The organism is Variovorax sp. HJSM1_2 (assembly GCF_049316285.1).
Taxonomy (GTDB): domain Bacteria; phylum Pseudomonadota; class Gammaproteobacteria; order Burkholderiales; family Burkholderiaceae_C; genus Rhodoferax_B.
Genome location: NZ_JBMOXA010000029.1, coordinates 1 through 53,791 on the forward strand (window position 1 = coordinate 1; position 53,791 = coordinate 53,791).

57 protein-coding genes and 1 pseudogene (1 of these 58 cut by a window edge) are annotated in these 53,791 nt (G+C 60.6%); 42 read left to right on the top strand and 16 right to left on the bottom strand.

Translation table 11 applies throughout. The annotated features are described in order from the left end of the window. From ACFQ95_RS21945 to rffA, 22 genes and pseudogenes are all read left to right on the top strand, one after another. Positions 1-75: pseudogene (locus ACFQ95_RS21945) on the top strand (elongation factor Tu); the annotation flags it as partial. 18 nt (positions 76-93) lie between these two features. Continuing rightward, the gene (gene rpsJ, locus ACFQ95_RS21950; RefSeq protein WP_019575636.1) at positions 94-408 is read left to right on the top strand and encodes a 30S ribosomal protein S10; all 315 of its coding nucleotides are present in this window, start codon (positions 94-96) and stop codon (positions 406-408) included. Positions 409-621: 213 nt separating this feature from the next. Beyond that, complete coding sequence (gene rplC, locus ACFQ95_RS21955; protein WP_422834462.1) at positions 622-1,296, top strand: 50S ribosomal protein L3; 675 nt, start codon at positions 622-624, stop codon at positions 1,294-1,296. Then, positions 1,296-1,916, top strand: a complete 621-nt coding sequence (rplD, locus tag ACFQ95_RS21960) for a 50S ribosomal protein L4 (protein ID WP_422834464.1) — start codon at positions 1,296-1,298, stop codon at positions 1,914-1,916. The genes rplC and rplD overlap by 1 nt, the downstream gene beginning before the upstream one ends. After that, positions 1,913-2,227 (top strand): 50S ribosomal protein L23, encoded by a 315-nt coding sequence (gene rplW / locus ACFQ95_RS21965; protein ID WP_422834465.1) that lies wholly within the window; start codon positions 1,913-1,915, stop codon positions 2,225-2,227. Before rplD ends, rplW begins: the two co-directional genes overlap by 4 nt. A gap of 2 nt (positions 2,228-2,229) precedes the next feature. Beyond that, the gene (gene rplB, locus ACFQ95_RS21970) at positions 2,230-3,054 is read left to right on the top strand and encodes a 50S ribosomal protein L2 (protein ID WP_422834467.1); all 825 of its coding nucleotides are present in this window, start codon (positions 2,230-2,232) and stop codon (positions 3,052-3,054) included. Positions 3,055-3,064: 10 nt separating this feature from the next. Beyond that, positions 3,065-3,343 (top strand): 30S ribosomal protein S19, encoded by a 279-nt coding sequence (gene rpsS / locus ACFQ95_RS21975; protein ID WP_422834469.1) that lies wholly within the window; start codon positions 3,065-3,067, stop codon positions 3,341-3,343. 9 nt (positions 3,344-3,352) lie between these two features. Then, positions 3,353-3,682, top strand: a complete 330-nt coding sequence (gene rplV, locus ACFQ95_RS21980; RefSeq protein WP_056667645.1) for a 50S ribosomal protein L22 — start codon at positions 3,353-3,355, stop codon at positions 3,680-3,682. Between the two features lie 14 nt (positions 3,683-3,696). After that, positions 3,697-4,602 carry a 30S ribosomal protein S3 gene (gene rpsC, locus ACFQ95_RS21985; protein ID WP_422834472.1) on the top strand — a complete coding sequence of 302 codons (906 nt, stop codon included), beginning with the start codon at positions 3,697-3,699 and terminating at the stop codon, positions 4,600-4,602. A gap of 2 nt (positions 4,603-4,604) precedes the next feature. Next, positions 4,605-5,021 (top strand): 50S ribosomal protein L16, encoded by a 417-nt coding sequence (gene rplP, locus ACFQ95_RS21990; protein WP_422834473.1) that lies wholly within the window; start codon positions 4,605-4,607, stop codon positions 5,019-5,021. 15 nt (positions 5,022-5,036) lie between these two features. Further along, positions 5,037-5,243, top strand: coding sequence for a 50S ribosomal protein L29 (rpmC, locus tag ACFQ95_RS21995; protein ID WP_422834474.1), 207 nt, complete (start codon positions 5,037-5,039; stop codon positions 5,241-5,243). A 10-nt stretch (positions 5,244-5,253) separates the two neighbouring features. Then, complete coding sequence (rpsQ, locus tag ACFQ95_RS22000) at positions 5,254-5,523, top strand: 30S ribosomal protein S17 (RefSeq protein ID WP_422834476.1); 270 nt, start codon at positions 5,254-5,256, stop codon at positions 5,521-5,523. Between the two features lie 140 nt (positions 5,524-5,663). Further along, positions 5,664-6,170, top strand: coding sequence for a peroxiredoxin (locus tag ACFQ95_RS22005; protein ID WP_422834478.1), 507 nt, complete (start codon positions 5,664-5,666; stop codon positions 6,168-6,170). A 216-nt stretch (positions 6,171-6,386) separates the two neighbouring features. Next, complete coding sequence (locus ACFQ95_RS22010; RefSeq protein ID WP_422834480.1) at positions 6,387-7,085, top strand: WbqC family protein; 699 nt, start codon at positions 6,387-6,389, stop codon at positions 7,083-7,085. Continuing rightward, positions 7,082-8,026 carry a glycosyltransferase family 2 protein gene (locus ACFQ95_RS22015; RefSeq protein ID WP_422834482.1) on the top strand — a complete coding sequence of 315 codons (945 nt, stop codon included), beginning with the start codon at positions 7,082-7,084 and terminating at the stop codon, positions 8,024-8,026. Before ACFQ95_RS22010 ends, ACFQ95_RS22015 begins: the two co-directional genes overlap by 4 nt. Beyond that, complete coding sequence (locus tag ACFQ95_RS22020) at positions 8,023-8,847, top strand: phytanoyl-CoA dioxygenase family protein (RefSeq protein WP_422834483.1); 825 nt, start codon at positions 8,023-8,025, stop codon at positions 8,845-8,847. The genes ACFQ95_RS22015 and ACFQ95_RS22020 overlap by 4 nt, the downstream gene beginning before the upstream one ends. A 301-nt stretch (positions 8,848-9,148) precedes the next feature. Next, positions 9,149-9,814 carry an acetyltransferase gene (locus tag ACFQ95_RS22025; RefSeq protein WP_422834485.1) on the top strand — a complete coding sequence of 222 codons (666 nt, stop codon included), beginning with the start codon at positions 9,149-9,151 and terminating at the stop codon, positions 9,812-9,814. Next, complete coding sequence (locus tag ACFQ95_RS22030; RefSeq protein ID WP_422834487.1) at positions 9,811-10,737, top strand: hypothetical protein; 927 nt, start codon at positions 9,811-9,813, stop codon at positions 10,735-10,737. The genes ACFQ95_RS22025 and ACFQ95_RS22030 overlap by 4 nt, the downstream gene beginning before the upstream one ends. Continuing rightward, positions 10,730-11,161 (top strand): GtrA family protein, encoded by a 432-nt coding sequence (locus tag ACFQ95_RS22035; RefSeq protein ID WP_422834489.1) that lies wholly within the window; start codon positions 10,730-10,732, stop codon positions 11,159-11,161. The genes ACFQ95_RS22030 and ACFQ95_RS22035 overlap by 8 nt, the downstream gene beginning before the upstream one ends. Beyond that, positions 11,158-12,051: a class I SAM-dependent methyltransferase gene (locus tag ACFQ95_RS22040; RefSeq protein WP_422834490.1), complete on the top strand. Its 894-nt coding sequence runs from the start codon at positions 11,158-11,160 to the stop codon at positions 12,049-12,051. Before ACFQ95_RS22035 ends, ACFQ95_RS22040 begins: the two co-directional genes overlap by 4 nt. Positions 12,052-12,160: 109 nt before the next feature. Next, positions 12,161-14,233: a hypothetical protein gene (locus ACFQ95_RS22045; RefSeq protein WP_422834492.1), complete on the top strand. Its 2,073-nt coding sequence runs from the start codon at positions 12,161-12,163 to the stop codon at positions 14,231-14,233. 37 nt (positions 14,234-14,270) lie between these two features. Continuing rightward, on the top strand, positions 14,271-15,425 hold the full coding sequence (gene rffA / locus ACFQ95_RS22050; RefSeq protein ID WP_422834493.1) for a dTDP-4-amino-4,6-dideoxygalactose transaminase: 1,155 nt from the start codon (positions 14,271-14,273) through the stop codon (positions 15,423-15,425). A 28-nt stretch (positions 15,426-15,453) separates the two neighbouring features. On the opposite strand, the gene ACFQ95_RS22055 is transcribed toward rffA, so the two are convergent. Together ACFQ95_RS22055 and ACFQ95_RS22060 are read right to left on the bottom strand one after the other, a co-directional pair. Next, complete coding sequence (locus tag ACFQ95_RS22055; RefSeq protein WP_422834495.1) at positions 15,454-16,956, bottom strand: FAD-linked oxidase C-terminal domain-containing protein; 1,503 nt, start codon at positions 16,954-16,956, stop codon at positions 15,454-15,456. 113 nt (positions 16,957-17,069) lie between these two features. Then, on the bottom strand, positions 17,070-17,957 hold the full coding sequence (locus ACFQ95_RS22060; protein ID WP_422834497.1) for a LysR substrate-binding domain-containing protein: 888 nt from the start codon (positions 17,955-17,957) through the stop codon (positions 17,070-17,072). Positions 17,958-18,043: 86 nt separating this feature from the next. Here ACFQ95_RS22060 and asd point away from each other — a divergent pair, with 86 nt between their 5' ends. Then, a complete protein-coding gene (gene asd / locus ACFQ95_RS22065; RefSeq protein ID WP_422834499.1) occupies positions 18,044-18,886 on the top strand; it encodes an archaetidylserine decarboxylase in 843 nt (280 codons plus the stop codon). Positions 18,887-18,953: 67 nt separating this feature from the next. Here the strand turns inward: asd and purU are convergent, their stop codons facing one another. Both purU and ACFQ95_RS22075 read right to left on the bottom strand, forming a co-directional pair. Then, entirely contained in the window at positions 18,954-19,802 is an 849-nt protein-coding gene (gene purU, locus ACFQ95_RS22070; protein ID WP_422834501.1) for a formyltetrahydrofolate deformylase, read from the bottom strand. A gap of 220 nt (positions 19,803-20,022) precedes the next feature. Next, positions 20,023-21,078, bottom strand: a complete 1,056-nt coding sequence (locus ACFQ95_RS22075) for a peptidoglycan-binding protein (RefSeq protein WP_422834502.1) — start codon at positions 21,076-21,078, stop codon at positions 20,023-20,025. Positions 21,079-21,460: 382 nt separating this feature from the next. Between ACFQ95_RS22075 and ACFQ95_RS22080 the strand changes: the two genes are divergently transcribed. Then, the gene (locus ACFQ95_RS22080; RefSeq protein WP_422834504.1) at positions 21,461-22,417 is read left to right on the top strand and encodes a GDSL family lipase; all 957 of its coding nucleotides are present in this window, start codon (positions 21,461-21,463) and stop codon (positions 22,415-22,417) included. A gap of 102 nt (positions 22,418-22,519) precedes the next feature. Here ACFQ95_RS22080 and ACFQ95_RS22085 read toward each other — a convergent pair whose 3' ends face one another. From ACFQ95_RS22085 to dacB, 4 genes are all read right to left on the bottom strand, one after another. After that, a complete protein-coding gene (locus tag ACFQ95_RS22085) occupies positions 22,520-23,203 on the bottom strand; it encodes an OmpW/AlkL family protein (protein WP_422834505.1) in 684 nt (227 codons plus the stop codon). Positions 23,204-23,220: 17 nt separating this feature from the next. Next, positions 23,221-24,318, bottom strand: a complete 1,098-nt coding sequence (locus tag ACFQ95_RS22090; RefSeq protein ID WP_422834507.1) for an SGNH/GDSL hydrolase family protein — start codon at positions 24,316-24,318, stop codon at positions 23,221-23,223. 176 nt (positions 24,319-24,494) lie between these two features. After that, positions 24,495-24,770 (bottom strand): SemiSWEET transporter, encoded by a 276-nt coding sequence (locus tag ACFQ95_RS22095; RefSeq protein WP_422834509.1) that lies wholly within the window; start codon positions 24,768-24,770, stop codon positions 24,495-24,497. Positions 24,771-24,803: 33 nt separating this feature from the next. Continuing rightward, on the bottom strand, positions 24,804-26,282 hold the full coding sequence (gene dacB, locus ACFQ95_RS22100; protein WP_422834511.1) for a D-alanyl-D-alanine carboxypeptidase/D-alanyl-D-alanine endopeptidase: 1,479 nt from the start codon (positions 26,280-26,282) through the stop codon (positions 24,804-24,806). Positions 26,283-26,383: 101 nt separating this feature from the next. Here dacB and ACFQ95_RS22105 point away from each other — a divergent pair, with 101 nt between their 5' ends. The 4 genes from ACFQ95_RS22105 to ACFQ95_RS22120 are packed head-to-tail and all read left to right on the top strand — an operon-like array spanning position 26,384 to position 29,571. Beyond that, positions 26,384-27,421, top strand: a complete 1,038-nt coding sequence (locus ACFQ95_RS22105; RefSeq protein WP_422834513.1) for a DMT family transporter — start codon at positions 26,384-26,386, stop codon at positions 27,419-27,421. After that, the gene (gene tsaB, locus ACFQ95_RS22110) at positions 27,418-28,137 is read left to right on the top strand and encodes a tRNA (adenosine(37)-N6)-threonylcarbamoyltransferase complex dimerization subunit type 1 TsaB (RefSeq protein WP_422834515.1); all 720 of its coding nucleotides are present in this window, start codon (positions 27,418-27,420) and stop codon (positions 28,135-28,137) included. Before ACFQ95_RS22105 ends, tsaB begins: the two co-directional genes overlap by 4 nt. Continuing rightward, positions 28,134-28,610 carry a ribosomal protein S18-alanine N-acetyltransferase gene (rimI, locus tag ACFQ95_RS22115; RefSeq protein WP_422834517.1) on the top strand — a complete coding sequence of 159 codons (477 nt, stop codon included), beginning with the start codon at positions 28,134-28,136 and terminating at the stop codon, positions 28,608-28,610. The genes tsaB and rimI overlap by 4 nt, the downstream gene beginning before the upstream one ends. A gap of 25 nt (positions 28,611-28,635) precedes the next feature. Continuing rightward, a complete protein-coding gene (locus ACFQ95_RS22120) occupies positions 28,636-29,571 on the top strand; it encodes a uracil-DNA glycosylase (RefSeq protein ID WP_422834519.1) in 936 nt (311 codons plus the stop codon). Between the two features lie 34 nt (positions 29,572-29,605). On the opposite strand, the gene ACFQ95_RS22125 is transcribed toward ACFQ95_RS22120, so the two are convergent. The 3 genes from ACFQ95_RS22125 to ACFQ95_RS22135 are packed head-to-tail and all read right to left on the bottom strand — an operon-like array spanning position 29,606 to position 33,067. Then, on the bottom strand, positions 29,606-30,568 hold the full coding sequence (locus ACFQ95_RS22125; RefSeq protein ID WP_422834521.1) for an MBL fold metallo-hydrolase: 963 nt from the start codon (positions 30,566-30,568) through the stop codon (positions 29,606-29,608). Further along, positions 30,565-31,728 carry an FAD-dependent monooxygenase gene (locus ACFQ95_RS22130; protein ID WP_422834523.1) on the bottom strand — a complete coding sequence of 388 codons (1,164 nt, stop codon included), beginning with the start codon at positions 31,726-31,728 and terminating at the stop codon, positions 30,565-30,567. The genes ACFQ95_RS22125 and ACFQ95_RS22130 overlap by 4 nt, the downstream gene beginning before the upstream one ends. Before the next feature lie 43 nt (positions 31,729-31,771). After that, a complete protein-coding gene (locus tag ACFQ95_RS22135; RefSeq protein ID WP_422834525.1) occupies positions 31,772-33,067 on the bottom strand; it encodes a porin in 1,296 nt (431 codons plus the stop codon). Between the two features lie 327 nt (positions 33,068-33,394). On the opposite strand from ACFQ95_RS22135, the gene ACFQ95_RS22140 reads away from it, so the two are divergent. Together ACFQ95_RS22140 and pyrF are read left to right on the top strand one after the other, a co-directional pair. After that, positions 33,395-34,408, top strand: a complete 1,014-nt coding sequence (locus ACFQ95_RS22140) for an AraC family transcriptional regulator (protein ID WP_422834527.1) — start codon at positions 33,395-33,397, stop codon at positions 34,406-34,408. Continuing rightward, positions 34,405-35,235, top strand: coding sequence for an orotidine-5'-phosphate decarboxylase (gene pyrF / locus ACFQ95_RS22145; RefSeq protein ID WP_422834529.1), 831 nt, complete (start codon positions 34,405-34,407; stop codon positions 35,233-35,235). Before ACFQ95_RS22140 ends, pyrF begins: the two co-directional genes overlap by 4 nt. A gap of 82 nt (positions 35,236-35,317) precedes the next feature. On the opposite strand, the gene ACFQ95_RS22150 is transcribed toward pyrF, so the two are convergent. Then, the gene (locus ACFQ95_RS22150; protein ID WP_422834531.1) at positions 35,318-35,509 is read right to left on the bottom strand and encodes a hypothetical protein; all 192 of its coding nucleotides are present in this window, start codon (positions 35,507-35,509) and stop codon (positions 35,318-35,320) included. A 217-nt stretch (positions 35,510-35,726) separates the two neighbouring features. On the opposite strand from ACFQ95_RS22150, the gene ACFQ95_RS22155 reads away from it, so the two are divergent. Then, positions 35,727-37,292: a methyl-accepting chemotaxis protein gene (locus ACFQ95_RS22155; protein ID WP_422834533.1), complete on the top strand. Its 1,566-nt coding sequence runs from the start codon at positions 35,727-35,729 to the stop codon at positions 37,290-37,292. 21 nt (positions 37,293-37,313) lie between these two features. Here ACFQ95_RS22155 and ACFQ95_RS22160 read toward each other — a convergent pair whose 3' ends face one another. Beyond that, on the bottom strand, positions 37,314-37,763 hold the full coding sequence (locus tag ACFQ95_RS22160) for an acyl-CoA thioesterase (protein ID WP_422834535.1): 450 nt from the start codon (positions 37,761-37,763) through the stop codon (positions 37,314-37,316). Positions 37,764-38,063: 300 nt separating this feature from the next. Here ACFQ95_RS22160 and ACFQ95_RS22165 point away from each other — a divergent pair, with 300 nt between their 5' ends. From ACFQ95_RS22165 to ACFQ95_RS22175, 3 genes are all read left to right on the top strand, one after another. After that, the gene (locus ACFQ95_RS22165; protein ID WP_422834536.1) at positions 38,064-38,384 is read left to right on the top strand and encodes a DUF883 family protein; all 321 of its coding nucleotides are present in this window, start codon (positions 38,064-38,066) and stop codon (positions 38,382-38,384) included. A 65-nt stretch (positions 38,385-38,449) separates the two neighbouring features. Continuing rightward, on the top strand, positions 38,450-38,851 hold the full coding sequence (locus tag ACFQ95_RS22170) for a phage holin family protein (RefSeq protein WP_422834537.1): 402 nt from the start codon (positions 38,450-38,452) through the stop codon (positions 38,849-38,851). Next, complete coding sequence (locus ACFQ95_RS22175; protein WP_422834539.1) at positions 38,829-39,161, top strand: YqjK family protein; 333 nt, start codon at positions 38,829-38,831, stop codon at positions 39,159-39,161. Before ACFQ95_RS22170 ends, ACFQ95_RS22175 begins: the two co-directional genes overlap by 23 nt. A 50-nt stretch (positions 39,162-39,211) precedes the next feature. Here ACFQ95_RS22175 and uvrA read toward each other — a convergent pair whose 3' ends face one another. Next, positions 39,212-42,229 (bottom strand): excinuclease ABC subunit UvrA, encoded by a 3,018-nt coding sequence (gene uvrA, locus ACFQ95_RS22180; protein ID WP_422834541.1) that lies wholly within the window; start codon positions 42,227-42,229, stop codon positions 39,212-39,214. A gap of 174 nt (positions 42,230-42,403) precedes the next feature. Between uvrA and ACFQ95_RS22185 the strand changes: the two genes are divergently transcribed. Further along, on the top strand, positions 42,404-43,606 hold the full coding sequence (locus ACFQ95_RS22185; protein WP_422834543.1) for an MFS transporter: 1,203 nt from the start codon (positions 42,404-42,406) through the stop codon (positions 43,604-43,606). On the opposite strand, the gene ACFQ95_RS22190 is transcribed toward ACFQ95_RS22185, so the two are convergent. Then, on the bottom strand, positions 43,521-44,909 hold the full coding sequence (locus tag ACFQ95_RS22190) for a chloride channel protein (RefSeq protein WP_422834545.1): 1,389 nt from the start codon (positions 44,907-44,909) through the stop codon (positions 43,521-43,523). The two genes, ACFQ95_RS22185 and ACFQ95_RS22190, sit on opposite strands and share 86 nt — an antisense overlap. A 118-nt stretch (positions 44,910-45,027) precedes the next feature. On the opposite strand from ACFQ95_RS22190, the gene ssb reads away from it, so the two are divergent. The 7 genes from ssb to ACFQ95_RS22225 all read left to right on the top strand — a co-directional run bounded on the left by ssb (position 45,028) and on the right by ACFQ95_RS22225 (position 53,197). Beyond that, complete coding sequence (gene ssb, locus ACFQ95_RS22195; protein ID WP_422834547.1) at positions 45,028-45,543, top strand: single-stranded DNA-binding protein; 516 nt, start codon at positions 45,028-45,030, stop codon at positions 45,541-45,543. A gap of 411 nt (positions 45,544-45,954) precedes the next feature. Then, complete coding sequence (locus tag ACFQ95_RS22200) at positions 45,955-46,560, top strand: hypothetical protein (protein ID WP_422834549.1); 606 nt, start codon at positions 45,955-45,957, stop codon at positions 46,558-46,560. 48 nt (positions 46,561-46,608) lie between these two features. Continuing rightward, positions 46,609-47,670 carry a hypothetical protein gene (locus ACFQ95_RS22205; protein WP_422834551.1) on the top strand — a complete coding sequence of 354 codons (1,062 nt, stop codon included), beginning with the start codon at positions 46,609-46,611 and terminating at the stop codon, positions 47,668-47,670. 305 nt (positions 47,671-47,975) lie between these two features. Continuing rightward, entirely contained in the window at positions 47,976-49,184 is a 1,209-nt protein-coding gene (locus ACFQ95_RS22210) for a formylglycine-generating enzyme family protein (protein WP_422834553.1), read from the top strand. A 252-nt stretch (positions 49,185-49,436) separates the two neighbouring features. Then, positions 49,437-50,471, top strand: a complete 1,035-nt coding sequence (locus tag ACFQ95_RS22215; RefSeq protein ID WP_422834555.1) for an iron ABC transporter substrate-binding protein — start codon at positions 49,437-49,439, stop codon at positions 50,469-50,471. 90 nt (positions 50,472-50,561) lie between these two features. After that, on the top strand, positions 50,562-52,124 hold the full coding sequence (locus ACFQ95_RS22220) for an ABC transporter permease (protein WP_422834557.1): 1,563 nt from the start codon (positions 50,562-50,564) through the stop codon (positions 52,122-52,124). 2 nt (positions 52,125-52,126) lie between these two features. Then, the gene (locus tag ACFQ95_RS22225; RefSeq protein WP_422834559.1) at positions 52,127-53,197 is read left to right on the top strand and encodes an ABC transporter ATP-binding protein; all 1,071 of its coding nucleotides are present in this window, start codon (positions 52,127-52,129) and stop codon (positions 53,195-53,197) included. Positions 53,198-53,281: 84 nt separating this feature from the next. Here ACFQ95_RS22225 and ACFQ95_RS22230 read toward each other — a convergent pair whose 3' ends face one another. Then, positions 53,282-53,791, bottom strand: the 3' portion of a protein-coding gene (locus ACFQ95_RS22230) for a DMT family transporter (RefSeq protein ID WP_422834560.1). 408 nt of this gene lie beyond the right edge of the window; 510 of the gene's 918 nt are visible here — the last part of the coding sequence; its start codon lies beyond the right edge, outside the window; the stop codon is at positions 53,282-53,284.

The following is a 53,791-nucleotide window of genomic DNA, read 5'->3' on the forward strand; positions in this document are numbered from 1 at the left end:
GAAGGCCTGCGTTTCGCTATCCGCGAAGGCGGCAAGACCGTTGGCGCTGGCGTTGTGGCCAAGATCATCGCGTAATTCAAAGAAGGAATTACCATGTCTACCAAGCAAAAAATCCGCATCCGCCTGAAGGCGTTTGACTACAAGCTCATCGACCAATCGGCCGCTGAAATTGTGGACACCGCCAAGCGCACCGGCGCAATCGTCAAGGGCCCCGTGCCACTGCCGACGCGCATGAAGCGTTTCGACATTCTGCGTTCGCCCCACGTCAACAAGACGAGCCGCGACCAGTTTGAAATCCGCACTCACCAACGTCTGATGGACATCGTCGATCCGACGGACAAGACTGTTGACGCTCTGATGAAACTCGATTTGCCAGCCGGCGTCGACGTCGAAATCAAGCTGCAATAAGACAGTAGGCCGGTCCCGCAATGGCCGGTCTAGGTGTTAAATAACGCGAACTTGCTGAAAAGCATAGTTCGCGTTATAATTTTTGGCTCTGTGCCAAGTGCGCCTTCGTGCGCAAGCCATAAAAATGGTAGGTGCAGAGTTTTATTAACCTCTCTCACACACAAAACCAAGTAGCCAATTGCAGTTGCTTGGGTGGGAGTCATGGAGAAAACAATGAGTCAAAGCAACTCCCTAGGGTTGCTGGGTCGCAAAGTGGGCATGATGCGTCTGTTCACCGATGACGGGGACGCAGTGCCTGTCACGGTGGTGGATGTGTCCAACAACCGCGTAACCCAGATCAAATCCCAAGAGAACGACGGCTACGTGGCCTTGCAGGTCACGTTTGGCGCACGCCGGGCTTCCCGCGTCACCAAGCCAGCCGCTGGCCACTTGGCCAAAGCCGGTGTTGAAGCCGGTGAAATCACCCAAGAATTCCGCGTTACCGCTGAAGCCGCAGGTCAGTACCAAGCTGGTGCTTCCGTGCCGGTGGCCGCCGTATTTGCTGTTGGCCAAAAGGTCGACGTGCAAGGTACGTCGATCGGTAAGGGTTACGCCGGTACCATCAAGCGCCACAACATGAGCTCGCAACGTGCATCGCACGGTAACAGCCGCTCGCACAATGTTCCTGGCTCTATCGGTATGGCTCAAGACCCAGGTCGCGTGTTTCCGGGCAAGCGCATGACGGGCCATTTGGGCGACGTCACCGTGACCACCCAAAACCTCGACGTGATCCGTGTGGACGAAGCCCGTCAGCTGCTGCTGATCAAGGGTGCCATCCCCGGTTCTAAGGGCGGCTTCGTGACCGTGCGTCCAGCCGTCAAGGTCAAAGCATCTAAAGGAGCGAACTGATGCAGCTCGAACTCCTGAACGACCAAGGTCAAGCCGCGTCCAAGATCGACGTGCCTGAAACCGTTTTCGGTCGTGATTACAACGAAGATCTGGTGCACCAAGTGGTCGTGGCCTTCCAGGCCAACGCTCGCCAAGGTACGCGCGCCCAGAAGGATCGTGAACAAGTTAAGCACTCGACCAAGAAGCCTTTTAAACAAAAGGGTACGGGTCGTGCTCGTGCAGGTATGACGTCTTCGCCTCTGTGGCGTGGCGGCGGTCGGATTTTCCCGAACATGCCTAACGAAAACTTCACGCAGAAGATCAACAAGAAGATGTACCGCGCCGGCATGGCCGCCATCTTCTCGCAGCTGGCCCGCGAAGGCCGCCTGGCTGTGGTTGACTCGCTGACTGTTGACTCCCCCAAGACCAAGCCTCTGGCTGCCAAGTTCAAAGCCATGAACCTGGCATCGGTGCTGGTGATTGCCGACGAAGTCGACGAAAACCTGTACCTGGCTTCGCGCAACCTGGTGAACATCCTGGTTGTCGAGCCACGCTACGCTGATCCCGTGTCGCTCGTGCACTACAAGAAGGTTCTTGTCACGAAGGCTGCCATGGACAAACTCAAGGAGATGTTTGCATGAGCACCGTTAAGTTCGACGAAGGTCGTCTGATGCAAGTGTTGGTTGCTCCTATCGTGTCTGAAAAGGCCACGATGGTTGCCGAGAAGTCCAACGCTGTGACGTTCAAGGTGCTGCAAGACGCTACCAAGCCTGAAATCAAAGCCGCTGTGCAATTGATGTTCAAGGTTGATGTGGTTGGCGTTTCTGTGGTCAATACCAAGGGCAAGACCAAGCGCTTTGGCAAGTCCATCGGCCGTCGCGACAACGTTCGCAAAGCCTATGTGACGCTCAAGCCAGGTCAAGAGCTGAACCTGACCGGGGAGGCCGCGTAATCATGGCTGTTATTAAAATGAAACCAACTTCACCAGGCCAACGTGGCATGGTGAAGGTGACGCGCGATCACCTGTTCAAGGGCGCGCCTCACGCAGCTTTGCTGGAACCACAATTCCAGAAGGCCGGCCGTAACAACAACGGTCACATCACGACGCGTCACCGCGGCGGTGGTCACAAGCACCACTACCGTGTGGTCGATTTCGTGCGCAACAAGGATGGCATTCCTGCGAAGGTTGAGCGCGTTGAGTACGATCCAAACCGTACCGCACACATCGCCTTGCTGTGTTATGCAGACGGCGAACGTCGTTACATCATTGCACCCCGTGGCGTAGAAGCCGGTGTCACCCTGCTGAGCGGTGCTGAAGCCCCGATCCGCGCCGGTAACACGCTGCCTATCCGCAACATTCCCGTCGGTTCGACGATCCACTGCATCGAGCTCAAGCCCGGTGCCGGTGCTCAGATCGCCCGTTCCGCTGGTGCTTCCGCGACGCTGCTGGCCCGTGAAGGTACTTACGCTCAAGTTCGTATGCGCTCTGGCGAAGTTCGCAAGATCCATATCGAATGCCGCGCAACCATCGGTGAAGTCGCCAACGAAGAACACAGCCTGCGCCGTTTGGGCAAGGCCGGTGTCAAGCGTTGGATGGGTATTCGTCCTACCGTCCGCGGTGTGGTCATGAACCCTGTGGATCACCCACACGGCGGTGGTGAAGGTAAGACCGGCGAAGGCCGTCACCCAGTCGATCCTTGGGGCAATCTGACCAAGGGCTATCGCACCCGTAACAACAAGCGCACCCAGGTTATGGTTGTGTCGCGTCGCAAGAAGTAAGGGCTAGGCAATGACTCGCTCACTCAAAAAAGGTCCTTTCGTTGACCATCACTTGGTGGCCAAGGCTGAAAAGGCCGTTGCTACCAAAGACAAAAAGCCAATCAAGACCTGGTCGCGTCGCTCCATGATCTTGCCCGATTTCATCGGCTTGACCATCGCTGTGCACAACGGCAAGCAGCACGTACCGGTCTATATCACCGACCAAATGGTGGGCCACAAGTTGGGCGAGTTCGCACTCACCCGTACTTTCAAGGGTCACCCAGCCGACAAAAAAGTCGTGCGGAAATAAGGAAAGACCATGGAAACTCGTGCAGTCCTTCGCGGCGTGCGTTTGTCTGTAGACAAAGGCCGCCTGGTCGCAGATCTGATCCGCGGCAAAAAGGTAGACCAAGCCCTGAACACCTTGCAGTTCACGCAGAAAAAAGCTGCCGTGATCATCAAGAAGGTTCTGGAATCTGCCATCGCCAACGCTGAGCACAACGACGGTGCCGACATCGACGAACTGAAGGTGAAAACCATCTACGTCGAACAAGGTGCAACGCTCAAGCGCTTCACAGCCCGTGCTAAGGGTCGTGGTAACCGTATTAGCAAGCCCACGTGCCATGTGTACGTGACGGTTGGCAACTAAGGGGTCCGGAAGATATGGGACAAAAAATCCATCCAACCGGTTTCCGGTTGTCGGTCAGCCGTAACTGGTCTAGCCGTTGGTACGCAAGCAACACCGACTTCGCCGGCATGCTGGCCGAAGACATCAAGGTGCGTGAGTACCTGAAGGCAAAGCTGAAAAACGCTTCGGTGTCGCGCGTTCTGATCGAGCGCCCCGCCAAGAATGCCCGCATCACGATTTTCTCGGCACGTCCGGGCGTCGTGATCGGCAAGAAGGGTGAAGACATCGAAAACCTGAAGCGCGAACTCGCCAAGCAATTGGGCGTGCCGGTCGCAGTGAACATCGAAGAAGTGCGCAAGCCTGAAATCGATGCCAAGCTGATCGCCGACAGCATCACCCAGCAGCTCGAAAAGCGCATCATGTTCCGTCGTGCCATGAAGCGCGCCATGCAAAACGCCATGCGTCTGGGTGCCCTGGGCATCAAGATCATGTCGTCTGGCCGTCTGAACGGTATCGAAATCGCTCGTTGCGAGTGGTACCGCGAAGGTCGCGTGCCACTTCACACGTTGCGCGCTGACATCGACTACGGCGTGTCCGAAGCCAAGACCACCTACGGCATCATTGGTGTCAAGGTCTGGGTTTACAAGGGTGACACGCTGGGTCGTAACGACGCCCCGGTTGCGCAAGAACCCCGTGCCGACGAAGAACGTCGCCCACGTGGTCCTCGTCGCGATGACCGTGGTGGCCGTCCAGGCGGCAGCGATCGTCCTTCGACCCGTGGTGCGCCACGTCGTCCTGCCGGTGGCAATGCTGCCCCTGCGGATGGCAGCGACAAGCCAACCGAAGCTTCAGGTGCTGCGGCACCGAAATCTACCGTTCAGCGCGTACGTAAAGTTGCCGCGCCTGCCGCTACCGATGCGGCTGACGGTAAAGGAGAATAAATATGTTGCAACCAGCGCGTCGTAAGTACCGCAAAGAGCAAAAAGGCCGTAACACCGGCATCGCAACCCGGGGTAGCTCGGTTGCGTTCGGTGACTTCGGTCTGAAGTGCACGGACCGTGGCCGTCTGACGGCCCGCCAGATTGAATCCGCACGTCGTGCGATTTCCCGTCACGTGAAGCGTGGTGGTCGTATCTGGATCCGTGTGTTCCCCGACAAGCCGATCTCCCAAAAGCCCGCAGAAGTGCGGATGGGTAACGGTAAAGGTAACCCCGAGTACTACGTGGCTGAAATTCAGCCCGGCAAGATCGTGTTTGAAATCGTCGGTGTTCCCGAAGAATTGGCTCGTGAAGCGTTCCGTTTGGCTGCTGCCAAACTGCCTTTGCGCACCACTTTCGTGGCCCGTATGGTTGGTCAGTAATCAGGAGAAACAGAAATGAAAACTACTGAATTGCGCACCAAAGACGTCGCCGGCCTCGAAGCTGAAGTGAAGTCCTTGCAAAAGGCCCACTTCGGTCTGCGTATGCAGAAAGCCACGCAACAACTCAACAACACAGCCACGCTGCGCAGCACGCGCCGCGCCATTGCTCGCGCCAAGACGATTCTTGCCGAGAAGCAAGCGGCTGAGTCATCCGCCAAGTAAGGAGCGAAAAATGACGGAAGCTAAGACATCCCTCAAGCGCACCTTGATTGGCAAGGTTGTTAGCGACAAGCGTAGCAAGACCGTGACGGTCTTGATCGAACGTCGCGTGAAGCACGAGCTCTACGGCAAGATTGTTGCCAAGACCAGCAAGTACCACGCACACGACGAAAAGGGTGAATACAAGGTCGGTGACACGATCGAAATCACCGAAAGCCGTCCAATCTCCAAGACCAAGAACTGGGTTGTGTCCCGCTTGGTGCAAAAAGCGATTGTTGACTGACCTTAAGACGAATGCCGATTGGGCCTAATTTGGCCCACTCAGCAAACGCCTAGAAAACGACCCACAATGTGGGTCGTTTTTGTTTTTGGGCGACGCTTTTTTGCGTGGCTTGTTTTTGACTGATAGAACTGGAGCATTCAATGATCAAAGTCGGTGACACCCTGCCAGCGGCAACGCTGATGGAATATGTGGAAGTTGAAGGCAATGGCTGCAGCATAGGCCCCAACCCGGTCGATGTGGCCAAGGCAACTGCTGGTAAAACGATTGCGCTGTTTGCACTGCCTGGCGCATTTACGCCCACCTGCTCGGCACAACACGTGCCCGGTTATGTGGCCAACGCTGAAGCGTTGAAGGCCGCTGGTGTGGACGAGATCTGGTGTGTCAGCGTGAACGACGCTTTTGTCATGGGCGCCTGGGCGCGTGACCAAAAGACCGCCGGCAAAGTACGCATGCTGGGCGACGGCAGCGCCGCCTTTGCACAAGCCACCGGCCTGACCCTGGATCTGACGGGTAAGGGCATGGGGGTGCGCAGCGCCCGTTATTCGATGCTGGTGAAGAACGGTGTGGTGAGCACGCTGAACATCGAAGGCCCCGGTAAGTTCGAAGTGAGCGACGCCAACACGATGTTGAGCCAAGCCAAGGGCTGACATTATTTATGTCAGAGGGGCTCACCCTCTGACTTTTAGTCAATACCAACGTTGTTGCATTGGGACGCGCGTAACGCCAAATTGGTAGCGATGTGCTCGCTATGAGGGGAGTAAAAGACGTAACTTACAATGAATGATTCCAACCTTGGGAAATTCGTTTACTGCATACGTCACTAGGGTTGTTTGAACATGGCCCTAGAAGGTTCCTCAAAAAGAATGAAAAAGATTGCGATCCTTCAGTCCAATTACGTCCCTTGGAAAGGGTACTTCGATCTCATTGCTAGCGTGGATGAATTCGTGCTTTTCGATGACATGCAGTACACGCGTCGGGATTGGCGCAACCGGAATCAAATTAAAACCCCGCAAGGAGCTCAGTGGCTGACAGTGCCAGTTGAGGTCAAAGGGCGATACAACCAGCGAATTAATGAGACCGTTACTGATGGAGGCCATTGGTCGGCCTTGCATTGGAAAGCGTTAGAGCAAAACTACCGTCGTGCACCTCATTTCGATGAAATTGCAGCGTGGCTAGCCCCGCTTTATCAGGCGTCGAATGAGTCCGAGTTGCTATCAGTGGTAAACCGGCGTTTTCTAGAAGCCATATGCAGCTTTCTGGAAATCAAAACGCTCATCAGTAGCTCATCTGACTATGAGTTGTCAGACGAAAAAACCGAACGACTCGCGAACATTTGCGTTCAAGCGGGTGCGGAAGAATACATATCTGGTCCCGCGGCGCGTGACTATATTGATGAATCGGTGTTTACTGATAAAGGTATTACGCTTCGGTGGTTTGATTATCTCGGATACAAGGTCTATCCCCAGCTTTGGGGTGATTTTGTACACGGCGTCTCTATTCTTGATCTACTTTTTAATTGCGGTCGCAATTCACCCGACTACATGAGATACGTGAAAACATGAGGCTGTCTATTGTTGCGACGCTCTATCAGTCCGAGCGCTACATACCGGAATTTTGTGCCCGTGTGAGGGTAGCCGCGCGACAAGTTGTCCAAGACGACTACGAAATCATCCTGGTCAATGATGGATCTCCAGATCGCAGCCTAGAAGTTGCAGCCAAGATCGCGTCGGAAGATGGGCACGTCGTTGTGGTTGATCTCTCTCGTAATTTTGGGCATCACAAAGCCATGATGACAGGACTTGATGTCGCAAAAGGGGACAGGGTGTTTCTGATCGACAGCGATCTTGAGGAGGAGCCGGAGTGGCTGTTATCCTTTTCTCAAACCATGGTGCAAGACGATTGCGACGTGGTTTTTGGCGTTCAAGGCAAACGAAAGGGGCAGATCGTTGAGCGCTTATCGGGGCCGATTTTTTATAAGCTGTTTCGCCTGATGACGGGTGTTTCGCAGCCAGACAATATCGTGACCGCCCGACTAATGACCAGGCGTTATGTCGATGCGCTGCTGAGCCATCGCGAGCGTGAACTAAATATTGGAGGCTTGTGGGTCATCACGGGCTTCAAGCAAACGTGTCAGCAGATAACGAAGCTTTCGTCTAGCCCAACGACCTATTCGTTCTCGCGCAAACTCAGTCACTTGGTAAATGCCGTTACTTCTTTCAGCAGCCTCCCGCTGGTCTTTACTTTTTACACAGGATTGCTGACTTCGCTGACTGCGGTCATCTACATCCTATATCTATTGGTGCGCTATTTTTCTGCATCATCTCCTCCCGATGGCTATACCTCCATCGTCGCTTCGATTTGGTTTTTTTCTGGACTTATTATTTTCTTTATCGGAGTGCAAGGGGTTTACGTTTCAAAGATATTCTCGGAGGTTAAGCAGAGACCTTACACCATTATTCGTCAGATTTATGGTCAAGGTTTGGCTGAGAAGGACTGGAGATGAGTATGCCGGGCGAGTTTTCTTCAGTGCCAACGTGTTCCTATGGTGTGCGTGAAAGAACAGATGTTCAATCCACCGCCGATGAAGTGTTGGAGCAAATTCGTGAACTCGGGTATGCAGTCGTGGAGTCTGGATACTCTGCTGAAGAGATATCAAGTTTGCAGCGCAATTTTGACCTTGCTGTTGATTGTTATGTGCATCTGTATGGGCAAAAAATTCTTGAAGAGATAAATGAACACAATAGCGTTCGTCTTCTGATGGCCTACGAAAAGTCATTCATAGACCTTGCACTTAATAAGAATTTACTTGCGGTTGTTACTCAACTAATTTCGGGAAAGTTTGTTCTTAATCAGCAAAATGGTGTCATAAATCCTTCCCGCCAGAACTACAACCAAGGCGCGTGGCACCGGGATTTACCGTATCAACATTTTGTTTCGTCCACGCCTCTTGCCGTCAACGCATTGTTTTGCCTAGACGACTTCACGGCTGAGAATGGCTCTACTTTTGTGCTACCAGCATCACATAAATCAGCGGCCTTTCCATCGGCAACATACATTGAAAGAAATGCGAAGCAGATTGAAGCCAAAGCGGGGCAATTCATTCTTCTTGACTGTATGTTGTTTCATTCCGGCGGATACAACGCAAGCAATCGCGTCCGGCGAGCTGTCAACCATGTTTTCAGTATTCCATATTTGAAACAGCAAATTCGAATTCCTGGAAATATCGATGACACTGGCTTGACCGGTGAGGCGCGTGATATTTTGGGCTTTGGCAATCAAGAGTCGAGTAGCGTTGCTGAGTTTTTGGCCTCGCGCCGTCGCTAACAGCAGCTTGTTCCATGCGACACGTCAGCTGATCGTAGGTCCAGATTTTGCGCCGTTTGACAACTGTGAGGTGCATCGTCTTGGAGCCCGAGACGAAGCGAAAAGACTCATCGGCTCTCGATGCATGCCTGTTGGGCCTGTCTACCCACGTGCATGTGACGTACGTCGGCGACACTTCAGAATGCAAACGTTGGGGCTTTCCGGCAAGGTTTTGATTGGAGCTTGGGTGTCGCTTTATCTGTTTGGCACTGTTGCATAATCTTGGGCTCTATGTGTTCACCGGATGGGTGAGGAAGGCGCCATGAGCAAGAAGCTCGTTATCTTTGGGACGGGAGACATTGCTCAGTTGGCCCATCGCAGTTTCCGTCTCGACTCCGACTACCAGGTCGTCGCTTTCACGGTGGATTCGACGTTTATTCATGAGTCGCAATTCTGTGAACTTCCGCTGGTTGCGTTTGAGGAAGTGGTGGAAAGGTATCCGCCGGCAGACTACGAGATGTTTGTCGCTATAGGCTACTCAAAGCTCAACGCCTTGCGAAAAGAAAAATACACACATGCCAAGGCAATGGGCTATCGACTGGCAAGCTATGTGAGTTCCGCCGCCACCGTACTCAACGATGGTGCGATCGGAGAGAACTGTTTTATTTTTGAAGACAACACGATTCAGCCGTTTGTCCAGATTGGCAACAACGTCATGCTGTGGAGCGGCAATCATATTGGTCACCATTCGGTGATTGGCGATCACTGCTTTCTTGCATCACATGTTGTGGTGTCGGGCGGAGTACAGCTCGGCGTACAGTGCTTTGTCGGCGTGAATGCAACTCTGCGCGACCGTATCAAGATTGGCGACCGATGTGTCATCGGCGCGGGGGCCTTAATTTTGTCGGATGCGGAGGCTGACGGCGTTTACCTCGGAACCGCCACAGAGCGCTCCCGAGTACCCAGCCACCGGCTGCGCAATCTATGAAGATGCACTGGCATAAGCTTGGCTTGCTGTACTGTCCATTGGGTGACAAGCGCCATCCGAAGCTCCTGACCCACGCTGCCAACCCGCTCCCAGTGCATCTTGATGGTGATGTGTATCGCGTTTTCTTCAGTGGTCGCGACGCTAGGAATCGCTCGTCAGTTGGCGCTGTCGATATAGATCTTGTGAAACGTCAGGTTGTGTATGAGCATTCCGCCCCGTTGTTTGAGCACGGTCCGGAGGGGAGCTTTTTTGTTGATGGCGTGAGCATCGGAAACTGCTATCAAACGCCCGAGGGGCGATTTATGTTGTTCATGGGCTGGCGTAGTCCAGCAGACGCGCACTGGTATGGCGAGGTAGGGCGTTTACGTGTTGACAGCGAGTACCGGTTGTCTCTCGACAATGAGCATCCTTTTATGTCCTTGGACGAGCGAGATCCCGTCAGCATTTCTTACCCGTGGGTTGAGCAGCTTGACTCCGGCACGGGTTACAAAATGTGGTACGGCTCAACTTTGACTTGGGATGCCGGTAATGGGGAGATGCTGCATGTCATCAAGAGTGCCTCGTCGGAAGACGGGGAGCGGTGGCTGAAAAATGATGAGGTCCTCCCCTACGGAGTGGGCGTTGCTCAGGCGTTTTCAAGACCGACTGTATTGCAGCTTGGGAGTGAGCTGCATATGTGGTTTTCCTACCGCACTGGTCTTGGGCAAACATATCGCATTGGCTATGCCTCGCGTCAGATGGATGAGTCGCACTGGCGCATGAAGCTGGATGCTCCCGGAATCGACGTGTCATCGCAAGGATGGGATTCCGAGATGATCGAGTACCCGTTTGTCTTAAAGCATGGCGGCGAGCATTACATGCTCTATAACGGCAACGGTTACGGCAGAACTGGCTTTGGACTGGCCATTCTTTCGCATGGCTGAGGGTTTAGTGACAATACCTCGGAGGGGACTTGTCGGACAGTTGCTGAGTTACGCTTTGGTTGGCTTGCTCAGCAACATGGCCGGCTATTTTGTCTACCTCATCATCACTCATTTTGGTGTTGGCCCCAAGGTCACGATGACCGTGCTCTATTTTTTGGGAGCCTACATCGGTTTCTGGGGTAACCGCAGAATCACATTCAAGCATGAAGATCGCGGAATGGCCGTGGGCTTTCGATACATGCTCGCCCACTCAGTTGGATATCTGATGAACTTTATGTTGTTATACGTGTTGGTGGATCGATTGGGCTATCCGCACCAACTGGCTCAAGCCTTTAGCATCGTTGTCGTAGCTGTTTTTCTTTTTGTGTCTTTTAGATACTTTGTATTCCCATCGTCTACGTTGTCAGTGAAGGGGCAGCCATGAAGCGCTGTCTACAATGCAGTGATAGTTTTGATGGCCAACTGGCACAGTGTCCTAGCTGTCAATATTCGCCTGCCAAGGTCGATGGTTTTATTGCATATTCCCCTCAGTACGCTAGAGACGGTGGTGGGTTTAAGCCGGGATATTACGCCGACTTGGCAAGGTTGGAGGGGGGCAATTTCTGGTTTCGTGCCAGAAATCAACTCATCCTTTGGGCTATCCGCAAGTACTGCCCAGGCTTCAAATCCTTACTGGAAATCGGTTGTGGAACGGCCTATGTTTTGTCGGGTATAGCGAAGGCATACCCCGAGGCTCGTCTGCAGGGAAGCGAGATCTTTGTTGCCGGACTAGGTTTTGCCTTGGAGAGGCTTCCTGCGGCTGACTTCGTGCAAATGGATGCACGTCAAATCCCATATCGCGAAGAGTTTGATGTGATCGGTGCCTTTGATGTGATTGAGCACATTGAAGAAGATCAGCAGGTGTTGAGCCAGATGTATGACGCGTTGAAGCCTGGCGGTCGCATCTTGATCACGGTGCCTCAGCACTCGTGGTTATGGAGTGAGACGGATGAATATGCGTGTCACGTGCGGCGTTATAGCGCAGCGGAACTGCACAGCAAGATTGAACTTGCAGGCTTCAAAATTGAACGAAGTACTTCGTTCGTGAGCTTGCTTTTGCCGGCCATGATGGCCTCCAGGCTGGGTAAGCGTAAAGAAAAAGAGGAGCATGCATTCGACCCACTGGCGGAGTTCAATATCTCCTCGCGTCTGAATGCTGCGTTGGAGCAGGTCTTGAGGCTCGAGCGCGGACTGATTGACGGTGGGCTCAATCTGCCGATGGGGGGGTCTAGATTGGTGGTTGCCTCCAAGCCAGCAGCAACGCGAGGACATTAAAGGAATGTCACTTCTTGCATGTGTGTTGCGACGGGGAGCAGGTCGAGGCAGCGCTACTTACACGGAAGTCTTGCCGTACCCCTCAGCCTCCGTTGGGAACGGGTCTGAGATGAATCGACTCGGCTCGTTGCACGGTGCGATGATTTTTGTGCTGGCGATGGCGTTGTTCATCGTGGGCGCGTATTGGTTTGGCACGCACACAGTTTCTGTTCCGCTTGTGTTATTTGCCGTTCTGGTTGTTACGGCTCAAACCATTGCTGGTTTGTTGGTGCTGCATATCGGCAACTTGGGGCTCATCAAGGCGAGGCTGCCATCGGCGTTCTGCATTGGCTTTGCTTGTTTGTCGTTGCCGATGTATGCGTTGTGCGCGATGTTGTCGATACCCGCTCTTTGGGCATTTGAGTTGCTTGTGGGTCTGCTACTCGCCGTCTTCGCATGGCCGCGTGCGCGCGCTGTTATCCGTCAGTCAATCGTTTCGACCGATACAAGCTTTGACGCCTTGGCCGCATTGGTCATTGTGCTCGGTGTGGGGCTGCTTATACGCGTGCCAGTTGCTGCAGCGTATGCATTTAAAGTCAGTGGCGCGCTGCCGATTTGGAGCGACTATTTCATTCATGGCGCAACCATCTCCTCATTTGGCGGATTATTCGCAAATGGGGTGGACTTGGAGCTACCTGGTGTGGGGCGAGTGTTTTATCACTACGCGCCGTTCATGCTTCCAGCGGCATTTCAATCTATAACCGGAGGTAGTGGATTGGTTCTAGCCACCTCTATTCTTCTGCCGCTGGGCATTTTGATCGCGGCTCTGGGTTGTTATGTTTTTGCGACTCAACTGGGCGGTCGCGCGCTGGGGCTTTTGTCTGTTGCGATTGTGGCTGCCATACCTGTCTATCGGATACCGCTGCAGTCTGGTTGGTTTGACTTTGACTGGCTGTTGCTAATTGCCCCCGGTAGTGGCTATGCGATTGGTCTGGCAATGGTCATGTGCGCAGGCGCGACTCTCGACACCAAGAGCGGAACATGCCGTCGAGTGACTGTGCTGGGGCTTCTACTTGTATCACTCATCCTGATTCGGGCGCATTTTTTTCTACTGCTTTTATCTGCGTTGAGTATGTATTTTCTTGTGTGTCAGCCCTGGATCAAGAGACGGTGGTTGATCGTCGCTCTTGGTGTAATTGGGCTGATTGGAGTACTAGCGCTTATCTATGTTAGTGAGCTGCGTACCTGGGTGATGACCCTATCTAAACCGTACGAATACCTTAATTTTGCGCTGCAATCTACCAGTGCGAACGGCCATCAACTCGCACTCTCATCCGATCCTACGTTACGGGTCTTGCTTCTTCGGACGACGGTTGTTTTGGTCTCAGTGCTGGGCGCCTATGCGATCTTGTACCCAGTCTTGACGGTGGCGACGGCGCTCAGGGGGGAGCTGCGCCGAGAGGACTGGCTTGGGCTCTTCGTGTTATTAAGTTTCTTGGGCCTGATGCTTTTGGCGCCTGCAGCAGCGAACGGTGATCTTACAGAATATAAACATAGGCATTTTCTCTTTCTATACGTTTTCGTTGGAACCTGCAGTGTTGCCTATGTATATCGACTACTGTCGAGTTCGTGCAAACTGTCTAGGTTCCTAGACTGCAGCTGCGTATTTTTAGCATTGCTTGTTTTTTGCGCCGCAATTTTCCTGAGCCGAGGACATAACCCGGCGAAACCCGATTTGCTGAATATGCCCGGGGCGGGCCAGATGCATAACCAGGTGATCAAGCCAGGTCTGGTGGATGTGGCCCATTTCATGCAAAGCCGAGCTCATTATGGTGACGTGATGGCGATGAGCGGACAAGCGATTTCGAGCCCCAGTTGGGACATCGTCCAACTGATATCGCTTACCGGTGTTCCTGCGTTTCTGTCCCGTACAGAACTTCGCCTTCTGCGCGGTGAATGTGTGAAACGCGTCGTAGGGGAGCGCGTCGATGTCCTGAATCGTGTTGCCAGTGCAGCGAATTGGGATGCCGCTAAATTGCTACTGCGTGCAAACGGTATTCGGTGGTTCTTTGTCTCGATTTCCGATCCCGTGGCGTGGAGCGCAGATTTGTCCGCTCCCGTATTTTCAGCTGGCAGCATGTCGGTATATGACGCGGGAGTAGTTCCCGAAGCCTCTCGATTTGAGGCAGTGCAGTGCGGCTAGACATCTTTAGCTCTACAAGCGGTAGAGCCTGAACACCATGAAAAGAAATCACATCCCGTTTAATTGGCCTCACATGACGGGGAAAGAACTTGACCACATCGCCGAGGCGCATCAAAACGGGCGCCTTGCTGGTGATGGCCCGTTTACCGCGAAATGTCATGGCTGGTTGGAAGAAAGCACCGGCTGCCAAAAGGCCCTGTTAACGCACTCCTGCACGGCCGCCTTGGAGATGATTGCGCTGTTGCTCGATATTCGTCCTGGGGACGAGGTCATCATGCCGTCCTACACGTTCGTCTCGACCGCCAATGCCTTTGTGTTGCGAGGTGGGGTACCGGTGTTTGTCGACATACGCGAAGACACCCTGAACTTGGATGAGAGCCTTATCGAGGCAGCGATCACAAGTCGGACGCGAGCCATTGCTGTTGTTCACTATGCGGGCGTTGCGTGTGAAATGGACCAGATCATGGCCATTGCCGACAAACACGGTTTGGCGGTGGTGGAGGATGCTGCTCAGGGCGTGATGGCTAGCTATAAGGGGCGCCCTCTAGGAAGCATTGGGCAGCTTGGCGCTTATAGTTTTCACGAAACCAAAAACGTGATCTCTGGCGAGGGTGGGGCGTTGTTGGTCAATGACCCTGCGCTAAGTTTGAGGGCTGAGATTATTCGAGAGAAGGGTACAGATCGAAGCCGCTTCTTTAGAGGCGAAGTAGACAAGTACACATGGCAGGACGTTGGGTCTTCGTTTTTACCTGGCGAACTTATCGCAGCGTTTCTGTGGGCTCAGTTGGAGGAGTCGGTTCGCATTACTCAGGCGCGCTTAATCGCTTGGCAACGCTATCACGACCTGCTTGAAGACCTTGAGGTCAGTGGATGGTTGCGGCGTCCCGTGGTTCCGCAGGGGTGTGTTCACAATGCGCACATGTACTACGTTGTCCTCTCTCCTGAAGTCGATCGACAGTTCGTATTGGATAGCTTCAGAAGTGCAAGCGTGGCGTCTGTTTTTCACTATGTTCCGTTGCATTCCTCGCCCGCAGGCTTGCGCTATGCCAGAGCACATGGTGAGCTTGAGGTTACTGTTTCCCAGTCAGAGCGGTTAGTTAGATTGCCTCTTTGGGTCGGCTTGTCGGAAACGCAGCAAGATCACGTGATTGATGTTTTGCGAACCGCAATCCGCGAGGGGCGGCGCGATTAGCGGTGACGTAGCGCCTGCAAGACAAACGCTAAAAACGCGGTAGCTCAGGGTGGCTGATCTGCCCGCCACGCACCAGCATCTTGCCGTACTCGGCGCAGCGGTTGAGCGTGGGAATGACCTTGCCGGGGTTCAACAACGCCTTGGCATCGAAGGCGTGTTTCAGGCCGAACATCTGCTCGTTCTCCGCCGCCGAGAACTGCACACACATGGAGTTGAGTTTCTCTATGCCGACGCCGTGCTCACCCGTCACCGTGCCGCCCATCTTCACGCTGGTCTCCAGAATGTCGGCGCCGAAGAGTTCGCAGCGGCGCAGTTGATCCGGGTCGTTCGCGTCGAACAGGATCAGCGGGTGCAGGTTGCCGTCGCCCGCATGGAACACATTGGCGCAGCGCAGTTGGTAGGTTTTTTCCATCTGCTGAATCGCGAGCAAGATGTCGGCCAGGCGCTTGCGCGGGATGGTCGAGTCCATACACATGTAGTCGGGGCTGATGCGGCCGGAGGCGGGAAAGGCATTCTTGCGGCCGCTCCAAAACCGCATGCGTTCGGCCTCGTCGCAGCTGACGGCCAGCGCGGTGGCGCCGCAGCGGCGCAGCACTTCGCTCATGCGGCCGATTTCTTCTTCCACCTCTTCGGGTGTGCCGTCGCTCTCGCACAGCAAAATGGCTTCGGCATTGAGGTCGTAGCCCGCGTGGACGAAGTCTTCCACGGCCGCGGTCATGGGTTTGTCCATCATCTCCAGCCCGGCGGGGATGATGCCGGCGGCGATGACGGCGGCCACGGCGTCGCCGGCTTTTTGCAGGTCGTCAAAACTGGCCATGATGCAGCGCGCGAGTTGCGGCTTGGGCACCAGTTTGACGGTGACCTCGGTGGTCACGGCCAGCATGCCCTCGGAGCCGATCAACACACTCAGCAGGTCGTAGCCGGTACTGCTCAAGGCATCGCTGCCAAAGGTGACGGGCTCGCCCTCTATGGTGAAGCCTTCGACCTTCAGCACGTTGTGCACGGTCAGGCCGTACTTCAGGCAATGCACGCCGCCCGAGTTTTCCGCCACGTTGCCGCCTATGGTGCAGGCGATCTGGCTCGACGGGTCGGGCGCGTAATACAGGCCGTAGGGTGCGGCGGCTTCGCTGATGGCCAGGTTGCGCACGCCGGCTTGCACCACGGCGGTACGGCTGGTCGGGTCTACCTTCAGGATGCGGTTGAACTTGGCCAGCGACAAGGTGACACCGTTGGCATGCGGCATGGCCCCGCCCGAAAGGCCGGTGCCGGCACCACGCGCCACCACGGGCACGTTGAGCGTATGGCAGGTGCGCAGCACGGCCTGCACCTGGGCATGGGTTTCGGGCAGTGCCACCACCAGCGGGCGCTGGCGGTAGGCCGTCAGGCCGTCACACTCGTAGGGTGTGGTGTCCTCGGTGTGCCACAACAAAGCATGCGAAGGTAAATCGGCCAACAGCGCTTTGACCACCTGCGACTGCAGCTCTGATCTTTGTAGCAATTCTTGTTGCGTTGGGGAGGCGGCAGCGTTCATGTGCGGGGGCGGAAAGTGGAGCGGTCACTGTACGCCAATCGTTCCATTTCGGGATTGAAGAATCCGGTGCGGCTTTGTGAAAAAAGCGCCACACCTCAATCTGGCAGCGCGTTCTAAACCACAACCTTCTTCAGCCACTCGGCAAACGCCGTGCATTCCCAGCGGTCCATGGTGCCGGTGCGCCAACACAAATAGTGGGCGTGTGGACTGGGCACTTGCTGCGCAAAGGCCGGGCTGGTGCCCAGGCGCGCCAGGGTGCCGTTGTCCAGCCAGGGTGCGCCTAGCTTCAGGCGCACCAGCGCCACCCCCATGCCGGCGGCAGCGGCGTCGCACATCAGGCCCACGTCGTTGAACTGCGAGCCCTCCAGGGGCTCGGGCCAGTCCAGCTTTTGTGCGCTGAACCAGGTGCGCCAAGGGTCTAGTGGCGAGCGCAGCAGCGGCAGGGCTTGCAGGTCTTCGGCGGCTTCAAACGGGCCGTGCTCGCGCACAAACGCGGGCGAGGCCAGCGGCGTGACTTCGTCGTGCATCAGGCAGACGTGTTCCACATCGGCATAACGACCGGTGCCGAAGCGGATCATCAGGTCGGCGTCTTCGGCAATCACGTCGAGCAAGGGGATGGACACCTGTAGCGTCAGGTCGATCTCGGGGTAGGCCTCGGTGAACTGGCGCAGCCGTGGAATCAGTATAGAACGGGCGAACGTCGGCGTCACCGCCAGGCGCAGCTTGCGTTTGCCGGGGGCCGACTGCGCGCTGGGGAAACGCTCCAGAATCGCCAACCCCTCGCGCACATGGGCCAGGTATTCATTGCCTTCGGTGGTCAGTGAATAGTCGGCCCGGCCAAACAGCCGCAGGCCTATGATTTGCTCCAGCTGTTTCACGCGGTGGCTCACGGCGCTGGGCGTGACACACAGCTCTTCGGCGGCCTGCGTCACGCTGCGCAGGCGTGCCAGCGCCTCGAAGGTCAAGAGGCATTGGATAGGGGGGATGCGGGCGACGGCCATGGTGCATATTGTCGCTGCCAGCAGGGCGCCGTAGAGCTGTCTTCGTAGCCTCTAGAATCAACCCCTTTTTGCTCACGGGCCCCGCAGTGTCAGACCAACTCAAAGTACTGTCCCAATACGTGCTGCCCAAGAAGGGGCTGACCAGTTTTGGCGGCCTGATTGCTTCGGCCGAGGCCGGCGACTGGACCACGCGCCTGATCAACTGGTTTGTCGGCAAGTATGGCGTGGACATGTCCGAAGCCGCCAACCCCGACACCGCCAGCTACCGCTCGTTCAACGAATTCTTCACGCGCGCCTTGCGCCCCGGTGTGCGGCCTCTGGCGCAGGCCGATTTGATCTGCCCGGTGGACGGCGCCATCAGCCAGTTCGGCGCCGTTGCGGGCGACCAGATCTTCCAAGCCAAGGGCCACGCTTATTCGACCACCGCCCTGGTCGGCGGCGATGCGGCTTTGGCGGCGCAGTTTGAAAACGGCCATTTCGCCACCTTGTACTTGAGCCCGCGTGACTACCACCGCATCCACATGCCGTGTGCCGGCCGCTTGATACGTATGGTTTATGTGCCGGGCGATTTGTTCTCGGTGAACCCCACCACGGCGCGTGGTGTGCCCGGGCTGTTTGCGCGCAATGAGCGTGTGGTGTGTGTGTTTGATTCGGCCAACGGTCCGTTTGTCTTGGTGCTGGTGGGCGCCACCATCGTTGGCAGCATGGCCACGGTGTGGGAAGGTGTGATCAACCCGCCACGGGGCCCGGTGCGTGAGTGGCGCTATGACGACAAACCCATCACCTTGCAGCAGGGCGACGAGATGGGGCGTTTCCTGCTTGGCTCTACCGTGGTGATGCTGTTCCCCAAGGGGCCGTTGCAGTTCAACCCCGCATGGGCACCCGGTGGCGCGATCCGCCTGGGCGAGGTGATGGCGCAGCGTCCTTGATATTGCGATGCTCAGAAAGCAAAAAGCCGGCTTGATTGCCGGCTTTTTGCTTTGGGGCGAGGGCGAGTTACTTGAACACCACCGTCTTGTGCCCGTTGATCAACACGCGGTGTTCGCTGTGCCATTTCACGGCGCGGGCCAGCACCTGGCTTTCGGTATCGCGGCCCTGGGCGGTCAGGTCTTCCACGGTACGGCTGTGGTCCACGCGGGCCACGTCTTGTTCGATGATGGGGCCTTCGTCCAGATCAGCGGTCACGTAGTGGGCGGTGGCGCCTATCAGCTTCACACCACGGTCGTGTGCCTGGTAGTAGGGCTTGGCGCCCTTGAAGCTGGGCAGGAACGAGTGGTGGATGTTGATGGCGCGGCCGGCCAGCTTGCGGCACAGGTCGTCGCTCAACACCTGCATGTAGCGCGCCAACACCACCAGCTCGGCGCCTTCGGCTTCTATCACTTCAAACGCGCGGCTCTCGGCTTGTGGCTTGGTGGCGGCGGTCACAGGAATGTGGTGGAACGGCACGTTGTAGCTGGCCGCCAGTTGGTAGAAGTCACGGTGGTTGGAGACGATGGCGCGGATGTCCACCGGCAGCAGGCCGCTCTTCCAGCGGAACAGCAGGTCGTTCAGGCAATGGCCTTCCTTGCTGACCATCAGCACCGTTTTCATGGGCTGCGACGTGGGGTGCAGGCGCCAGTGCATCTTGAAGCTTTCGGCAAACGGCGCGAGCTGGCTGCGCAGTTCTTCGTGGCTGAGTTGGTCGCAGGCAAACTGCACACGCATGAAGAACAGGCCGGTGTCGTGGTCGTTGTACTGGGCCGCTTCCTCGATGTTGCCGCCCCGCTCGAGCAGAAAACCAGAAACAGCATGGACGATGCCCGTGCGGTCCGGGCAAGACAGGGTGAGGATGTAGGCGTTTTTCATACGGCGGGGATTGTCGCAGGTCGGCTCGGGTGCCGTTGGGCACCGGGCAATTCACGGAGCAGGCCGCGAACATTCAAAAATAATAGCTATTTGCGCAAGATAGAGCTGCGCTAGAGGCCAATTTTACTTAACAAAAATAAAGGCTTGACCACCAAATGGCAGCCAAGCCCGGGAATCCTGCACACCGGGCCCTCATCAGATGAAGGCCTGGAGGCGTGATTTATTTCGCCAGTTCTGCCGACGTGGTCGCGTCGACACGGCCGGTTTGTGGAATGCCGCGCTCCGCCTGGAATGCGCGCAGCGCTGCAGAGGTCTTGCCACCCATGGCGCCGTCGGCCGCGCCAACGTTGTAGCCGAGTTGGTTCAGGCGGGTTTGCGCTTCGCGCACCGACATCACGCGCGCACCGGCGCCAGGTGCCGAGGTTTGTGATGGAGCGGCGCCGCCGTCCACGCCCAAACGGCCACCGCCGCCCAGGCCTTGGCCTTGCACCGACTGCGCGCGGTACTGGCGCAGTGCACGCACCATCTGGTTGTAGGCGTCCATGAAGGCAGCGGCAATCACCTTGCCTTCGGCCGTGTTGGTGTAGCCGCCGGCTGCGCCGCCGGCCGCGCCGCCAAACAGGCCACCCATCATGCCGAAATCGGTCTTGGATGCGCTGCCTTCGGAGGCCGACACCTGCACGCCCGAGCGGTTGTCTACCAGGGTCAGCATGGTGCTGGCTTCCTTGGTGTTCATGCTGCCGGCGAGGGCACCCAGCACGCTGCCGCCACGGCCGCCGAGCAGGCCACCCAGGGCTGCGCCGCCGCCGCCAGCGTTGTTGTTGCGGAAGATGATTTCTGGCGACATGGCGTAGTCAGAGGCAACCATCTGGCCCGCGCCCATGTTGCTGCCAGCACGTGCCTGGCCCGATTGCATCAGCTCACGTTCCCGGTTCATGGCGTTCATGCCGGCGGCGCTACGCTCCACCACGATGAAACAGTTCGACTGTTGCACCAGCAGGCGCAGCAGGTTGGCCGTAGGCGGCAGGCGGTATTCGTTGCGCAGAATCGTGTACCAGCCGGCTTGCTGGTTTTCCACCAGCGAGACCGTGCCCAGCGGCGCCGCGCACTTTTCAAGTTGGCTGCTGGCGTTGTCGGTAGCCGAACCGCCAGCGCTGCCGGTGGCCATGGTCTTGGCGTCGGAGCTGCCCATTTTCATGTCGGTGGTCTCACAACCGGCCAGAGCCACGACGGCCAAAACAGCGGCCGATGTCATTTTGAATTTGTTGAAACGCATGGCGAAATCTCTTCTCACTCTCTTGAAAAAAAATGGGGACCGACAAACCCATTTGGACGAGCTCAGACCTTTGGGTGAACACGCAAATATGCCTGCCTGAGGTTTGAAGCGGTGGGTGAACGATGTCGGGGCGCTGTCCCTGTAGCAGAAGGCCTGCTACGCTTGGCGACGGGGCAGTTTAAACCTTTGTCTGGTGCGGAGAAATGACGATTTGCAGATTGGCGCAAAAAGATGCGCATTCCGTTTTATTCGCGCCCGAATACACCCTCGCAATTGTTTAGAAAACAATCTTTACCGAGGGGTGGCACATGCTCGTTAAACTACCCTGCCAACGGATGGGGGCTCGCCCGATTCGTCCCGATTCAGTATTTTGGAGTGATCAATGATTTTTTTCAGCTTGCGGCGCGCCGTGGTGGTGGCAGCCTGTGCATCGGCTGCCCTGTTGTCTGCCTGCGGTTCGAGCAAGGTCGAATCCCAGGTTACCCCGGCCCGTTTCATCGCCTTCGGTGACGCTTTCGCCGATGTGGGCCAAAGCAGCGGCTCCAAATACACGGTGAACGATGGTTCCAGCAACAATTGGGTCAGCCAACTGGCAAGCACCTACAACAAGACCATCAGCCCATCCGCAGCAGGTGGACTGGCTTATGGCCGCGCCAATGTGCGTGTGGTGGCCAAGCCGGACGCCGTGGGCAGCAGCAGCAGCCTCACGGTGAAAGAGCAGATCGACAGCTTCCTGGCGTCCAACACCATTGCCAACGATGACATCGTTGTTGTCAGCGGCGGCATCAGCGATATCGTGGTCGAGATGAACGCCCTGTTGGCAGGCACTTCGACACAAGCGCAATTCATCGCCAATGTGCAGCAGGCCGGCCGCGATCTGGGCGCGCAGGTGCGCCGCGTGGTGAGCGCTGGCGGTAAACACGTCGTGGCGGTGGGCCCCTACAACATGGGCAACTCGCCCTGGGCCATCGCCCTGGGCCAGAAATCGGTATTGACCGATGCCACCACCAAGTTCAACGAGGCGTTCTTGGTCTCCATCAATGACCTGGGTTCAAGCGTGCTGTATGTGGATGCCGCCTACTACTTCAATCTGGTGGTGGGCACGCCAAGTGGTTATGCGATGACGAACGTTGTCACCCCAGTGTGCACCTCGGTGGATACCGGTGTCGGTATCGGTATTGGCGCAGGTGAAGTCAACTCTTCGCAGTGCACTACCTCCACCATCCTCAGCGGCGCCACTTACGACGCTTACCTGTTTGCCGACAAGCTTTATTTCACGCCCAATGCCAACCGCCTGTTCGGCACTTACGCCCACGACAAGCTGCGCGACCGTTGGTAATCAACCTTTGGTGAACCCGGGCGGCGCGCTGGTGCTGCCCAACAAAAAGCCGACCCCAGGGTCGGCTTTTTGTTGTTCGCAGGCTTAGCGGTTAGACGCAGATCAGAACTTGTAGCCCACGCCCAGCATCAGCACCAATGGGTTGAGTTTGACGTCTATGGTTTGCCCGGTCGACAAGGTGGCCTTGGTTTTGACGAAGGACTTCACCACCGCCCCGTCGACAAACCAATGTTCGTCAAAACGGTAGGTCAAACCGGCTTGCAGCGTCAGCCCAAAGCGCGAGTCGGCCGACAACAGCGTCGGGTTTGAGGGCGAGCCACCGGTGATGCCGCTGAGGGTGGCCGAGCCGGTTTCGTCGTACAGCTTGGAGTAGGTCAGGCCTGCACCCAGGTAGGGGCGCAGGCTGGTGTTGGCTTCGGCAAAACGGTATTGCATGAACAGCGTGATGGGCAAGGCCTTGACGGTGCCCAAGGTGCCTACGCCGGCGATGGCGCCTGCGCCCACGATCTCGTGCTTGAACGGCAGTGCCAGCGGCAGGTCTATGGCCCAGTTGTCGGTCAGCATATAGGTCACGCCGCCCGAGAGCTTGGTGTCATTGCCGACGTCGACCTGGGTGCCAGGCAAGCTTGGGGCGGTCATGTAGCCGCTGTCCACATCCGGCATCAGATGGGTGACGCCGCCGCGCACCATCCAGCTCCCGGCCGCTTGGGCGTGAGCGGTGCCGGTGGCGGCCAAAGTGCTGAGCACCAGGCCTGCAAGTGCGAGCGAGTGGGGTCTTGTTTTCATTGTTGTTCCTTGAAGCATTACAACCAGCCGGCGCGCGCCATGCCCAGTGACACCAGCCGTGCCAGCAAGTCGTGGGCATAGGGTGTGGGATGCACCGGATCGGCGTACTGGTAGTGCGATATGTCGCCGGCAATGGTGCTGGCGTTCGTGCAGGTGAGTGAATAACCTTGCAATGGATTCGCCGCCGAGCTGCTGCTGCACGCCGGTGTGGTGACGTTGCTCAGGCTGTACGCGGCGGGATTCCTGGCCTGGTCGGTGCTTTGTGCATAGGCATCCACCAGCACCACGCCCTGCACGCCGTTCAGATTGCTGGCCAGTTGTGTGTTGAAGGCCTGGGTGACTGCATCGGTCAGGGCCTGGCTGCCTGGCTTGGCCGCTTCAGAGGCGATTGCACTCGGGGTCAGGCTGATGTTGGGCAGATTCACCACCACCACGTATTTGGCGCCCTTGCCGACAATTTGGCTCTTCACCAGGTTGGACAACTCCAGCGCAGCGGTGGCCATGGCCGTGGCGGCTTGCGCGGGCGTGGTGGTGACGCCCACGGTGGCCAGATTCATGAACACATCGTTGGCGCCAGCCAGCACCAGCACCAGCTCCTTGCCATTAAAACTGCCGCCAGTCTTGCCGAGGTGGTTGGCGATCTGTGTGACCACGGGAACCGTCAATTGGCCCAACTGCCCTTGAAAAGCGGTGGTGGGATCGGGCGAGGCCAGCAAAGCGGCATTCCATGGGCCAATCGGGTTGCTCACGCGTGAGCCGCCCTGGGCATAGGCGGTGCATTCCGCGTGGCTGGTCACGGGAGCGGCAAACGCCGCCAGGGCGCCGCTGGATTGCAAGCCGGTCTGGGCGGCGCAGGGCGCGGCCAAGCTCAATTGGCTGGCCACGCGTTCAACCCAGATTTGCGCGCTAGCGCTGTTGACGGTGTATTTGCCACCACCCACCGAGGCAATGCCCGGGGTTTTGTAGCTACCTACATCGCTCAGGCTATCGCCAAACGACACCAGCGAGGTGAACTTGACCTTCGGGCTTTGGTCCCCACCTCCCCCACCACCACCGCAGGCTGTCAAAGACAGCGCCATGACGGCGCCTGCAAGGCTGACTTTCAAAAACTTCATCGGGGGCTCCTTTTGACTTGTTTTGGATTTGTATGCAAAGCTGTTTTACGAACGGTCGTTCGTTTTAGGTGGCCGCGATCTTACGCTTGAAGTACACAAAACGTCACCAGCTAGGGTAAGTACGGGCGCAAATACCAGCGCGTGAGGAAAGTCGATGACGGCTTTTTTCACGCGGGTTAATGCACCGGGTGGGGGCGCCCTTTGAAGCGCAATTTCATGCCTAGGATTGCGCTCGCCAGAGCCAGCGTGATGGCATTGGCAAGCACCACGGGCCAAGCCTGCATCAGCCAGCCGTACAGCAGCCACAGGCTGATGCCGGCGACAAACGCTGCATACATGCCCAGGGAAATGCCGCTGACGTCGCGTGTGCGAAACGTGTGCAGCGCCTGCGGCACAAAGCTGGCGGTGGTCAACGCGGCGGCGGCGTAGCCAATGAGTTCAGAGGCCTGCATGGAGTCTTTGAGCGGTGGACGGTCAGAGCGCCATTATTGGTCTTTAGGGCGATCTTGTGCAGCCCATTCCACCAACGCATTCAGCGCCGGGCGTGCGGCCGAAGCCAGCGGATGGTTGACGATGCCCACCACCACGTAACGCTGGCCGCTGCGCCCGTTGACATAACCGGCCACCGACGCCACGTCGCGCAGCGAACCGGTCTTGAGCTGTGCGTTGCCCAGCGCCTCTTTGATACCCGCCTGGCTGCCCATGCGGCTTACCGTGCCGTCCACGCCCGCCACTGCCAGCGAGTTGGCAAACACGGCCGCTTGTGGGTGGCGTGCGGCACGCTGCAGCAGCGCGGCCAAGGCATGCGCGCTGGTGTGCTCGTCACGGCTCAGCCCCGAGCCGTTTTCGATGTTGGGGCTTGGCACATCGCTGCCCACTGCGCGTGGCCACCAGGCGGTGATGACACTGCGCGAGCCTTCCAGCGTGCCCACGCCCCGGCTGTTGGCGCTGAGTGTCAGGAACAACTGCTGTGCCATCACGTTGTTGCTGAACTTGTTGACGTCGGCAATGATGTCTGAGAGCGGCAGCGAGGGCGCGTCCATCAGCCAACGCGCCTGTGTCGGCACCTTGCCGTCGCGCGCGCTGCCGCTCAGGCTGCCACCGGCCGTGGCAAACATGGCCTGCAGCACGCGACGTGAATAACTTGCCGGGTCGGCATAGGCCACGGGCCAGACCCGTTCACCACAACTGGCCGGATAGGGCCCGGCGAAACGCACGCGGTTCGGATCGGCAAAGTCGGCCTGCAAGCCCGCGCGCCAATCGCCGCAGGCTTGTGGCGAAAGGGGCACACTGGCGTCGATTTGCACATCGGCAATCGGCGGCTCGCTTTTCACGGTGGCGGTTTTGCCATTGGCATCGGGCGTGAGCGTGAAGATCAGCGACTTGAAGTTCACCAGCAGCGCATCCGGGGTGCTGTTGTAGGGGCGTAGCGGTTCGCCGTCGAATTCGGCCGGATCGCGGTTGATGGGCTCGAAGTAGCTATGGTCCAGCACCATGTCGCCGCGCACCTGCTGTACGCCGCGCGCCTGCAGGGTTTTGAAGGTCTGGTCAATGCGTTCCAGCACCAGCTTGGGGTCGCCGCCGCCGCGCACGTACAGATTGCCTTGCAGCACGCCGTTCGCCACCGGGCCGTCGGCGTAAAAACGCGTCTTCCAGGTGTAGTCGGCGCCCAGCAGATCGAGCGCGGCGTAAGTGGTCACCAGCTTCATCACCGAAGCCGGGTTCATGTCGACCTGGGCACGGTGGGCCAGCCGGGGCGCCCGCTGGCCGTCGACCGGGGCCACCACAAAACTCACCGCATCACGCGGCACACGTGCGCGGGCCAGGGCGGTGGCGACTTCGGCGGGCAAGGGCTGCCCGGCGGGGGCGCTCCAGCCGGGGTTGCAAAAAACAAGTGTTGACAGGCCTAACAGGGCAAGGCGGCCGCAACCCAGGCGGGCGGGCAAAGACAGGAGTGCAGACACAGGACGGGGGCGGTTGAGGGCTGGTATAGGTGCTGCGGCCAAGTCTACCGCCGCATGTCCCGCCATCGGCGGCGAAACGGGGCGCAACCGATAATCGGCGGATGCAAAATTTCCTGGGCGCCTTCAACGCGCCTTCCTCCAGGGTCAAGGGTGTGGTGGCTGCCGTCGTCACGGTGGCCATCTGGAGCTGTTTTATCGTCATCGCCCGCGCCTCGGCTGCCCGCACGCTGGGCCCGTTTGACATCGCGCTGTGCCGCATGCTGGGCGCCAGTGTGGTGCTGGCGCCGCTGGGCTGGTACCTGGTGCGCACCGGGCAACTGCAGGGCGGGCCTTCGTTGTTTGGCCTGTCGCCGCTGGCGCTGCGCACCACGGCCATCACCGGCAGCCTGGCCGGACTGGGTTATGCGTTGTTGTCGTATTCGGGTTTCTTTTTTGCACCGGCAGCGCATGCCTCGGTGTTGATGCCAGGCAGCCTGCCGCTGTGGACGGCGCTGCTGGCCGCCTTGTTTCTGCATGACCGCATCACCGCCACGCGCGCGCTGGGCCTGCTGTGCATCGTCGCGGGTGACCTGATGGTGGGCGGCCCCAGCCTGTTGCATGCGTTTGAAGGTGGTGATGTCTGGAAGGGCGACCTGCTCTTCATGAGTGCTGCCATCTGCTGGGCGGCCTTCAGCATCGTGGTGCGCCACCACCGGCTGGAGGCCGTGAAGTCCACCGTGGCGCTGACGGTTTTTGCCACCATGGTTTATCTGCCGAGCTACTGGCTGCTCAGCGCCTTCGACGTATTGCCCTCGCGCCTGGCGGCCGCGCCGTGGCGCGAGATCGTGTTCCACATGGTCTTCCAGGGCCTGGGCTCGGTGGTGATTTCGGGCATCACCTTCACCATGATGATCAAGCAGTTTGGCCCCGTGCGTTCGACCATGATCACGGCCTTGGTGCCGGGGCTATCGGCCCTGGGGGCGGTGCTGTTTCTGGGCGAGCCGCTGTACTGGAATTTGCTGGCCGGGCTGGCACTGGTCACCGCGGGCATCCTGTTTGGCGTGCGCCAGGGCAAACCCGTTCCAGCGGCCGTGTCTACTATTAAAAATGAAGCGGTCCCCGCAGAGACGGGGCCCATCAGCAAGGGATTTAGTTTATGAAGTTGCTGGCCTTTGATACCAGCACCGAGGTGCTGTCGATTGCCGTGTTGCACGACGATGAGGTGTGGCAGCACACCAGCGCGGGCGGGCCCAAGGCCTCCACCACGCTGATTCCAGCGCTGCTGGCGCTGCTGGCGCAGGCCCAGCTCAAGCTGCACGAGCTGGACGCCCTAGCGTTTGGTTGCGGCCCGGGCTCGTTCACCGGCCTGCGCACGGCATGCGCGGTGGTGCAGGGCCTGGCTTTTGGCGCCAACCGCCCGGTGTTGCCGGTCGACACCTTGTTGGCCGTGGCCGAGGAAGCGCGTGTGCAACACGGCGTGCACCAGGTGGTGGCCGCCATCGATGCGCGCATGGACGAGATCTACACCGGCCGCTACACCTGGGACGGCCAGCAGTGGCTGGCCCATGGCGACTACAGCTTGGTGCGTCCCGAAGCGCTGGACGTGCCCGCCGGTTGGACGCTCGCCGGCAATGCCGTCGCCGCCTATGGCGAGCGCCTGCCCGCACGCTCCACGGCCGACGTGCTGGCCCTGCCCAGCGCTGCCGCCATGCTGCGTTTGGCGCCCGCCTTGTTGGCCGCTGGTGGCGCTGTGCCCGCCAGCGAAGCCCTGCCGCTGTATATCCGCGACAAGGTGGCGCAAACCACCGCCGAGCGTTTGGCGATCAAGCAAGCCGCTGCCGAGGCGCTGGCGGCAACGGAGTCCGCCAAACCATGAGCGCTAATCCGATCGTGCCAGCGATACAAGAGGCCAGCTTCGAGGCCATGACCCTCGAATGGCTCCCGGCCGTGCTCGAAGTGGAGCTGGCCGCTTACGCCCACCCCTGGAGCCACGTCAACTTTGCCGATGCCTTGAAGTCGGGTTACCAGGCGCAGATGCTGGTGGCCGATGGCCGTGTGATCGGCTACTTTGTGGCCATGAAAGGTGTCGACGAAGTGCACCTGCTGAACATCACCGTGGCACCTCTTTACCAGGGCCAGGGTTGGGCGCGCATCATGCTCGACGCGCTGGCGCTGTGGTCGCGCGGCCAGGGCATGCAGTGGCTTTGGCTGGAGGCGCGCGTGAGCAACCAGCGCGCGCTGCAGGTCTACCTGGCCCATGGCTACCAGCGCGTAGGGCTGCGCAAAAAATACTACCCCGATGCCCATGGCACGCGTGAAGACGCCATCGTCATGAGCCTGAAATTGTGAACCTGAACATGAGAACCCCCGCATGATGGATCTGGACAACCGCCAGCGCGCCATGCTGGCCGAAATGGGTGCGCCCGTGTGGTGGCCGCAAAGCCTGCCGCCGGAAGAGATGCCGCCTCTGCCCGTAGCTGCCGTCGTTGCCGCTGCGGCTGAAGCGCCCGCTGCTGTGGCGCCTGCGCCCGCGCCCGTGCGTGCCCCCCAGGCCCCACAAGCCTTGACGGCGGAGTTTGCTGCGCAAGCGATTGTTGCCGCCGCAGGTGGCGGCCGCGTGGCTGACCGGTTGGGTGCCGCGCCGCAACGCGCGCCAGCCGTGCCGCTCAGCGGCCCTGTGGCTACGCTCAACTGGGCCGAGCTGCAGACCGCCGTGTCGCAGTGCGAGGCCTGCAGCCTGTGCAAGACGCGCAAGAACACGGTCTTCGGCGTGGGCCCTGCGCCGGTTGCTGAAGGCCAGCCGCCACATGCCGATTGGCTCATCGTGGGCGAAGCGCCGGGCGAAAACGAAGACTTGCAGGGTGAACCTTTTGTTGGCCAAGCCGGGCGTCTGCTGGACAACATGCTCAAGGCACTGGGTGTGTCGCGCCAAGGTGTGGACGGCAAACCGCAGCACGCGGCCTGCGTGGTCAATGTGCTCAAGTGCCGCCCGCCGGGCAACCGCAACCCATCGCCCGAAGAGGTGGCCTTGTGTTCACCCTTCCTGCGGCGCCAGGTGGAGTTGCTGCAGCCCAAGGTGATTCTGGCCATGGGCCGTTTTGCGGTGCAGGCCTTGCTGGCCGAGTCGGTGACGGATGTGCAGTCGGCACCGCTCGGGCGCCTGCGTGGCACGCCTTACCGCTACCACGGTGTGCCGGTGGTGGTGACCTACCACCCGGCCTACCTGCTGCGCAACCTGCCCGACAAGGCCAAGGCCTGGGCCGACCTTTGCCTGGCGCAGCGTGTGTGGCGCGAGGGTTTGCCGGGCTAGGTTTGCGCCGCGAGGCGCGGGGGTGATCGGCCTGTTACAGCACCATCTTGTCGCGGCCGACGATGATCTCGCCCTTGAAGTGTTTTGAGGCTTGGTCAATCCACACGCTGTCGGCCACCGGCTCATCACCTGGCAGCAGGTGTGATAGCACCAGGGTCTTCACACCGGCCTGTGCGGCCACGCGGCCCGCGTCTTCGGCCGAGGTATGGCCCTTGCGCAGAAACTCGCGCAGTGTGGGTGGCACATAGGGGCGTTTGGCCAGCATTTGTTCGATGCTGGGTTCATACATGGCTTCGTGCACCAGCACGTCGGCGCCGCGCGCCAGGCGGGCCACGGCATCGGATTGCGCGGTGTCACCCGAGATGACGATGCTGCGCTCGGCGGTATCAAAGCGGTAGGCCAGCGCCACTTCAAACGGCGCGTGGTCGGCCAGGGCTGCCGTGATCTTCACGCTGCTGTCTTCATGCACCAGGCCGGGGCTGGACACCTCGCGCACCTGGAACGACTTGGCCACCGGCTCGCGCCGTGTGGCGGCGATGCGGATGTCGGTGTCTTCCTCGAATACGGCGAGTGCGGCCTGGTGCATCTTGAGCATAGGCGGTGGGCCGTAGATGCCAAGCTGGCCCTTGATGCCCAGGATCCAGGCGAGGTTGAGCAGCGCGGGGTAGTCGGCCGTGTGGTCCGAGTGGTGGTGTGTCACCAGGATATGGCTCAACTCGCCCAGGCGCATGCCCATTTCGGTCATGCGGGCAATGGTGCCGTAACCACAGTCGACCAGGAAACCTCGGCCGTTCACAAACACCGCCTGGCTGCTCATCATGCGCGACGGGTGCAGCACCGGCCCGGCCATGGTGCCCAGCAACACCAGGCGTGTGCCGTTGGCCCAGGGCTGGGCAGTAGGCGTTGGCTGGCTTTGGGCGCGAGCCACACCGGCGGCGAGCAGCGCGCTGCCGGTGGCCGCCTTCAGCAGTGTGCGTCTGGCGAATGTGCTGTTCATGCGGTGGCGGCGTCAGTGTTCAGCTCGACTTTCCACGCGTCGTAGCCGTAGACCCAGTCGGCATTGCCACCGGCGCGCAGCCAGTTGTTGCCACGCGAACCGATCTGGATCTGGCTGGCGCGCTCCAGGCGCAGGGCCTCGTAGCTGGCCAGGGCGGCGGGCACGTCGGCGCGGCTGCTCACTTGGCTCAGGCAGCGGGCCAGCACCACGCCGTCTTCTATCGCCATGCCGGCGCCTTGGGCCATGAAGGGCATCATGGGGTGGCAGGCGTCGCCCACCAGGGTAATGGCGCCGCGCGACCAATGCGTCAGCGGGTCGCGTTCATACAGCGCCGTTTTCAGCACGCTGTCGCAGGCTTCCAGCAGGGCGCGTGCGTCGGGGTGGAAGGCGGCGTAGAAGCCACGTAATTCTTCCACGCTGCCCGCGGTGGTCCAGGATTCTTCGTGCCACGAGTCTTGTGCGGTGGTGGCGAAGATGAAGGTATCGCGCCCCTGGTTCAGCGGGAAGGTAACGATCTGGCTCTCAGCCGTCGGGCCCCACCATTTGGTGAAAGCGGCGATGTTGGGTACGTCCTTCACACGCTCGGTCGGCACCACGGCGCGGAATGCGACCACGCCGGTGAAGCGCGGGCTCTCGGCGCCAAACAGCGCGTTGCGCACCACGGAGTGGATGCCGTCGGCGCCTATCAACACATCCAGGCCGTTGGCGCTGCTGCCGTCGGTGAAGCTGACGTCCACCTGCCCGCTGGCCTGGGTGTCGATACTTTTCACACGCTTGGCAAACTGCACGCGGTTGGCCGGGAAGGCCTCGGCCAACGCGGCCAGCAGGTCGGCGCGGTGGATGGTGAGTTGCGGCGCGCCGTACTTGCGTTCGGCCTCGTCACCCATCACCAGGCGCGAGGTTTCTTCGCCGCTGTCCCAGGTGCGGCTGATGCGGTGTGTGGGCCGCGCGGCCGAGGCGCGCGCGGCGCGCGCAATGCTCTCGCCCAAACCGTCGAGCGCACGCACGGCGTTGGGCGTGAGGTTGATGTCTGCGCCCACGCGCAGGTACTGTTGGCTTTGCTCGAACACGACCACGTCGTGACCTGCCTGGTGCAAGGCGTTGGCCGCTGCCAAGCCGCCAATGCCGCCGCCAACGATGCCGATTTTGAGTGCGCTCATGGTTTGTCTCCTATTACCTATTCACTAGCTGCTAGCGTCTTGATCAGAACGAGTGTTCGATGCCCACCGTCAAGCCGGTCTGGGTTGTGCCGGGGGCGATGCCTGCGACCGAGCGTGGGAACACGCCGTATTGGCCGTTGGCGCGGTTGCGCACTTGGTAGACCGAGGTGAACACGTCGGTGCGCTTGGAGAAGTCGTAGCGGTAGCCCAGAGCCCAGGTGGCCGCGCCCACGTCGGTGGTGGAGCAGGCGCTTGATCCCGCGCGGCTGCAGCTGCCGTCAGACGCCATGCCGTAGTTGGCCCAGGCGCTGTGTGCGCCGTCGCGGAACTGCACCAGCGCAGCCCAGGCGTTGCGGCTGTATTCGTTGATGCCGCCGGCGGCGACGTTGTCGGCTTGGTAGTCGACGCGGTCGAACGTGCCTTGCACCGTCCAGTTAGGTGTCACGGTGTAGCGTGCGATCAGGCGGTGGTTGACATCCTTGGAGCCCGTGGCGGTGGAGCCGGTGCTGTCGGGGTTGGCGGCGGCGTTCGAGCCTATCCAGGCCACACCGAAGTAGTCGTTTTGCTGTTGGTAGGCGTAGCGCAGCATCAGGCCGCCGATGATGTATTCAGCGCCGAAGCCAGCCACAGATGCCTTGTACTTGCTGCCGTTGGCGGCGGTCTTTTCTGCTTCAGGCAGGGAGTAGGACACGCGCATCGACAGGCCAGCCCACGAGGGCGTCCAGTACTGCACCGAGTTGCCTTGGCGGCGGTTGAAGGTGGCGTCGCTGGCGCTGTTGGTTCGCGTATCGGCCGTCACGGAGGAGCCAACGTTGAAGCCGGGTGTGGCGAAGATCACCGAGCTGTCGCCCGCGTAGGGGTTGCGCACACCGTTGGTCAGGCCCAGGTGCGACCAGGCGCTGGGCGTATCCCAGCTACCCGCAAACACGGTACCCCAGGTGCGCGAACTCAGGCCGACGCGGGTGTTGCGGTTGAAGAAGCGGCTGGCGGCAGCCGGGCCGCCGGTCAAGGTGCCATCGTCCACGCCCATGCCGCTTTCCAGCTGGAAGATGGTCGACAAACCGCCACCCAGGTCTTCGGTGCCGCGCATGCCCCAGTTGGAGGTAGAGCTTTGCATGCGGTTGACGCTGTAGTTGCCGGCGCCGTTGTAGCTGCTGGCGGGCAGCATGGAAGGGCGGTTGGCCGGTGCCGTGCTGGCCGCGTCGCTGACCGAGATGTGGTCGATCATGGGCACCAGCAAACCGTACAGCTGGACGTTGTTGGACTGGGCTTGTGCGCTGGTGGCGCAGAACGTCAGGACGGCCAGGGCGGCGGCGCTCAGGGAGAGAGTTTGTTTCATCGGTGGCGAACGTTGGGTGAACTAAAAAAGGGCTGCAGTCCCTGCCGGCTCTGGACGGTCTGAGGACAGTGGATTCTTTGAGCGCAGGCGTTTTTGCAGAACCACCAGGACGCTGGATTTGGACACTATTCGTACAGACTTTGGCGCCAGACATCAACGCGTCACGCATTTGTTTTACCAGTGGTTTGCGGCCGGGTTTTGCGGCCTTTTTTGTTCCATCGGCTGAACGCCTGGATGCGCTTGTCGCTCGCTGAGGCGCTGTCGCGCCGGCGGCGCGGTTCGTGCTTCCCACAAGTGTTTTTCAACTGTGTTTGAGTACGATGCGCCATGGATGTTTTGAGTGATGTGCTGTCGATTTGCCGGTCCGAGCATGCGGTGAGTGCGCGCTTTGCGTTGACCGCGCCTTGGGGCCTGCAGTCCAGCGGTGTGCCGGGTTCGTTGATCCGCGTGGCGCGCGGTGCGCCGTTCTGGATGCAGGTGCAGGGTGGTGCGCCGTTTTGTGTGGAGGCCGGCGATCTGGTGATGCTGCCGCTGGGGGCGCCGCACACTCTTTGCTCACAACCCGGGGTTGCGGCAGAGCCCTTTGCCAAGTTGATTGCACGCCACCGCGTGGGGGCGCCGGACGAGAACCCTTTGGTTTTTGCGCACGGCGGCGGCGGTGCGTTGACCGACATGTTCACCACGCAGGTGTGGTTCTCGGCCTATTGCCGGCATTCTGTGCTCAGCATACTGCCGCCGGTCATCCACATCCGCCACCGCGAGCTCGACGTCGCCAACTGCCTGGCCACGACGATGGAGTCGCTGGTGATAGAAACGCTGGCGCAGCGTCCGGGCTGGCGCCTGTCGGCGGCGCGCATGGGCGAACTGCTGCTGGTCAATATCGTGCGCGAGCATTTGGCGGTGACCGGCGCCAGCGCGCTGGGCGCAGGCTGGCTGCGCGGCTTGTCGGATGCGGGCATCGCCCGCGCCATCATGCGTATGCACCAGCAGCCGGGGCAGGGCTGGACGGTGGAGTCGCTGGCGCGCGAAGCCGGCATGTCGCGCACGCGGTTTGCCAGCACCTTCAAGAGCCTGGTTGGTGTCACGCCTATCCATTACCTGACCTCGCACCGCATGGCCTTGGTGGCCGAGCAACTGGAGGGCGGACGCCAGTCGCAGGCGCAGATTGCGCAAGACGTGGGTTATGAATCGGACAAGGTTTTGGCGCGCGCCTTTCGCCGCTGGGCCGGCGTGACGCCAAGCGCTTATGTGCGCCGCGAAAAGCGCCGCCGCCCCGGCACCACGGCGTACGAGATCGCTGAACAGGCGCTATCAGGAACAGGTTCTAAAATCGGCGCATGACTTTTCTTGACATGCTCCACGACGCCGAGCAAAAAAATGGCTCGATGCTGTGTGTGGGGCTGGACCCCGATCCGGCGAAATTCCCCGGCGCCATGCGGGGCGACGCCAGCAAAATCTTCGACTTCTGCGCGCGTATTGTGGAGGCCACGGCCGACCTCAGCATGGCCTTTAAACCGCAGATCGCCTACTTTGCCGCGCACCGCGCCGAAGACCAGCTTGAACGCCTGATGGCCTTCATGAAGCAGGTGGCGCCCCACGTGCCCATCATTCTGGACGCCAAGCGTGGCGACATCGGCTCCACCGCCGAGCAATACGCCGCCGAAGCCTTTGTGCGCTACCAGGCCGACGCGGTGACCCTGTCGCCCTTCATGGGTTTTGACTCGGTGCAGCCCTATCTGCAATACCCCGGCAAGGGTGCGTTTTTGCTGTGCCGCACCTCCAACCCGGGTGGTGATGACCTGCAGAACCAACGCCTGTCGTCGGTGGAAGGCCAGCCCCTGCTGTACGAACACGTGGCGCGCCTGGCCCAAGGGCCTTGGAACCTGAACGGCCAGCTGGGCCTGGTGGTCGGTGCCACGTACCCGGCAGAGATCGAACGTGTGCGTGAACTCGCCCCCACGGTGCCGCTGCTGATTCCCGGTGTGGGTGCCCAAGGCGGTGACGCATTGGCCACCGTGAAGGCCGGTTGGCGGCCGAATGGCCAGACCATCGTGAACTCGTCGCGCGCCATTCTGTACGCCTCGGCCGGTGACGACTTTGCCGATGCGGCGCGCCGCGAGGCCATCAAGACCCGCGACACCTTGCAAGCCGCACGCCCCAGCAAATAAACCGTCAGCTATAAAAAAAGCAGCTACCTGCGCATACCGGATGCGCGTGTAGCTGCTTTTTTATTGACGGTGCGAAAACGCTTTAAGGTCCGAAGCTGAAGTTGTTCACCAGCAGGTACCACATGATCAGGCCCGGAATGATCACCGGCAAGGCCAGGACCACAAACGTCAGCGCGGTCAGGATGAACATGGAGATGTCCTCCCACCACTGCAGCAGCAGTACGCGCAGGTCGACTTCCCAAAAGTTTTGATGTTGATTGTGGTTCTGTTTCATATGCCCCTCCGGCCCGCGCCCGCCTGCAAGAAGCAGTCAGTTGTTACAACTCAGTTTAGTCTTCCCTGGCCAAAAAGCCAGTGGCGAGCCGCCTGGGTAAACCTTGATGTAGATCAATTCCGCGCACCTTATTGGGGCTTTGCCGACGGCCGGAAGGGGTAAAACCAGGCCATACGAGAGAATAAAGTTTCTACATGTAACGAGGTGAACGGGCTTTATGCGAACGAATTTGCCGGTCAGCGGGCAGTTTTATGATTTCCCGGCCGACCAGATGTTGGTGTCCACCACCGACACGCGCGGCCACATCACCCACTGCAACAGCGCGTTTGTCGAAGTCAGCGGCTTCACCTACGACGAACTGATTGGGCAGCCGCACAACCTGATCCGCCACCCTGACATGCCGGCCGAAGCCTTCAAGGACATGTGGAGCACCATAGGCCACGGCCAGCCTTGGACCGGCCTGGTGAAGAACCGCCGCAAAAACGGCGACCACTACTGGGTGCAGGCCAATGTCACGCCCATCATGGCCAACGGCAAGCCGCGTGGTTATATGTCGGTGCGTGTGAAGCCCAGCGATGCGCAAGTGCAAGCGGCCGAGGCGCTGTACCAAAAAATGCGCCGCGAGCGTGAGTCCGGCAAGGCTTCGCTGCATTTGCAAGCGGGCGAAGTGATTCCGCATGGTGTGGCCGGTTGGCTGGGGCGTTTGTCGCGTATGTCGCTCACGCAGTGGCTGGTGTTGGCCCTGTGCCTGGTGGCCGCGTTGACCATGCTGCCGCTGGCGCTGGGTTTGACGGGCATGGCGCTGGCCGCGACGCAATTGCTGGTGTTGCTGCTCGGTGGTGGTGCGGTGCTGGGCTGGTTCCACGGCCAGTTCTCGCGTGCCATGCACGAGGCCAGCCGTTTGGCAGGCGACTTGGCGGCCTGCAATCTGGCGGGCAGCGTGCCCATCGATTTTGTGCAGCCCGTGGGTGGCCTGATGCAGCGCCTGCGGCAAATCCAGGTGAATCTGCGCGCCGTGGTGGGTGATGTGCGCAGCGAGATCAGCGGCTTCAACCAGACCGCTGCCGAAGTAGCGGCCGGCGGCATGGATTTGTCGTCGCGCACCGAGTCCCAGGCCAGCAGCCTGGAGCAAACTGCGGCATCGATGGAAGAGTTGTCGAGCACAGTGCGCACCACCGCCGACACGGCAGCACAGGTGTCACAGCAAAGCGCACAAAGCACCGAAGTGGCGGCGCGTGGCAGCGCGGCCGTGCACCAAGTGGGCATGGCGATGGACGCGATCCAGGACTCGTCGGCCAAGGTCGGCGACATCATTGGTGTGATCGAAAGCATTGCGTTCCAGACCAACATCCTGGCGCTGAATGCGGCGGTGGAGGCCGCGCGTGCCGGCGAGCAGGGCCGTGGCTTTGCCGTCGTGGCCTCTGAAGTGCGCGCGCTGGCACAACGCAGCGGCAGCGCCGCCAAAGAGATTCGCGGGCTGATTTCCAAGTCGGTGGAACAGGTGACACGCGGCACGGCGCAGATGAAGGCCGCGGGCGCCACCATAGACGAAGTGGTGGTCTCGGTGAAGGCCGTGGGTGAGCTGGTGCAGCAAATCAGCACCGCCACCAAGGAACAGGCCGTGGGCATTACCCAGGTGAACGAAGCGGTGAACCACCTCGACACCGTGACGCAGCAAAACGCCGCGCTGGTGGAAGAGTCCGCTGCGTCGGCCGCAGGGCTGAACAGCAGCGCCGTGACGCTGCAACGCGCGGTGCAGGTGTTCCACCTGCCGCGCGGTTAAAGCCTCAGCTCGCGGGGCCGGTCAAGCTGGTTCGCTGCTGCTGCGCGAGGCGTCGAGCTGCGCCTTGGCGCGTTGTGCGAGGGCGATGTCGCCCGGCGTTTCGGGGGTCCAGGGCTGGATGGGCATGGGGCGGCCGTGTGAGTCCACCGACACAAACACAATCATGCATTCGGTCGTGGTTTGCATCTTGCCGCCCTTCATGTCGCCGCTGCGCACTTCCACCGAGATGTTCATGCTGGTGTTGCCGGTGTAGGCCAGGCGCGCTTCAACTTCCACCAGGTCGCCAATCATGATGGGGTGGAAGAAACGAATGCCCCCCACGTAGACCGTGATGCAGTAACGCTTGGCCCAGCTGGTGGCGCAGGCGTAACCGGCCTCGTCAATCCACTTCATGACGGTGCCACCATGCACCTTGCCTCCAAAGTTGACGGTGTTGGGCTCGGCCAGAAAACGCAAGGTGATGGCTGACATGAAAATCTCTCGAAAGGAGTATGGTTGTGGGGCTTGTGGTCGTGAAAATGAGTCAAAAGATGACCCAATTTGCATCCGCGACGGATTATCTTGGTTTTGTTGTGGGCCGGAACACCAGGCTTGATTGCTAGATTTTTGCGAGTGCTGCATTGATTGCGCTCAATCTGCACTCAATTGGTGTGTAACTGTTTTCAATAATGTGTCAAGATGTTAGAAATGACCTTGCAAGCGAAAACCATACCTGTGTTTCTGCTACGCTTTATTCGCAGTTTCTCCTCCTAAAACTTGAAAGGCGTCACCATGTCAAAGAGTAACCAAGCAGGCATCGAATCCCAAGAACAACTGGTCAGCGAAATCAAGGCCGTGATCTCTGACGCCGAGCAAATGCTGAGCGACACCGCCGACCAGGCCGGTGAAAAAGTCGTCAAGCTGCGCGCGCGTGTGCAAGCCCGCCTGCACGACGCCAAAGTGCGCCTGGTGCATGCCGAAGAAGTGCTGCTGGCCAAGACCAAGGCTGCTGCCAAGGCGACTGACGCCTATGTGCACGAATCTCCCTGGACTGCGATTGGCGTGGCCGGTGCGGTTGGTCTGTTGGTCGGGCTGATCATTGGCCGTCGTTAAAAATCACTACGCTGACCACGTCATGCACAAAGGAACCGTCTCACGTCAGTGGCATGTTTCGCAGCATGTTTAAAGGCGGCCCTTTTTCAGCGCTGCGGGGTGTGCTGGACACGCTGATCACCTCCGGCCACACCCGGCTGCAGTTGCTGGGCAACGAGATCCAGACCGAAAAGCATCGCGCGCTGCACCAGCTGGCCTTGCTTGGGGCCGCACTCATCTGCGCGGCGATTGCACTGTGCCTGGCTGTGGTGCTGGTGCTGGTGTTGTTCTGGGATCAGCGTGTGGCGGTGCTCAGCGGTTTGCTGGCGCTGTCTCTTGTGGGCACTCTTGTGGCGGTGTTGGCGATGCGCAAAGTTGGCCAGCGCGACACCCATATCTTTGCCTCCAGCCTCGCAGAACTGCAGGAAGACCTGCGCCAACTCAAGGCGGCCAGCCGCGCAGCCAATGAGCAAAAAGACCCTGGTTGAACTGCGCATAGAGCGCACTCTGCTGCTCGAGCGCATCGCCGTGCAGCGGCAAACGCTGCGCCAGCAACTGGCGCCGGTGCAACGCGCCTCCGACGTCACCGACCGCTTCAACGATTTGCTGGCGCGTGCCATCGCTTTTGTCAAAACCAACCCGCAAAGCCTGGCCGCCGTCGGCCTGCTGGTGGCCTTGGTGAAGCCGCGTAGTGCCTGGCGTTGGGCCAAGCGTGGTTTCATGCTATGGCGCACGGCCAAGGCCGTGCGGCAGTTTCAGCCCCAGGGCTGGCTGAATCTATTGCGCAGATTCATCTGAGCTGGCCCTTGAGGCGCAACGCCTCTAGCGTGTGAGCCGTTAACCCGCCGCTATGAACCCGCCCCCAGATAGCGCTTCAAGTAGCGCCCGGTGTGGCTGTCTTGGTTTTCAGCCAACTGCTCTGGCGTGCCCGCGCCCACCACCATGCCACCGCCCGAGCCGCCCTCAGGCCCCATGTCGATCAGCCAATCGGCGGTCTTGATCACGTCCAGGTTGTGCTCGATGACCACAATGGTATTGCCCGCGTCGCGCAACTGGTGCAGCACCTTCAGCAGCAAATCCACGTCGGCGAAATGCAGGCCGGTGGTGGGTTCGTCCAGGATGTAGAGTGTGCGGCCGGTGTCGCGTTTGCTGAGCTCCAGCGCCAGCTTCACGCGCTGCGCTTCGCCGCCCGAGAGTGTGGTCGCCGACTGGCCGAGCTTGATGTACGACAGACCCACGTCTAGCAGGGTTTGCAGCTTGCGCGCGATGGTGGGCACGGCCTTCAGGAATTCGTGCGCGGCCTCGACCGTCAGCTCCAGGATTTGCGCGATGTTTTTGCCCTTGTAGAGCACTTCCAGGGTTTCGCGGTTGTAGCGCTGGCCCTTGCACACGTCGCAGGGCACATAGACATCGGGCAGAAAGTGCATCTCCACTTTCACCATGCCGTCGCCCTGGCAGGCTTCGCAGCGGCCACCGGCGACGTTGAAGCTGAAGCGGCCCGGGCCGTAGCCGCGTTCGCGTGCGGTCGGCACCTCGGCCATCAACTCGCGGATGGGTGTGAACAGGCCGGTGTAGGTGGCGGGGTTGGAACGTGGCGTGCGGCCAATCGGCGACTGGTCGACGTTGATCACCTTGTCGAAATGCTCCATGCCTATGATTTCGTCAAACGGCGCGGGCTCGTCGTGTGCGCGGTAGATCTGGCGTGCGGCGGCGGCGTAGAGTGTGTCGTTGACCAGCGTTGATTTACCCGAGCCGGAAACACCGGTCACGCAGGTGAACAGGCCCACAGGAAAGTCCACGCTGACCTTCTTCAAATTGTGCCCGCTGGCGCCCACGATGCGCAGTGTTTGCAGGCCGGACTTGGGCGCTTCCGGTGCGCCTTCACCAGTGTTTTTGCCTTTTGCTTTTGCGGGCGGCGGGCTGCTTTGGCCGACGATGGGCAGCCAGGGCGTGCGCCGCTTGGGCACGGCAATTTGCAGCGTGCCGGCCAGGTACTTGCCGGTCAGCGATGCAGGGGTGTCGCGCACCTCGTCAAAGTTGCCCTGCGCAATCACGCGGCCGCCGTGGATGCCGGCGCCCAGGCCCATGTCGATGATGTGGTCGGCGGCGCGCATCATGTCTTCGTCGTGCTCCACCACCAACACGCTGTTGCCAATGTCGCGCAGGTGTTTGAGGGTGTCGATCAGCCGGTCGTTGTCGCGTTGGTGCAGGCCTATGCTGGGCTCGTCTAGCACGTACATCACACCCGTCAGACCCGAGCCGATTTGTGAGGCCAGGCGGATGCGCTGCGCCTCGCCGCCCGACAGGGTTTCGGCACTGCGGTCCAGGCTCAGATAGTTGAGGCCTACGTCGTTCAGGAACTTCAGGCGCAAGCCGATTTCGCGCACCACCTTGTCGGCGATCTCGGCCTTGGCGCCCTGTAACGACAAGTTATGGAAATACGCCAGGCTTTCGCGCAGGGTGCTGCGGCTGATCTCGAAAATCGCGCGCATCTGCTCGCCCGTGCCAATCTTCACAAAGCGGGCTTCGCGGCGCAGGCGCGAGCCCATGCAGTCGGGGCAGGGCTGGGTGTTGCGATAGCGCGCCAACTCTTCACGCACCACGGCCGAATCGGTCTCGCGGTAGCGGCGTTGCAGGTTAGGCAGAATGCCTTCGAAGGCATGTTTCTTGGTGAGCTTTTTGCCCGAAGACGGACCCGAGTCGAGCACGTAGCTGAACTTGATTTCTTCTTCGCCCGAGCCGTACAGAATCACCTGCTGCACTTCGGCCGGCAGGCTTTCAAACGCGGCGTCGATGTTGAACTTGTAATGTTTGGCCAGCGACTCCAAGAGCGCAAAGTAGTAGCCGTTGCGCCGGTCCCAGCCCTTGATGGCGCCGCTGGCCAGGCTCAGTGTGGGAAACGCCACCACCCGTGTCACATCAAACACCTCGGTCTGGCCCAGGCCGTCACATGACGGGCAGGCGCCCGCGGGCGAGTTGAACGAGAACAGCCGTGGCTCCAGCTCGGCCAGCGAATAGCTGCACACCGGGCAGGAGAACTTGGCGTTGAACAGGTGTTCGTTGCCGCTGTCCATCTCCACCGCCAGGGCGCGGCCTTCGGCCAGGCGCAGCGCGGTTTCAAAACTCTCGGCCAGACGCTGGCGCACCTGGTCGCGCGCCTGTGGGTCGGCCGGGCCGCGCACCTTGACGCGGTCAATCACCACGTCGATGTTGTGCTTCTCGGTCTTTTTCAGCTTGGGCAGGTTTTCATACTCGTAGGCCTGGCCATCGACGCGGAAGCGGATGTAGCCCTGGGCCTGCAGCTCGGTGAACACTTCCACGAATTCACCCTTGCGCTCACGCGCAATCGGCGCCAGTACCATCAGCCGGGTGTCGTCGGGCAGGGCCAGCACGGTGTCGACCATTTGGCTCACGGTTTGCGCCTGCAGTGGCAGGTCGTGGTCGGGGCAGTAGGGTGTGCCGGCGCGGGCGAACAGCAGGCGCAGGTAGTCGTGGATCTCGGTCACCGTGCCCACGGTGGAGCGCGGGTTGTGGCTGGTGGCTTTTTGCTCGATGGAGATGGCCGGGCTCAGGCCCTCGATCATGTCCACGTCGGGCTTGTCCATCAGCTGCAGAAACTGCCGTGCGTAGGTCGACAGACTCTCCACATAACGGCGCTGGCCTTCGGCGTACAAGGTGTCAAACGCCAGGCTGGACTTGCCGGAACCGCTTAAACCCGTGATCACGACCAACCGGTTGCGCGGAATATCGAGGTCTATGTTCTTCAGGTTGTGCGTGCGTGCGCCGCGGATGCTGATGCGCTGCTGCTGGACCAGGCGTTGGTAAATGCCTTCGTCGCGTGCGGTATCGTCGTGGGAAGATTTCAAGTGCGGACCACAAAATTGGGTAACCCGCCATGATAGTGAATCACTAGCCGTTATGCGGTGCGGCGGCTGGATGATAGGTGAGAATCCAGGGTTGCTTGTTGTTCTTAAGCCCACCTTGTTTCGCGTTCAGTCGTGCCAAAACCCTCTACCTCCCCGCAAGCTGCTGCCAGTCTGATGACACCCACCGAGCGGCGCGCCAGCCAAGGCCTGGCTTTCATCTTCGCGTTGCGCATGTTGGGCCTGTTTCTGGTGCTGCCGGTGTTTGCGCTGGAGGCGCAAAAGTACCCCGGTGGCGACAACCCCGCCCTGGTAGGGCTGGCCATGGGGCTATACGGGCTGACGCAAGCCGTGCTGCAACTGCCGTTTGGCATGGCCTCGGACCGTTTTGGCCGCAAGCGGGTCATCGTCATCGGCCTGCTGGTGTTTGTGCTGGGCAGCCTGCTGGCCGCTTGGGCGACCAGCTTGCAGGGCTTGGCGCTGGGGCGAGCGCTGCAAGGGGCCGGCGCGGTGTCGGCTGCGGTCACGGCGCTGCTGGCCGATCTCACACGCGACCAGGTGCGCACCAAAGGCATGGCCCTCATCGGCATGAGCATCGGCCTGATGTTTGCCGTGGCGCTGGTGCTGGCGCCCTGGCTCACGGCGCTGGTGGGCTTGCCTGGACTTTTCTATGTGACCGCGCTGCTTGCGCTGGGCGGTATTGCCGCCGTGTGCTGGTGGGTGCCGGCCGAGCCGCCACGCCACGCCCACACCGCCTCCAGCCGCGCGCGTTTTGCCGATGTGCTGGCCGATGCCCAACTGCTGCGCCTGAATGCCGGTGTGTTCGTCTTGCACGCCGTGCAAATGGCCATGTGGGTGGCACTGCCCGCCTGGTTGGTGTTGGCCGGGCTGGCGCGGGCCGACCACTGGCAGGTGTATTTGCCAGCGGTTGTGTTGTCGTTTGGCGTGATGGGGGCGCTGCTGTTCCCGATGGAGCGGCGCGGCCAGTTGCGCACCGCCCTGCGTGGCGCGGTGGCTTTGCTGGCGCTGGTGCAGGCAGGGTTTTTGTGGGTGGCTTATTTAGACCCAAATAGCCTGTCGCTGGCGCCACTGGTGTGGCTGCTGCTCCTGTTTTTCTGCGCGTTTAATTGTTTGGAGGCCAGCTTGCCAAGCCTGGTGTCGCGCCTGGCGCCAATCACGGCACGCGGGGCGGCGCTGGGGGTCTTCAACACCTGCCAGTCGCTGGGTTTGTTTGCGGGCGGTGCCTTGGGCGGCTTGTTGCTCAAGCAGGCCGGGCCACAAGGCTTGTTCTGGGCTACGCTGCTGTTGAGCGGTTTGTGGCTGGCGCTGATGTGGGGTGTTCGGCCGACGGCTTCGGCGCATCCGTCGGCTGCGCGGTAACTAATCTCACCATGTGTTCGGCCAGCGTTTCATACAAGGGCCGGCACAACATGCGCGACACCAAGCTGGCCAACATCGCGGCCGACATCAAGCTCAACACCATGGCGTGTCCGTCCACCATCTCCATCACGATGATGAAGGACGTGAGCGGCGCCTGCGTCACCGCCGCCAGAAAACCCGCCATGCCCATGGCGATCAGTGCGGGCGTGATATCGCCGCCAAACACCGCCGCCACGTTGTGCCCTATGCCCGCGCCTATGGACAGCGACGGCGCAAAAATGCCGCCGGGCACGCCGCACCAGGCCGTGAGCCAGGTGGCCACCAGCTTCAGCGTGACGTAAAAGGCCGGGGCATTGAAGTCGCCCTCCAGCATGTCGTGCACCGCGTGTGAACCCGCGCCAAAGGTGGCGCCGCCAGTCACCAGGCCAATGATGGCAATCACCAGGCCGCCCGCTGCTGCAAAACGATAGGGGTGGCGACTGCGCCAGCGGCTGATGCGGTCGGGTGACGAGCCGGTGAGCGAGGCCGTCATCAGCCGTGCAAACAGCCCGCCCAGACCGCCGCACACCAGCGCCACCACCAGGCCGGGCGCCAATGCGTCCCAGCCTAGGTGCGGCACTTTGATCACGCCAAAGTAGGTGACGTTGCCAAAGGTGGAAACGGCCACCAGACCCGCCAGCACAATGGCGGTGATGATTAGCCCGCTGCTGCGCGATTCAAGCTTGCGCGAGAGTTCTTCAATGGCAAACACCACGCCCGCCAGCGGCGCATTGAACGCCGCCGCAATCCCCGCCGCGCCGCCCGCCACCAGCAAGGCGTGTGCCGTGATGCCAGAGCCCGGCCGCAGCCAGCGCTGCGCATGCTGCATCACGCCTGCCGCCACCTGCACCGACGGGCCTTCGCGGCCTATCGACAGGCCTGCCAGCAGCCCCAGCGACGACAAACCAATTTTCGCGATCGACAGCGGGAGCGAAACAAAACGGCTGCGCTCAGCAGCCGGGAGGTGTGGGTCCAGCGCGGCAATGACGTGTGGTATGCCGGAGCCGCCCGCGCCGGGGAAGAAGCGCCGCGTGGCCCAGACCACGCCCACGGTGATGGCCGGTGTCCACAGCAGCACGGCCCAGCTGAAGCGATGGAATAACACCTCAAAATGGCCAAAAGTCCAGTCACTGAGCAGCGTGAACCCCACGACCAGCAGGCCGGCGAGCACGGCGTAGGCCAGCACAATGGCCCGATCCAGCCAGACGCGCCCGTTTGACAGTTCGCTGCGCAGGTTCTGCAAAAAGTCGGGTTCGCGGTGCATGGCCTACGACTATAGTCGTATCGATGAAGCTGCCGATGCGGCACAATGCAGGGTTCGGCGCCGAACCCCCAAAAGGGCTGGCGCACCGTTTTCCAGACAAGATTTACAGGTATAGAACATGGCATCCGTCAACAAGGTCATTCTCATCGGCAATTTGGGCCGAGATCCCGAAGTGCGCACTTTCCCCAGTGGCGACCGGGTGGCGAATGTCACCATTGCCACCACGGAAACCTGGAAAGACAAACAAACCGGCGAACGCCGCGAAGCCACCGAATGGCACCGTGTGGTGTTCCGCGGCGGCTTGGCCGGCATCGTCGAGCAATACCTGCGCAAAGGCTCGCAGGTCTATGTTGAAGGCGCCATCCGCAGCCGCAAGTACAACGACAAGGACGGCATGGAAAAGTCCATCACCGAAATCGTTGCCAACGAGATGACCATGCTCGGCAGCCGCCAAGGCTCCGGTGGTCCTCAAGGTGGTGGCGACGGCTACGACGGTGGCGGCTATGACAGCGCTCCACCACCCCGCCGCGCTCCGGCACCGGCACCACGAGCCGCGGCCCCCGCACCGCGCCAGGCTCCCGCGCCACAAGCCTCCAGCGGCTTTGATGACATGGACGACGATATTCCGTTCTGATTCCGCCCCAGGCGGTCTTTGTTGATAAAAGGCTCGATCCCCTCAGGGGTCGAGCCTTTTTTACTATGCACACACAGCAGTTGCCTGGTGAGTGTTGCCCAGGTGGCAAAGAATGCTGAACGGCCACCGCCGCACGCATGGTGGGGCTGCCGTGGCTTTTATTCATTTCAGCGCTGAACCGCGAACGAGCATGGAAGCAACATGCAAACGCCTTTATTCTGGTCAAGCCGAAAAGTTTTGGCTATGCTGGCCCGTCCAGGCACGCACCAGTGCAGGCTAGGAATGTGCCGCTTGTCCAACCATGTGTGCCACAGAGTGATGTCAAAGTTGGTGCCGTGTTTGTGACGTTGTTTTTGCGATGCATGCCCATTCGGGCGCGATTCAAAACTCTATCTAACCAGGAAAACCGACATGAAAGCTGCATTGATCGTAGGTATCGTGATGGGCGCCAGCGCACTCGTGCTCCCCGCGGCAGGTTTTGCGCAAGGGGCGGCGGCAATCGCCGTGGAAGGTAAGGGGGCCAACGGCGCTGTGAAGGCCGGAGAAATCGAGGTGCGCGCGAAGATTGTCGAACTCGATATGAAGAACCGTGTGGCCGTGCTGCGCGGCCCCAAGGGCAATATTGTGATGGTCGACGTTCCGGCCGAAGTCAAGGGCCTGGACCAGGTGCGCGTGGGCGACGACTTGGTGTTCCGTTATGCCGCCGCTGTGGTGGCCAAGTTGGAAAAGGTGTCTGGTACTGCCGGTATTCGAGAAAATACGGAGAAGACCGAGACCGTGGCCGCCCCCGCAGGTGCCTTGCCGGGCAGGGCCAGTGCGCGCACGGTGGAAGTGCTGGCGACGATCACGGCACTCAACGCCAAGGCTGGCACGGCGACACTGCGTGGCGCTTCGCGGACCACCACGGTGAATGTGCCCAAGGACATAGACATCAAACAACTGAAAGTCGGCGATGAGGTGCGCGCCACCGTCATAGAAGCGGTGGTGCTCAACGTGGAGCGGCCAGCGGCCAAGTAAGCCAAGCGTCGTTGCATCAGCGCATTCACACCTAGGGGAGGCCAACTGATGAGCAGGCTCACGGCACGCGTGCAGGAGCTCCCGCGCCGCTCGGCCCTTGGCCGGCATCGGTGCCGTGTGGCCTCGCTGTTGTTCAGCGGCTTCACCGGCTTGGGTGTCTTGTTGGGGCTGGGTGTTGCGGATTCGGCGTCGGCTCAAGGCGCGCCCGGGGGCGCTGCCACAGTGAGCGGCAAACTCGGGCCGAGCGTGAGGGTTGGCCGTGTCAAGGACCAGGCCACGGATATTTTGAAGCTCATGTCCTACACCATCATTCCGGACGTGACCACCAGTTCGTTGTCGGTGAAAAACACCGAAAACGACGATGCCAGCATCAACATGACGCAATTTGGTGGCGGTTTTACCGTCAGCAAAAGCGTACCTTTGTACCTCGAAGGCAATGCTGCCTATGTGCGCTTCGACCCGAAGTTTCTGGTGGAGGACGGTGCCGCCCAGCGTCGCCTGCCCGTGCGCTGGAACAGTGTGACGGTGACAGGCGGTGTGGGCTGGGACTTCCAGATCGCGGACGAATGGGTGTTGCGCCCGATTGCCATGGCCACCGTGGGCCGCGTGTTCAGCGATTTGCGTGCCGGGGCGTGGTACGTGGGGCGACGAACCGATACCGAATTGGATTTTCTCGACGGTGGCACGCTCAAAGCGGTAGGCTTGGGCGGCGCGCTCATGTTGGACTATGAACACTCCCGTCCCGATGAAGAGAAAGACCTCGAAGTGCGCTACACCAACGTGCGTTTGCGCACCGAGGCCGACAACTTTGCCAGCATGCAAACGCGTACCACGTCGGAGAGCCTGAGCATCTGGTCGCGTTACCGCAAGCCCAGTGGCATGACCGCATTCGAGCGTCCGGTGCGCCACGTTTTCGAGCTGGCCTACACCGATTACCTGGGCAACAAAAACGAAGCCCTGGCCTCTGGAAACCTGGTCTCGCTGGGTTACGGGCTGGAGCTTGATCTGAGCGCACACGATATTTTTGTGACGCGTGCCCGGGCCGTGCTGCGCTTCATGCGTGGTGAGCAGGTGCAAGGTGTGTCGTTAGGCCTGGCGGTCAGCTTCTGATCAGAACTTGCGAATCAAATAGGCTTTTCAGTCGCCCCGAGTGTGCGCTGAGTGCTCTTGTTTTTGAATATTGTTTTGCGGTTCTCGTGGTTTTTTCTATGCGCCCGATGGCGCGTAACGCGATTGAACTACGCGGCAGCTGCCGCCTCCAAACTTTCTGTCGCAAGCCCGTCGCGTCAGGCTTTTAAAGGATCAACATGAGCGGATCGAAACGGCGTCGTACAAATGCCAGCAGCTCAGCACAGGCGGTCAAGCGGCCTGTGTTGCAGAACGGCGCGACAACCGCCGCCTCTGTGTCCACAGCCGTGACCGTCCGCCCGGACAGCGTGCGCCGCAAGCTGCTGTGGGGCGCGGCTCTGCTGGTGCCGGCATTGGCCGGGTTTGCCGGCGTGAAGTGGCTGTCCAGCCGCCCGGCTGCAGCGCCCGCAGCCAAGGTCGCTGCCGTCCCCAAAGCCGTGCTCGGTGATGGTGTGACCGGCCCCAAAGACATGGCCTGGATACCCGGCGGCGAATTCCTGATGGGCAGCGACAGCAAGTTGGCCCAGGCCAACGAAAAACCTACCCATCCGGCGCGTGTCGCGGGCTTCTGGATGGACCAGCACCACGTCACCAACGCCGAGTTCCGCAAGTTTGTGCAAGCCACGGGCTATGTCACCACCGCCGAGTCCGTGCCCGATTGGGAAACCATCAAGGTGCAGGTGCCCCCGGGCACGCCAAAACCACCGGCCAGTCAATTGATCGCGGGGGGCATGGTGTTCATCGGCACCCGCGAAGCGGTGGACTACCGCGATTACTACCGTTGGTGGGCCTACAAACCCGGTGCCAGCTGGCAACACCCGAATGGCCCCGGCAGCAACATCGACGGCCGCGACGACCACCCGGTGGTGCAGGTCAGCTATGCCGATGCACTGGCTTTCGCCAAATGGGCGGGCAAACGCCTGCCCACCGAGGCCGAATGGGAGTTCGCCGCGCGTGGCGGCATGGAGCAGGCCACTTACGTGTGGGGCGAAGAGTTCGCCCCGGGCAAAGAGCAAATGGCCAATGTCTGGCAGGGTCAGCAAATGGCCAAGTTTCCTATCGTCAGTGCGAAGGCCGGCGGTGCTTTGGGCACCAGCGCGGCGGGCACCTTCCCGGCCAATGGTTATGGTCTTTTTGACATGACCGGCAACGCCTGGCAGTGGGTGTCCGACTGGTACCGCGCCGACCAGTTTGTGCGCGTGGCCAAGGCAGGTGGTGTGCAGGTCGATCCGCGCGGCCCCAGCGACAGTTTTGACCCGGATGATGCCGGTGTGCCGGTGAATGCCCCCAAACGGGTGACGCGCGGGGGCTCGTTCTTGTGCAATGAAGATTTCTGCCTGAGTTACCGCCCGAGTGCGCGGCGCGGTACCGATCCCTACACCAGCATGTCACACCTGGGCTTTCGCCTGGCCATGGACCAGAAAGATTGGGAGGCCAGCAAGAAGGCTGCAGCCAAGACCGCCGACCAAGCGCAGGTCCTTGCCAGGGGCGGCTAAGCCTGGAACAGACGCTGAGGCCAGGCCTTCCACGGTCATCCACCGGATGACGCTGGACCGCAGGAACAGCAAAGCAGCCAGCACGCTGGCCTTGGCGAAGCGCCTTGGACGGCCAGGAAACCCATGGCAACCCTTTGCGTGGCGCGGTCAGGCCCGGCCTGTCTAAAATACCCAATGCAAATAGTTTCTATTTGCTTTTTGGTATGGGGCGCGCAAATGCCACCCCGAAGCGCTTGTATCTAAGGTGTCTGAATGAAATTCTCTCTCTCTGGTTGGACGCAAGGCCGGTCCATGGTGGCAGTGGCGGTAGCGGTTGCAGCCATCGCCGTGCTGCCCATGACGGCGTCGGCCCAGGCCGACAACGGCATCCTGGTCTACAACGCGCAGCACGCCAGCCTCACCGAAGCCTGGGCGGCCGGCTTTACCAAAGAGACCGGTATCAAGGTCACCGTGCGCAAGGGCAGCGACACCGAGTTGGCCAACCAGATTGTGCAAGAGGGCGCCGCCTCGCCGGCCGACGTGTTCTTGACCGAAAACTCGCCCGCCATGGGCCTGGTGGAAAGCGCCGGCCTGTTTGGCCCGTTGGACGCTGCCACGCTGGAGCAAGTGCCCGCCAACTTCCGCCCGGCGCATGGCCGCTGGACCGGCATTGCCGCGCGCACCACCGTCTTCGTCTACAACAAGGACAAACTCAAACCCGAGCAATTGCCCAAGTCCATGCTGGACCTGGCCGACGCCAGCTGGAAGGGTCGTTGGGGTGCTGCGCCCGCTGGCGCCGACTTCCAGGCCATCGTCAGCGCCTTGCTCGAATTGAAGGGCGAAGTCGCCACCGCCGCCTGGCTCAAGGGGCTGAAGCAAAATGCCACGCCCTACCGTGGCAACAGCGTGGTGATGAAGGCCGTGAACGCCGGGCAGATCGACGGCGGCATCATCTACCACTACTACTATTTTGGTGACCAGGCCGGCACCGGCGAGAACAGCAAAAACGTGCAACTGCACTACTTCAAGAATGAAGATCCGGGCGCGTTTGTCAGCATCTCCGGCGGCGGTGTTTTGGCCTCCAGCAAACACAAGGCGCAAGCCCAGGCGTTTGTGAAGTGGATCACCGGCAAGGGTGGCCAAGGCATTCTGCGTAGCGGGGATTCGTATGAATACGCCGTGGGTGCGGGTGCGGCGTCGAATCCAAAACTGGTACCCTTGGCCGACTTGAATGCACCTAAGGTGGAGCCTTCCAAGCTCAACAGCAAAAAAGTCACCGACCTGATGCTGCAGGCTGGCCTGCTTTGAGCACCTCTCTGAAACTCTGAATGGAAAACGTGGCGGCTTTGTCCGCCACGTTGCTTGTTGATGCAGGCTGCGCCTGAACCTTCTCTCTCTTTGCCCCATGCGGGCGCTGGCCAGGCGCTGCCCGTGCCGGTGCGCCGGCCGGCTTTTTCCTGGGCGGCCGGGCTGGCCCTGGGTGTCACCATACTGGCATTGCTGCCACTTGGCTTCATTCTGTGGGTCGGCTTTCAGACCGGCTGGCCCACCGCTTCCGCGCTGATCTTCAGGCCACGCGTTGGTGAGCTGCTGATCAACACCAGTTGGCTGGTGGTCATCGTGGTGCCGCTGTGCACGCTGCTGGCCCTGGCCCTGGCCTGGCTGACCGAGCGCAGCGATCTGCCGGGTGCGCGCTGGTGGTCGGGCCTGGCCGCGGCACCGCTGGCGGTGCCAGCCTTTGTGCACAGCTATGCCTGGGTCAGCCTGATCCCGGCCATGCACGGCTTGTGGGCCGCGGTGCTGGTGTCGGTGCTGGCGTATTTCCCGTTCATCTATCTGCCGCTGGCTGCGGCTTTGCGTCGCCTCGACCCGGCCGTGGAAGACACCGCCGCCTCGCTGGGCCTGACACCTTGGGCGGTGTTCCGCCGGGTGGTGCTGCCGCAACTGCGTCTGCCGATCTGGGGTGGCGCTTTGTTGGTGGGCCTGCACCTGCTGGCCGAGTACGGCCTGTTTGTGATGATACGTTTCGACACCTTCACCACCGCCATCGTGGACCAGTTCCAGTCCACCTTCAACGGCCCGGCGGCGAATATGCTGGCCGGCGTGTTGGTGCTTTGCTGTTTTGTGCTGCTCGGCTTGGAGGCCGGGACGCGTGGCCGCGAGCGTTATGCGCGTGTCGGCACGGGTGCGGCGCGTATGCCCTCTCCGGCCAAGCTGGGCCCGTGGATGTGGCTGTGCCTGCTGCTGCCCCTGGTAACGGCGCTGCTGTCGCTGGGTGTGCCGCTGGTCACGCTGGGCCGTTGGCTGATCGCCGGCGGGTTGGAAGTCTGGCGCTGGAACGAGATCCTGCCGACACTGGGCCAAACCATGGTCCTGGCGATCGGCGGTGCGCTGATCACCGTGGTGGCCGCCGTGCCCATGGCCTGGCTGTCGATCCGTGCACCCGGGCGCCTGCAGCGTGTGATCGAAGCCTGCAACTACATGGTGGGTTCGCTGCCCGGTGTGGTGGTGGCACTGGCGCTTGTGACCATTACCGTGCGCATCGCCATGCCCATCTACCAGACCGTGGTGACCATTTTCCTGGCTTACATGATGCTGTTCCTGCCGCGCGCCCTGGTGAGCCTGCGCGGCGGCATTGCGCAGGCGCCGGTAGAACTGGAATACGCCGCCCGCAGCCTGGGGCGCACACCCGCCCAGGCGCTGTGGGCCGTGACCATGCGTCTGGCCGCACCCGGTGCTGCGGCGGGCGTGGCCATGGTGGCGCTGGGCATCACCAACGAACTCACCGCCACCTTGCTGCTGGCACCCAATGGCACGCAAACCCTGGCCACGGCCTTCTGGTCGCTGACCGCTGAAATCGACTACATGCGTGCCGCACCCTATGCCTTTTTGATGGTGCTGCTGTCGCTGCCTTTGACCTGGCTGCTGTATGCCCAATCCAAGAAATCTGCTGGACGATGACGATGAGCTTCCTCGAAATAAAGTCCGTCACTAAACACTATGGCGCCATGCGCGCGCTCGGCGGCGTCAGCCTCAACGTGCCGGCGGGCAGCCGCACGGCCATCGTCGGCCCCTCGGGCTCGGGCAAAACCACCTTGTTGCGCATCATCGCCGGCTTTGAAGTGCCCGACACCGGCCGTGTGGCCATGGCCGGGCAGGTGCTGGCCGAAGGTGGCAATGCCGTGCCTGCACACCGCCGTGGCATCGGTTTTGTGCCGCAAGACGGCGCGCTGTTTCCGCATCTGAACGTGGCCGACAACGTGGGCTTTGGCCTGGCGCGCAACGACCCGGGTCGCCAGCAGCGTATTGAAGAATTGATGGACATGGTCTCGCTCGACAGGCTCATGCTGACGCGCCGGCCACACGAGTTGTCGGGCGGGCAGCAGCAGCGTGTGGCGCTGGCGCGTGCCTTGGCGCAACGCCCCAAGCTGATGTTGCTGGACGAGCCGTTTTCCGCACTCGACACCGGCCTGCGTGCGGCCACCCGCAAGGCCGTGGCGCAACTGCTTACTTCCGCTGGGATCACGGCCATCCTGGTGACACACGACCAGGCCGAAGCCCTGTCGTTTGCCGACCAGGTGGCGGTGATGCGTGCAGGTCTGCTGGCACAAGTTGGCCCACCGTCCGAGTTGTACCTGCGCCCGGTGGACGCGAGCACCGCCGGTTTCCTGGGCGAAGCCGTGGTGCTGCCCGCGCAGTTGGACGGCGGCTGGGCCGAATGTGTGCTGGGCCGCGTGCCGGTGAACGACAAGCTGCGTTCGGGCGAAGCCAGCATCATGGTGCGCCCCGAGCAACTCGAATGGCAGGACGTGGCCGCAGCCCAGGGTGTGGTGGATGCCGACCCTTGCTGCTACGGCACCGTGACCGACGTGGACTACGGCGGCCCGATCTGCGGCCTGACCGTGCACCTGAAGGGCGCCGACGTGGATACCGCGCCCTTGCTGGTGCGCAGCCACGGCATCGAGGTGCCGGCCGTGGGCGCCACGGTACGCATCAGCGTGCGCGGGCAGGCGCATGTGTTTGCCGGGGCGTAGAAAACTATCGTTTTTGTAGCTGCTCACGCAGCTGCGACAAGTGTTGGTGATTGCAGCGCCAAACAGCGGGACTGTGCATCCGCATCAAGCCTTGCTGTTTGGTCGTGTCACCGCCCAAGCCGAGGCCACGATCAGCAGCCCGCCCAGCCAGCCCTGCGGCGTGATGTGATCGCCCAGCCACAGCACGGCGATGAGTGCGCCCCATAACGGCTCGCTGCCCATCAGCAAGGCCACACGCGAAGGGCTGGTGCGCGACGCCGCATGGTTCTGCACGAAGAACGCGAACAGCGTGCACAACAACACCAAAAAAGCCATGGCCGACCAGAACGACGCCGTGTGTGGCAACGGCGCCCATGTGGCGCCCGGCACAACACACATCAACGCAGCCGAGCCCAGGGTCATCACAGCCATTTGCACCGCCGTCATCGTGAGCGCGGGCAGGCCATGGCGTTGCCCGTGGCGGCGTGTCAGGCAGACCATGGTGCCGCGCAACAGGGCCGCCAGCACGATCAGGCCGTCGCCCCAGGTCAGGCCCGCCGTGCCGCCGTGCTGAAACGCCAACAACCCGGCGCCGGCGAGCGACAGCGCGGCCGC

What these genes read in the sequence shown, in the direction of transcription:
- rpsJ (WP_019575636.1), top strand. Translation starts at nt 94, where the DNA reads ATGTCTACCAAGCAAAAAATCCGCATCCGCCTGAAGGCGTTTGACTAC.
- rplC (WP_422834462.1), top strand. Translation starts at nt 622, where the DNA reads ATGAGTCAAAGCAACTCCCTAGGGTTGCTGGGTCGCAAAGTGGGCATG.
- rplD (WP_422834464.1), top strand. Translation starts at nt 1,296, where the DNA reads ATGCAGCTCGAACTCCTGAACGACCAAGGTCAAGCCGCGTCCAAGATC.
- rplW (WP_422834465.1), top strand. Translation starts at nt 1,913, where the DNA reads ATGAGCACCGTTAAGTTCGACGAAGGTCGTCTGATGCAAGTGTTGGTT.
- rplB (WP_422834467.1), top strand. Translation starts at nt 2,230, where the DNA reads ATGGCTGTTATTAAAATGAAACCAACTTCACCAGGCCAACGTGGCATG.
- rpsS (WP_422834469.1), top strand. Translation starts at nt 3,065, where the DNA reads ATGACTCGCTCACTCAAAAAAGGTCCTTTCGTTGACCATCACTTGGTG.
- rplV (WP_056667645.1), top strand. Translation starts at nt 3,353, where the DNA reads ATGGAAACTCGTGCAGTCCTTCGCGGCGTGCGTTTGTCTGTAGACAAA.
- rpsC (WP_422834472.1), top strand. Translation starts at nt 3,697, where the DNA reads ATGGGACAAAAAATCCATCCAACCGGTTTCCGGTTGTCGGTCAGCCGT.
- rplP (WP_422834473.1), top strand. Translation starts at nt 4,605, where the DNA reads ATGTTGCAACCAGCGCGTCGTAAGTACCGCAAAGAGCAAAAAGGCCGT.
- rpmC (WP_422834474.1), top strand. Translation starts at nt 5,037, where the DNA reads ATGAAAACTACTGAATTGCGCACCAAAGACGTCGCCGGCCTCGAAGCT.
- rpsQ (WP_422834476.1), top strand. Translation starts at nt 5,254, where the DNA reads ATGACGGAAGCTAAGACATCCCTCAAGCGCACCTTGATTGGCAAGGTT.
- ACFQ95_RS22005 (WP_422834478.1), top strand. Translation starts at nt 5,664, where the DNA reads ATGATCAAAGTCGGTGACACCCTGCCAGCGGCAACGCTGATGGAATAT.
- ACFQ95_RS22010 (WP_422834480.1), top strand. Translation starts at nt 6,387, where the DNA reads ATGAAAAAGATTGCGATCCTTCAGTCCAATTACGTCCCTTGGAAAGGG.
- ACFQ95_RS22015 (WP_422834482.1), top strand. Translation starts at nt 7,082, where the DNA reads ATGAGGCTGTCTATTGTTGCGACGCTCTATCAGTCCGAGCGCTACATA.
- ACFQ95_RS22020 (WP_422834483.1), top strand. Translation starts at nt 8,023, where the DNA reads ATGAGTATGCCGGGCGAGTTTTCTTCAGTGCCAACGTGTTCCTATGGT.
- ACFQ95_RS22025 (WP_422834485.1), top strand. Translation starts at nt 9,149, where the DNA reads ATGAGCAAGAAGCTCGTTATCTTTGGGACGGGAGACATTGCTCAGTTG.
- ACFQ95_RS22030 (WP_422834487.1), top strand. Translation starts at nt 9,811, where the DNA reads ATGAAGATGCACTGGCATAAGCTTGGCTTGCTGTACTGTCCATTGGGT.
- ACFQ95_RS22035 (WP_422834489.1), top strand. Translation starts at nt 10,730, where the DNA reads ATGGCTGAGGGTTTAGTGACAATACCTCGGAGGGGACTTGTCGGACAG.
- ACFQ95_RS22040 (WP_422834490.1), top strand. Translation starts at nt 11,158, where the DNA reads ATGAAGCGCTGTCTACAATGCAGTGATAGTTTTGATGGCCAACTGGCA.
- ACFQ95_RS22045 (WP_422834492.1), top strand. Translation starts at nt 12,161, where the DNA reads ATGAATCGACTCGGCTCGTTGCACGGTGCGATGATTTTTGTGCTGGCG.
- rffA (WP_422834493.1), top strand. Translation starts at nt 14,271, where the DNA reads ATGAAAAGAAATCACATCCCGTTTAATTGGCCTCACATGACGGGGAAA.
- ACFQ95_RS22055 (WP_422834495.1), bottom strand. Translation starts at nt 16,956, where the DNA reads ATGAACGCTGCCGCCTCCCCAACGCAACAAGAATTGCTACAAAGATCA.
- ACFQ95_RS22060 (WP_422834497.1), bottom strand. Translation starts at nt 17,957, where the DNA reads ATGGCCGTCGCCCGCATCCCCCCTATCCAATGCCTCTTGACCTTCGAG.
- purU (WP_422834501.1), bottom strand. Translation starts at nt 19,802, where the DNA reads ATGAAAAACGCCTACATCCTCACCCTGTCTTGCCCGGACCGCACGGGC.
- ACFQ95_RS22075 (WP_422834502.1), bottom strand. Translation starts at nt 21,078, where the DNA reads ATGCGTTTCAACAAATTCAAAATGACATCGGCCGCTGTTTTGGCCGTC.
- ACFQ95_RS22080 (WP_422834504.1), top strand. Translation starts at nt 21,461, where the DNA reads ATGATTTTTTTCAGCTTGCGGCGCGCCGTGGTGGTGGCAGCCTGTGCA.
- ACFQ95_RS22085 (WP_422834505.1), bottom strand. Translation starts at nt 23,203, where the DNA reads ATGAAAACAAGACCCCACTCGCTCGCACTTGCAGGCCTGGTGCTCAGC.
- ACFQ95_RS22090 (WP_422834507.1), bottom strand. Translation starts at nt 24,318, where the DNA reads ATGAAGTTTTTGAAAGTCAGCCTTGCAGGCGCCGTCATGGCGCTGTCT.
- ACFQ95_RS22095 (WP_422834509.1), bottom strand. Translation starts at nt 24,770, where the DNA reads ATGCAGGCCTCTGAACTCATTGGCTACGCCGCCGCCGCGTTGACCACC.
- ACFQ95_RS22105 (WP_422834513.1), top strand. Translation starts at nt 26,384, where the DNA reads ATGCAAAATTTCCTGGGCGCCTTCAACGCGCCTTCCTCCAGGGTCAAG.
- tsaB (WP_422834515.1), top strand. Translation starts at nt 27,418, where the DNA reads ATGAAGTTGCTGGCCTTTGATACCAGCACCGAGGTGCTGTCGATTGCC.
- rimI (WP_422834517.1), top strand. Translation starts at nt 28,134, where the DNA reads ATGAGCGCTAATCCGATCGTGCCAGCGATACAAGAGGCCAGCTTCGAG.
- ACFQ95_RS22120 (WP_422834519.1), top strand. Translation starts at nt 28,636, where the DNA reads ATGGATCTGGACAACCGCCAGCGCGCCATGCTGGCCGAAATGGGTGCG.
- ACFQ95_RS22125 (WP_422834521.1), bottom strand. Translation starts at nt 30,568, where the DNA reads ATGAACAGCACATTCGCCAGACGCACACTGCTGAAGGCGGCCACCGGC.
- ACFQ95_RS22130 (WP_422834523.1), bottom strand. Translation starts at nt 31,728, where the DNA reads ATGAGCGCACTCAAAATCGGCATCGTTGGCGGCGGCATTGGCGGCTTG.
- ACFQ95_RS22135 (WP_422834525.1), bottom strand. Translation starts at nt 33,067, where the DNA reads ATGAAACAAACTCTCTCCCTGAGCGCCGCCGCCCTGGCCGTCCTGACG.
- ACFQ95_RS22140 (WP_422834527.1), top strand. Translation starts at nt 33,395, where the DNA reads ATGGATGTTTTGAGTGATGTGCTGTCGATTTGCCGGTCCGAGCATGCG.
- pyrF (WP_422834529.1), top strand. Translation starts at nt 34,405, where the DNA reads ATGACTTTTCTTGACATGCTCCACGACGCCGAGCAAAAAAATGGCTCG.
- ACFQ95_RS22150 (WP_422834531.1), bottom strand. Translation starts at nt 35,509, where the DNA reads ATGAAACAGAACCACAATCAACATCAAAACTTTTGGGAAGTCGACCTG.
- ACFQ95_RS22155 (WP_422834533.1), top strand. Translation starts at nt 35,727, where the DNA reads ATGCGAACGAATTTGCCGGTCAGCGGGCAGTTTTATGATTTCCCGGCC.
- ACFQ95_RS22160 (WP_422834535.1), bottom strand. Translation starts at nt 37,763, where the DNA reads ATGTCAGCCATCACCTTGCGTTTTCTGGCCGAGCCCAACACCGTCAAC.
- ACFQ95_RS22165 (WP_422834536.1), top strand. Translation starts at nt 38,064, where the DNA reads ATGTCAAAGAGTAACCAAGCAGGCATCGAATCCCAAGAACAACTGGTC.
- ACFQ95_RS22170 (WP_422834537.1), top strand. Translation starts at nt 38,450, where the DNA reads ATGTTTAAAGGCGGCCCTTTTTCAGCGCTGCGGGGTGTGCTGGACACG.
- ACFQ95_RS22175 (WP_422834539.1), top strand. Translation starts at nt 38,829, where the DNA reads ATGAGCAAAAAGACCCTGGTTGAACTGCGCATAGAGCGCACTCTGCTG.
- ACFQ95_RS22185 (WP_422834543.1), top strand. Translation starts at nt 42,404, where the DNA reads ATGACACCCACCGAGCGGCGCGCCAGCCAAGGCCTGGCTTTCATCTTC.
- ACFQ95_RS22190 (WP_422834545.1), bottom strand. Translation starts at nt 44,909, where the DNA reads ATGCACCGCGAACCCGACTTTTTGCAGAACCTGCGCAGCGAACTGTCA.
- ssb (WP_422834547.1), top strand. Translation starts at nt 45,028, where the DNA reads ATGGCATCCGTCAACAAGGTCATTCTCATCGGCAATTTGGGCCGAGAT.
- ACFQ95_RS22200 (WP_422834549.1), top strand. Translation starts at nt 45,955, where the DNA reads ATGAAAGCTGCATTGATCGTAGGTATCGTGATGGGCGCCAGCGCACTC.
- ACFQ95_RS22205 (WP_422834551.1), top strand. Translation starts at nt 46,609, where the DNA reads ATGAGCAGGCTCACGGCACGCGTGCAGGAGCTCCCGCGCCGCTCGGCC.
- ACFQ95_RS22215 (WP_422834555.1), top strand. Translation starts at nt 49,437, where the DNA reads ATGAAATTCTCTCTCTCTGGTTGGACGCAAGGCCGGTCCATGGTGGCA.
- ACFQ95_RS22225 (WP_422834559.1), top strand. Translation starts at nt 52,127, where the DNA reads ATGAGCTTCCTCGAAATAAAGTCCGTCACTAAACACTATGGCGCCATG.